General features: G+C 65.0%; 56 protein-coding genes, 3 tRNA genes and 1 pseudogene (2 of these 60 running past the window's edge). 10 read left to right on the top strand and 50 right to left on the bottom strand.

Going from position 1 to position 54,955, the window contains the following annotated elements:
* The 11 genes and pseudogenes from QMX85_RS02295 to nirB all read right to left on the bottom strand — a co-directional run.
* Positions 1 to 926, bottom strand: partial view of a nitrate regulatory protein gene (locus QMX85_RS02295; RefSeq protein WP_282338555.1) — the 5' portion only. Its footprint begins 355 nt before the window's first position; only the first 926 of its 1,281 coding nucleotides appear in the window; it begins with the start codon at positions 924 to 926; its stop codon lies off the left edge, out of view.
* Between the two features lie 12 nt (positions 927 to 938).
* Entirely contained in the window at positions 939 to 1,703 is a 765-nt protein-coding gene (gene cobA / locus QMX85_RS02290; RefSeq protein WP_282338553.1) for a uroporphyrinogen-III C-methyltransferase, read from the bottom strand.
* A 33-nt stretch (positions 1,704 to 1,736) separates the two neighbouring features.
* Positions 1,737 to 3,401, bottom strand: a complete 1,665-nt coding sequence (locus tag QMX85_RS02285; RefSeq protein WP_282338552.1) for a bifunctional protein-serine/threonine kinase/phosphatase — start codon at positions 3,399 to 3,401, stop codon at positions 1,737 to 1,739.
* A gap of 8 nt (positions 3,402 to 3,409) precedes the next feature.
* Positions 3,410 to 4,621, bottom strand: a complete 1,212-nt coding sequence (locus tag QMX85_RS02280; RefSeq protein WP_282338550.1) for a nitrate/nitrite transporter — start codon at positions 4,619 to 4,621, stop codon at positions 3,410 to 3,412.
* 340 nt (positions 4,622 to 4,961) lie between these two features.
* Positions 4,962 to 6,044 (bottom strand): endonuclease NucS domain-containing protein, encoded by a 1,083-nt coding sequence (locus tag QMX85_RS02275; protein ID WP_282338548.1) that lies wholly within the window; start codon positions 6,042 to 6,044, stop codon positions 4,962 to 4,964.
* 17 nt (positions 6,045 to 6,061) lie between these two features.
* Entirely contained in the window at positions 6,062 to 7,750 is a 1,689-nt protein-coding gene (locus tag QMX85_RS02270) for a restriction endonuclease subunit S (RefSeq protein ID WP_282338546.1), read from the bottom strand.
* A complete protein-coding gene (rhuM, locus tag QMX85_RS02265; RefSeq protein WP_282338544.1) occupies positions 7,747 to 8,718 on the bottom strand; it encodes a RhuM family protein in 972 nt (323 codons plus the stop codon). Before rhuM ends, QMX85_RS02270 begins: the two co-directional genes overlap by 4 nt.
* A 19-nt stretch (positions 8,719 to 8,737) precedes the next feature.
* A complete protein-coding gene (locus tag QMX85_RS02260; RefSeq protein ID WP_282338543.1) occupies positions 8,738 to 10,204 on the bottom strand; it encodes a class I SAM-dependent DNA methyltransferase in 1,467 nt (488 codons plus the stop codon).
* A gap of 101 nt (positions 10,205 to 10,305) precedes the next feature.
* Positions 10,306 to 12,670: pseudogene (locus tag QMX85_RS02255) on the bottom strand (DEAD/DEAH box helicase family protein).
* Positions 12,671 to 12,846: 176 nt separating this feature from the next.
* On the bottom strand, positions 12,847 to 13,221 hold the full coding sequence (nirD, locus tag QMX85_RS02250; RefSeq protein WP_282338542.1) for a nitrite reductase small subunit NirD: 375 nt from the start codon (positions 13,219 to 13,221) through the stop codon (positions 12,847 to 12,849).
* Positions 13,221 to 15,779: a nitrite reductase large subunit NirB gene (gene nirB, locus QMX85_RS02245; protein WP_282338541.1), complete on the bottom strand. Its 2,559-nt coding sequence runs from the start codon at positions 15,777 to 15,779 to the stop codon at positions 13,221 to 13,223. The genes nirD and nirB overlap by 1 nt, the downstream gene beginning before the upstream one ends.
* 594 nt (positions 15,780 to 16,373) lie before the next feature.
* On the opposite strand from nirB, the gene QMX85_RS02240 reads away from it, so the two are divergent.
* Positions 16,374 to 20,423, top strand: a complete 4,050-nt coding sequence (locus QMX85_RS02240) for a bifunctional nitrate reductase/sulfite reductase flavoprotein subunit alpha (protein ID WP_282338540.1) — start codon at positions 16,374 to 16,376, stop codon at positions 20,421 to 20,423.
* Here the strand turns inward: QMX85_RS02240 and lpxH are convergent, their stop codons facing one another.
* Both lpxH and QMX85_RS02230 read right to left on the bottom strand, forming a co-directional pair.
* A complete protein-coding gene (gene lpxH / locus QMX85_RS02235; RefSeq protein ID WP_282338539.1) occupies positions 20,424 to 21,146 on the bottom strand; it encodes a UDP-2,3-diacylglucosamine diphosphatase in 723 nt (240 codons plus the stop codon). It lies immediately after the preceding gene.
* A 4-nt stretch (positions 21,147 to 21,150) separates the two neighbouring features.
* Entirely contained in the window at positions 21,151 to 21,645 is a 495-nt protein-coding gene (locus QMX85_RS02230; RefSeq protein ID WP_090230649.1) for a peptidylprolyl isomerase, read from the bottom strand.
* Positions 21,646 to 21,891: 246 nt separating this feature from the next.
* Between QMX85_RS02230 and QMX85_RS02225 the strand changes: the two genes are divergently transcribed.
* The 3 genes from QMX85_RS02225 to QMX85_RS02215 all read left to right on the top strand — a co-directional run bounded on the left by QMX85_RS02225 (position 21,892) and on the right by QMX85_RS02215 (position 27,055).
* Positions 21,892 to 23,562, top strand: coding sequence for a glutamine--tRNA ligase/YqeY domain fusion protein (locus QMX85_RS02225; protein ID WP_282338538.1), 1,671 nt, complete (start codon positions 21,892 to 21,894; stop codon positions 23,560 to 23,562).
* 70 nt (positions 23,563 to 23,632) lie between these two features.
* Positions 23,633 to 25,015 (top strand): cysteine--tRNA ligase, encoded by a 1,383-nt coding sequence (gene cysS, locus QMX85_RS02220; protein WP_282338537.1) that lies wholly within the window; start codon positions 23,633 to 23,635, stop codon positions 25,013 to 25,015.
* 135 nt (positions 25,016 to 25,150) lie between these two features.
* Positions 25,151 to 27,055: a DEAD/DEAH box helicase gene (locus QMX85_RS02215; protein WP_282338536.1), complete on the top strand. Its 1,905-nt coding sequence runs from the start codon at positions 25,151 to 25,153 to the stop codon at positions 27,053 to 27,055.
* Between the two features lie 48 nt (positions 27,056 to 27,103).
* On the opposite strand, the gene folD is transcribed toward QMX85_RS02215, so the two are convergent.
* Positions 27,104 to 27,958, bottom strand: a complete 855-nt coding sequence (gene folD / locus QMX85_RS02210; protein ID WP_282338535.1) for a bifunctional methylenetetrahydrofolate dehydrogenase/methenyltetrahydrofolate cyclohydrolase FolD — start codon at positions 27,956 to 27,958, stop codon at positions 27,104 to 27,106.
* 279 nt (positions 27,959 to 28,237) lie between these two features.
* Here folD and QMX85_RS02205 point away from each other — a divergent pair.
* The 3 genes from QMX85_RS02205 (at position 28,238) to QMX85_RS02195 (ending at position 28,559) form a co-directional block, all read left to right on the top strand.
* A tRNA-Arg gene (locus QMX85_RS02205) sits at positions 28,238 to 28,314 on the top strand.
* 33 nt (positions 28,315 to 28,347) lie between these two features.
* Positions 28,348 to 28,423 (top strand) — tRNA-His (locus QMX85_RS02200).
* A 51-nt stretch (positions 28,424 to 28,474) separates the two neighbouring features.
* Positions 28,475 to 28,559, top strand: a tRNA-Leu gene (locus QMX85_RS02195).
* Between the two features lie 132 nt (positions 28,560 to 28,691).
* On the opposite strand, the gene QMX85_RS02190 is transcribed toward QMX85_RS02195, so the two are convergent.
* The 18 genes from QMX85_RS02190 to QMX85_RS02105 form a co-directional block, all read right to left on the bottom strand.
* Complete coding sequence (locus tag QMX85_RS02190; RefSeq protein WP_282338534.1) at positions 28,692 to 29,858, bottom strand: DUF3596 domain-containing protein; 1,167 nt, start codon at positions 29,856 to 29,858, stop codon at positions 28,692 to 28,694.
* Between the two features lie 90 nt (positions 29,859 to 29,948).
* Positions 29,949 to 30,212 (bottom strand): hypothetical protein, encoded by a 264-nt coding sequence (locus QMX85_RS02185; protein ID WP_282338533.1) that lies wholly within the window; start codon positions 30,210 to 30,212, stop codon positions 29,949 to 29,951.
* Entirely contained in the window at positions 30,205 to 30,333 is a 129-nt protein-coding gene (locus tag QMX85_RS02180) for a hypothetical protein (protein WP_282338586.1), read from the bottom strand. The genes QMX85_RS02185 and QMX85_RS02180 overlap by 8 nt, the downstream gene beginning before the upstream one ends.
* On the bottom strand, positions 30,326 to 31,567 hold the full coding sequence (locus tag QMX85_RS02175) for a phosphoadenosine phosphosulfate reductase family protein (protein ID WP_282338532.1): 1,242 nt from the start codon (positions 31,565 to 31,567) through the stop codon (positions 30,326 to 30,328). Before QMX85_RS02175 ends, QMX85_RS02180 begins: the two co-directional genes overlap by 8 nt.
* Complete coding sequence (locus QMX85_RS02170) at positions 31,564 to 31,989, bottom strand: ASCH domain-containing protein (RefSeq protein ID WP_282338531.1); 426 nt, start codon at positions 31,987 to 31,989, stop codon at positions 31,564 to 31,566. Before QMX85_RS02170 ends, QMX85_RS02175 begins: the two co-directional genes overlap by 4 nt.
* Complete coding sequence (locus QMX85_RS02165) at positions 31,986 to 32,309, bottom strand: hypothetical protein (protein WP_282338530.1); 324 nt, start codon at positions 32,307 to 32,309, stop codon at positions 31,986 to 31,988. Before QMX85_RS02165 ends, QMX85_RS02170 begins: the two co-directional genes overlap by 4 nt.
* Positions 32,299 to 32,499: a hypothetical protein gene (locus QMX85_RS02160; RefSeq protein ID WP_282338529.1), complete on the bottom strand. Its 201-nt coding sequence runs from the start codon at positions 32,497 to 32,499 to the stop codon at positions 32,299 to 32,301. Before QMX85_RS02160 ends, QMX85_RS02165 begins: the two co-directional genes overlap by 11 nt.
* Positions 32,496 to 33,104 carry a hypothetical protein gene (locus QMX85_RS02155; RefSeq protein WP_282338528.1) on the bottom strand — a complete coding sequence of 203 codons (609 nt, stop codon included), beginning with the start codon at positions 33,102 to 33,104 and terminating at the stop codon, positions 32,496 to 32,498. The genes QMX85_RS02160 and QMX85_RS02155 overlap by 4 nt, the downstream gene beginning before the upstream one ends.
* Entirely contained in the window at positions 33,097 to 33,690 is a 594-nt protein-coding gene (locus QMX85_RS02150; RefSeq protein ID WP_282338527.1) for a hypothetical protein, read from the bottom strand. The genes QMX85_RS02155 and QMX85_RS02150 overlap by 8 nt, the downstream gene beginning before the upstream one ends.
* Position 33,691: 1 nt before the next feature.
* On the bottom strand, positions 33,692 to 33,901 hold the full coding sequence (locus QMX85_RS02145; protein WP_282338526.1) for a hypothetical protein: 210 nt from the start codon (positions 33,899 to 33,901) through the stop codon (positions 33,692 to 33,694).
* Between the two features lie 69 nt (positions 33,902 to 33,970).
* Positions 33,971 to 34,096, bottom strand: coding sequence for a hypothetical protein (locus QMX85_RS02140; protein WP_282338525.1), 126 nt, complete (start codon positions 34,094 to 34,096; stop codon positions 33,971 to 33,973).
* A gap of 61 nt (positions 34,097 to 34,157) precedes the next feature.
* The gene (locus QMX85_RS02135) at positions 34,158 to 36,980 is read right to left on the bottom strand and encodes a toprim domain-containing protein (protein WP_282338524.1); all 2,823 of its coding nucleotides are present in this window, start codon (positions 36,978 to 36,980) and stop codon (positions 34,158 to 34,160) included.
* Complete coding sequence (locus QMX85_RS02130; protein WP_282338523.1) at positions 36,973 to 37,248, bottom strand: hypothetical protein; 276 nt, start codon at positions 37,246 to 37,248, stop codon at positions 36,973 to 36,975. The genes QMX85_RS02135 and QMX85_RS02130 overlap by 8 nt, the downstream gene beginning before the upstream one ends.
* On the bottom strand, positions 37,245 to 37,493 hold the full coding sequence (locus QMX85_RS02125; RefSeq protein WP_282338522.1) for a hypothetical protein: 249 nt from the start codon (positions 37,491 to 37,493) through the stop codon (positions 37,245 to 37,247). The genes QMX85_RS02130 and QMX85_RS02125 overlap by 4 nt, the downstream gene beginning before the upstream one ends.
* A gap of 67 nt (positions 37,494 to 37,560) precedes the next feature.
* Positions 37,561 to 37,953, bottom strand: coding sequence for a hypothetical protein (locus tag QMX85_RS02120; protein ID WP_282338521.1), 393 nt, complete (start codon positions 37,951 to 37,953; stop codon positions 37,561 to 37,563).
* Positions 37,950 to 38,255 carry an ogr/Delta-like zinc finger family protein gene (locus QMX85_RS02115; protein WP_282338520.1) on the bottom strand — a complete coding sequence of 102 codons (306 nt, stop codon included), beginning with the start codon at positions 38,253 to 38,255 and terminating at the stop codon, positions 37,950 to 37,952. The genes QMX85_RS02120 and QMX85_RS02115 overlap by 4 nt, the downstream gene beginning before the upstream one ends.
* 86 nt (positions 38,256 to 38,341) lie before the next feature.
* Entirely contained in the window at positions 38,342 to 38,803 is a 462-nt protein-coding gene (locus tag QMX85_RS02110; RefSeq protein ID WP_282338519.1) for a YmfL family putative regulatory protein, read from the bottom strand.
* 29 nt (positions 38,804 to 38,832) lie between these two features.
* Positions 38,833 to 39,084 carry a DNA-binding protein gene (locus QMX85_RS02105; protein WP_348775225.1) on the bottom strand — a complete coding sequence of 84 codons (252 nt, stop codon included), beginning with the start codon at positions 39,082 to 39,084 and terminating at the stop codon, positions 38,833 to 38,835.
* A gap of 83 nt (positions 39,085 to 39,167) precedes the next feature.
* Here QMX85_RS02105 and QMX85_RS02100 point away from each other — a divergent pair, with 83 nt between their 5' ends.
* From QMX85_RS02100 to QMX85_RS02090, 3 genes are all read left to right on the top strand, one after another.
* On the top strand, positions 39,168 to 39,527 hold the full coding sequence (locus QMX85_RS02100) for a helix-turn-helix transcriptional regulator (RefSeq protein ID WP_282338585.1): 360 nt from the start codon (positions 39,168 to 39,170) through the stop codon (positions 39,525 to 39,527).
* A gap of 92 nt (positions 39,528 to 39,619) precedes the next feature.
* Positions 39,620 to 40,408, top strand: coding sequence for a zinc ribbon domain-containing protein (locus QMX85_RS02095; protein ID WP_282338518.1), 789 nt, complete (start codon positions 39,620 to 39,622; stop codon positions 40,406 to 40,408).
* Between the two features lie 156 nt (positions 40,409 to 40,564).
* Positions 40,565 to 40,729 carry a hypothetical protein gene (locus tag QMX85_RS02090; protein ID WP_282338517.1) on the top strand — a complete coding sequence of 55 codons (165 nt, stop codon included), beginning with the start codon at positions 40,565 to 40,567 and terminating at the stop codon, positions 40,727 to 40,729.
* 45 nt (positions 40,730 to 40,774) lie between these two features.
* On the opposite strand, the gene QMX85_RS02085 is transcribed toward QMX85_RS02090, so the two are convergent.
* The 18 genes from QMX85_RS02085 to QMX85_RS02000 all read right to left on the bottom strand — a co-directional run.
* Positions 40,775 to 41,101 (bottom strand): helix-turn-helix transcriptional regulator, encoded by a 327-nt coding sequence (locus tag QMX85_RS02085; RefSeq protein WP_282338516.1) that lies wholly within the window; start codon positions 41,099 to 41,101, stop codon positions 40,775 to 40,777.
* The gene (locus QMX85_RS02080; protein WP_282338515.1) at positions 41,085 to 41,339 is read right to left on the bottom strand and encodes a type II toxin-antitoxin system RelE/ParE family toxin; all 255 of its coding nucleotides are present in this window, start codon (positions 41,337 to 41,339) and stop codon (positions 41,085 to 41,087) included. The genes QMX85_RS02085 and QMX85_RS02080 overlap by 17 nt, the downstream gene beginning before the upstream one ends.
* A gap of 46 nt (positions 41,340 to 41,385) precedes the next feature.
* Entirely contained in the window at positions 41,386 to 42,150 is a 765-nt protein-coding gene (locus tag QMX85_RS02075) for a hypothetical protein (protein ID WP_282338514.1), read from the bottom strand.
* A gap of 300 nt (positions 42,151 to 42,450) precedes the next feature.
* Entirely contained in the window at positions 42,451 to 43,122 is a 672-nt protein-coding gene (locus QMX85_RS02070) for a hypothetical protein (RefSeq protein ID WP_282338512.1), read from the bottom strand.
* Between the two features lie 49 nt (positions 43,123 to 43,171).
* On the bottom strand, positions 43,172 to 44,398 hold the full coding sequence (locus tag QMX85_RS02065) for a phage late control D family protein (RefSeq protein ID WP_282338583.1): 1,227 nt from the start codon (positions 44,396 to 44,398) through the stop codon (positions 43,172 to 43,174).
* A 35-nt stretch (positions 44,399 to 44,433) separates the two neighbouring features.
* A complete protein-coding gene (locus QMX85_RS02060; protein ID WP_282338511.1) occupies positions 44,434 to 44,874 on the bottom strand; it encodes a phage tail protein in 441 nt (146 codons plus the stop codon).
* Positions 44,875 to 44,879: 5 nt separating this feature from the next.
* Positions 44,880 to 47,465, bottom strand: a complete 2,586-nt coding sequence (locus tag QMX85_RS02055; protein WP_282338510.1) for a phage tail tape measure protein — start codon at positions 47,463 to 47,465, stop codon at positions 44,880 to 44,882.
* Positions 47,455 to 47,577 carry a GpE family phage tail protein gene (locus QMX85_RS02050; RefSeq protein ID WP_273228704.1) on the bottom strand — a complete coding sequence of 41 codons (123 nt, stop codon included), beginning with the start codon at positions 47,575 to 47,577 and terminating at the stop codon, positions 47,455 to 47,457. Before QMX85_RS02050 ends, QMX85_RS02055 begins: the two co-directional genes overlap by 11 nt.
* 8 nt (positions 47,578 to 47,585) lie before the next feature.
* The gene (locus QMX85_RS02045; RefSeq protein WP_282338509.1) at positions 47,586 to 47,909 is read right to left on the bottom strand and encodes a phage tail assembly protein; all 324 of its coding nucleotides are present in this window, start codon (positions 47,907 to 47,909) and stop codon (positions 47,586 to 47,588) included.
* Between the two features lie 53 nt (positions 47,910 to 47,962).
* Positions 47,963 to 48,478, bottom strand: a complete 516-nt coding sequence (locus tag QMX85_RS02040; protein ID WP_282338508.1) for a phage major tail tube protein — start codon at positions 48,476 to 48,478, stop codon at positions 47,963 to 47,965.
* A gap of 47 nt (positions 48,479 to 48,525) precedes the next feature.
* Complete coding sequence (locus QMX85_RS02035; RefSeq protein ID WP_282338507.1) at positions 48,526 to 49,698, bottom strand: phage tail sheath protein; 1,173 nt, start codon at positions 49,696 to 49,698, stop codon at positions 48,526 to 48,528.
* A gap of 155 nt (positions 49,699 to 49,853) precedes the next feature.
* Entirely contained in the window at positions 49,854 to 50,531 is a 678-nt protein-coding gene (locus tag QMX85_RS02030; protein WP_282338506.1) for a hypothetical protein, read from the bottom strand.
* Positions 50,528 to 50,947, bottom strand: coding sequence for a hypothetical protein (locus QMX85_RS02025; RefSeq protein WP_282338505.1), 420 nt, complete (start codon positions 50,945 to 50,947; stop codon positions 50,528 to 50,530). The genes QMX85_RS02030 and QMX85_RS02025 overlap by 4 nt, the downstream gene beginning before the upstream one ends.
* An 18-nt stretch (positions 50,948 to 50,965) precedes the next feature.
* Positions 50,966 to 52,906 (bottom strand): hypothetical protein, encoded by a 1,941-nt coding sequence (locus QMX85_RS02020; RefSeq protein WP_282338503.1) that lies wholly within the window; start codon positions 52,904 to 52,906, stop codon positions 50,966 to 50,968.
* Positions 52,906 to 53,472 carry a phage tail protein I gene (locus QMX85_RS02015; protein WP_282338502.1) on the bottom strand — a complete coding sequence of 189 codons (567 nt, stop codon included), beginning with the start codon at positions 53,470 to 53,472 and terminating at the stop codon, positions 52,906 to 52,908. Before QMX85_RS02015 ends, QMX85_RS02020 begins: the two co-directional genes overlap by 1 nt.
* Entirely contained in the window at positions 53,465 to 54,382 is a 918-nt protein-coding gene (locus QMX85_RS02010; RefSeq protein WP_282338501.1) for a baseplate J/gp47 family protein, read from the bottom strand. The genes QMX85_RS02015 and QMX85_RS02010 overlap by 8 nt, the downstream gene beginning before the upstream one ends.
* A complete protein-coding gene (locus tag QMX85_RS02005) occupies positions 54,379 to 54,729 on the bottom strand; it encodes a GPW/gp25 family protein (protein WP_282338500.1) in 351 nt (116 codons plus the stop codon). The genes QMX85_RS02010 and QMX85_RS02005 overlap by 4 nt, the downstream gene beginning before the upstream one ends.
* Positions 54,726 to 54,955, bottom strand: the final stretch of a protein-coding gene (locus tag QMX85_RS02000; RefSeq protein WP_282338499.1) for a phage baseplate assembly protein V. Its footprint extends 307 nt past the window's final position; 230 of the gene's 537 nt are visible here — the last part of the coding sequence; its start codon lies off the right edge, out of view — the gene reads right to left on this strand; it ends in the stop codon at positions 54,726 to 54,728. The genes QMX85_RS02005 and QMX85_RS02000 overlap by 4 nt, the downstream gene beginning before the upstream one ends.

Here is a 54,955-nt window from a genome sequence, read left to right as displayed (position 1 = left end):
TTCCCGACCAGGCGCTTGAGCAGCGCGCGGTGGTTGTCGAGATCGGCGCTGGCGTCGGCGATGCTTTGCCGGCAGCGTTGCAGCAGGTCCCGGGCCAGCAGGTTCTCGACCTGTTTCATCGCATCGATGCGCCGGGTGCAGACGTCGAACCACAGCTCGCCGAGATCGGCGTCCACCGTCGCGTTCTCCGCCGTGCGTTGCGCGACCCCGCGCAGCGAACGCAATTGGGCCTCCATGTCGCCCGCCAGGAGATCTTCCCAGGCCGCCAGCGCGGAGGCATTGGCATACTCGCGGAAGATGTCGAAGCAGCGCTGCTGGCCTTCGAGCAGGTGGCGCATTCGTTCGTGCTGCGCGTCGTCGAGGTAGCCGGCGGCGAACCCGGCGACGCCGGTCGCGCGTTCCTGGCCGGCGAGTTCCTTGCCCTGCATGAAGTTGAACATCGCCACCAGGGCGCGGGTGAGCTCGGGGTCGAGGGCGGTGTCGGCGGCCTCGAAGACCACGGCGAGCAGGCCACCGATCAGGCGCGTGAAGCCCGTCATCGCTTCGCTGGAGGTCACCCGCTGTTCGCGGACGCGGCGGCGCAGGCGCGGCAGGTCGTCGAGGCTGTAGAGCACGAAGGCGATCCGGTTGAGCAGCCGCGCGTTATCCGCCGAGCCGCCGAGATCGAGCTGCTCCAGGCAGTCGCGCAGCTGCTTCTCGCTATGTCGGGACTCGTCGCTGAGGCGCTCGAGGGTCGTCAGCAGGCGCTCCTGAACGTTGCCCAGGTACATGTTCGAGTAGCCGCGCTCCTTCTGCAGCGCATGCACCAGTTGGCTGATCAGCGTCACCAGTTCGCAGGTGACGGCCAGGCTTTCCAGGCTCTGCAGTTCGCAGCGGCGGGCGGCGAGCATGAAGCGCAGGGCGGCGGGCATGCTGTCGTCGGTCATGGTCTTGCTCCTTCAAAGGATCGCGGCCGCTCCATGGTCGCGCATGGAGGCACCGGCGAACTGATGCACGTGGCATGCCGCTACTTCGCCGATCACCAGCACGGCAGGGCTTTGCAGGGCGAAGTCCGCGGCGTCCCGTTGCATGCGCGAGAGCGTGGAGCGGCACTCGCGCTGGCCCGGCAGCGAGGCCTGCTCGATCATCGCCACCGGGGTGTCGGCGGGGAGGCCTCCGGCCAGAAGATGATTGCGGGTTTCGCCCAGCTTGGCCACGCCCATGTAGACCACCAGCGTCGTGCCGCTGCGCGCCAGGGCCGACCAGTCGGGGCTGGCGCCGTCCTCGGTATGCGCCGTGACCAGCGTCACTCCGCGAGCCACGCCGCGCAGGGTAAGCGGGATGCCGCACTGGGTGGCGGCGGCCAGCCCGGCGGTGATGCCGTTGACGATTTCGCAGGCGACGCCGTGCCCGGCCAGCCATGCCGCTTCTTCGCCGCCACGGCCGAAGATGCACGGGTCGCCGCCCTTCAGGCGTGCCACGCAGCGGCCCTGGCGGGCGTAGCGCAACATCAGGCGCTGGATGAATGCCTGCGGAGTGGAGCGGCATCCGCCGCGCTTGCCTACGCGCAGGACGCGCGCCTGCGGGCAGTGCGCGAGGACCTGCGGATTGACCAGGTCGTCGAGCAGCACCACCTCGGCTTCGCCCAGGGCACGCACGGCCTTGAGGGTGAGGAGTTCCGGATCGCCGGGGCCGGCGCCGATCAGCCAGACTTTCGCATTCATGGGTCTACCTCGTCAGGTGGTTGGCGGTCGGTCTCAGTGCCGATAGAGCCAGGTGAGGATCAGTGCCAGGTTGAGCAACAACGACACCCCGGCGATCGCCCGCCAGGTTTTCAGGGGTTCGCGCTGCAACAGCGGGCGCGCGAGGGTTGGCGGCTGGCGTTCGCCCTGTTCCAGCTGCAGCAGGGCTTCTTCGGCGGTTTCGAAACGGTCGGCCGGATCGCTGGCCAGGCAGCGCGCCAGCCAGGCGTCGAGCCAGGCCGGCAGTTCCGGCCGGCGTCTGGCCGCACTCACCGGCGGCGAATGGAAGCGCGGAACCTGGAACGCCTCGACCTCGCCATAGGGAAACTGCCCGGTGAGCAGCCGATGCAGCGTGACGCCGATGGCGAACAGGTCCTGGCGCGGCTCAGGCGTGGCGCCGTGATAGCACTCCGGGGCGATGTAGCTGGGCGTGCCCGGCAGGCCGTAGGCACCGTCGCGCGACAGCCCGGGGCAATAGGCCAGGCCGAAATCCAGCAGGCGCAGCTCGCCGTCCACGCCACGGTGGAGGTTCTCCGGCTTGATGTCGCGGTGCAGGATGTTGCGCCGGTGCAACTGGCCGACCGCGCGGAGCAGGCGCGTCGCGCAATCCAGCCATTCGCCCAGCGGCAAGGGGCCGTCCGCCTCGAGCTGCTCGGCGAGGCTGCGACCGGTGTACTCGCGCTGCACGTAGTAAAGGTGGCGACGCCGGGGCAGCGGATGGATCTCGACGAAGGCGCGGCCCGGCACGCGGCGCTGCAACCATTCCTCCATCATCAGTGCCTGGGCGGCCGATCCATCCTCGGCCAGCGCCGCGGGCAGCGTCTTCAGCAGCCAGTGGCGGCCCTGCTCGTCGGCCACGCGATAGCGCCGCGACTGCTGCGATTCACTGAGCAGCGCCAGCACCTGCCAGCCCTCGAAACGCTGGCCCGGCTTGAGCACCGGCGCCGGTGGCCAACTGGCGGCCTGGTCCTGCCAGTCGCTTTCCGGCAGCGCTTCCACGTAAATCAATAGCGCACTGGCATTGTCCTGGCTGCCGGCGCAGTGCGCGGCATGCACCAGTGCCTGCGCGGCGGAGCGAGGGTCGTTGGTGGCCTGCAGCACGCTGCGCACGCCGGCGTCGCCCAGGGTGCTCCACACGCCGTCGCTGAGCAGCAGGAGGGTGTCGCCGACGTTCAGCTCGCCCTCGCTGAAGTCGGCCACAAGATGGCTTTCCAGGCCCAGGGCGCGGGTCAGCACATGCTGCATGCCCGGTTGTTGCCAGACATGGTCCTGGCTCAGCCGGCGCAGTCCGCCGTCGCGCCAGCAGTAGGCCCGGCAATCGCCGACATGCGCCAGGGTGAAGCGCCGCCCGCGCAGCACCAGCGCCGACAGGGTGGTCAGCAGTGGCTGTCCGTTGCCGGCGGTCTGCAGCCAGCGGTTCTGCGCCTGCAGCAGTTTTTCCAGGCTCTGCGCCACGCTCCAGGTTTCCGGCGTGGCGTAGTAGTCCTGCGTCAGGGCCTGAACGCTGGATTGCGCCGCCAGGCGGCCGTCGGCGCAGTAGCTCACGCCGTCGGCCAGGGCGAACAGGCAGCCTTTGCTGCCGGCCAGCGAGGGTTCCGGCAGCACGCTGCGCAACGCGTCCTGGTTCTCCTCGCACGGGCCGGTGGCGCTGGCTTCGCCGATGACGAGCTTGAGCGACATGCGCGGGCTCAGACGCGCGCTGCGGTGGAGGCCGCGGAGCCCCAGGTGGTGCGCCAGCGGCGCTTGACGCCGCACAGGCCGAACCAGGCAACCACCGCCAGGCTGGCGAACAGCCACAGGCCGAGCTGGTAATCGCCGGTGGCCTGCTTCACCGCACCGAGGCCGGACACCAGCAGGAAGCCGCCGATGCCGCCGGCCATCCCGATCAATCCGGTCATCACGCCGATCTCGCGATGAAAGCGCTGCGGCACCAGCTGGAACACCGCGCCGTTACCCGCGCCGAGGCTCAGCAGCGCGACCACGAACAGGCTCAGCGCCACCAGCGAACTGGCGATGTGGAAGCCCACCGCGGCGATGCAGATGGCGGCGAGGGTGTACATCGCCAGCAGGCTGCGGATGCCGCCGATGCGGTCGGCCAGTGCGCCACCCAGCGGTCGGAACAGGCTGCCGCCGAACACGCAGGCGGCGGTGTAGTAACCCGCGGTCACCGGGTCGAGGCCGTACTGGTCGTGGAAGTAGCCGGGCAGGGCGCTGGCCAGGCCGAGGAAGCCGCCGAAGGTCACGCTGTAGAAGAACATGAACCACCAGCTGTCCTTGTCGCCGAGGGCGCGAGCATAGTCGGCCATCCGCTTCGGTGCCGGTCGCCGGGGGGCGTTACGGGCGCAGAGCACGAACAACGCGAGGGTGATCACCAGCGGAATCAGGGCAAAGCCGAACACGTCGTTCCAGCCGAACATCTTCGCCAGCGCCGGCGCGAACAGCGCGGCGAACACCGTGCCGGAGTTGCCGGCACCGGCGATGCCCATCGCCTTGCCCTGGTGCTGCGGTGGATACCACTGCGACGCCAGCGGCAGCGCGACGGCGAAGGAGGCGCCGGCAAAGCCGAGGAACAGCCCGAGCAGCAGCGTTTGCTCGTAACTGTGCACACCCGCCAGCCAGGCCACCGCCAGCGCGGCGATGACCACGCATTGGCCGAAGATCCCGGCGGTCTTGGGCGACGTCCGGTCGGCGAAAAAGCCGAGGATCAGGCGGAACACCGCCCCGGCGAGAATCGGCGTGGCCACCATCATCGAGCGCTGCTGGGTGGTCAGTTGCAGGTCGGTGGCGATCTGCACGGCCATCGGCCCGAGCAGGTACCAGACCATGAAGCTCAGGTCGAAATACAGGAAGGCCGCGAACAGCGTCGGCGTGTGGCCGGCTTTCAGGAAACTGGAGTTCATCGTGAATCCCCTCATCTTTTTCAGGCGCAAAAAAAAACGCCAGAGCATCGTCCCGTTATCGGGTGGATGCCCTGACGCCTTTGTCAGGAGGTGGATGACCATGGGGATCATCCGCGCTGTATTGATAGCAAGGACCGGGCCATGGACTCGTTTTATCGGAGCTAACCGGCCATGGAGCGAATTTCCTCGTCAAGAACGCTGCAGTTTTCAGGTTGTCGACGCGTAACAGGCCCTTTCACGGCTGAGCACTGGGGTGATCGGGCTTCGCGTGTTCCTGCTTTCTGTCACCAAGTAGTGCGCCGGACTTCACTTTGGTGCATTGGCCGCGTCGGCGGTGTGATCAGACGACGCCGAAACGTTCCTTGAGCCGGTCCACCGTCCAGCGCCACTTGGGCGTGGTCGGGCGGCAGATGGTGTTCTGGTTACCGAACAGACCGACCTCTTTCACCGCGTGTTCCAGCGGCACGCTGTGCAGCCAGTCGACCGACACGAAGTACTCGCTGTGTTCGGGGTCGTCGATGAACTCGCTGTGGTAACTCGCGCCTTTTGCCAGCTCCAACACGGGAACTTCCCGACCCTGGTAATCGACAAGGAACTCCGCTGCCGGCGTCGCGTAACCGGTGACCCGCGCTACGCCCACATAGCCCTGCTGAGGCACGTTGACCCAAACCCGGTCGCCGGGTGCGAGCATCTTCAAGCTGTTGCTGTACCAGCTACCACCGCCGCCGCAGATGAAGCCCAGTTCCCTGGCGTCGCTCCAGGAGCGAGCCCCACCGTGGCCAAAGGAACAGTAGTACTCGCCATTCCAGGGTTCGCTCGGCGTGCCCGGCTTGCTGGCGCCGGCAGCCTGGGGGGCATCGACGGGGTCGAGCAGCCAGCTGCGACTGATCAGGGCCTGTTCACCCAGGTGGAATACCTGGAAGCACAGCACGTTGATGGCGATATCGCGCTCGCTCAGGTAGCCGACGATGCGCTCGCTGCTGGCATCCAGCTCGGCGGCGACGATGACGATCTGAAGGTTCTGATTCAGCGCCTCGGCCTCCAGCGGCGCGCCGAAGCGCGCCTGGAAGTCCGCCGCCAGGTCGGCGCCGGGCTTGAAGCGCTGGTAGATGGCCTCGATATCGTTGGCCTGCAGGCGCTCGACCCACACCGCATAGTCCAGCGCCTGCGCCACCACCTCACGCGGAGTGCGCTCGCGCTTGAGTTCGATCAGCACCAGCGAGGCATCCGGCGCGAGCGCCAGCAGGTCGATGCGCCCGCCCTGGCCGGTGCTTTCCTGCCGGCCGATCAGCAGCCAGTCCTCGGAGAGCAACGCCGGGGCGCTGACGATCATGTCTTCAAGAAACTGCTCGCTGGCCAGAACGGCGGTTTTCAGCGGCGCCGGCTGCGCGCCGACCGTCCAGATTTGCGTGCGAATGGGCATCCCTGCACTCCTGTTGGTTAGGCCACGGCCTGCTCGACCAGGGCACAGGCTAGTTGCTCATGCACCTGGCGGGCCTGGTTAAGGCGGGCTTTGAGTTGGTCGCAGAGCGACATTAGCTGATCGACCTTGGCGACGATGCGGTGTTGTTCCAGGAGAGGAGGCACGGCAATTGGCAGGCTAAGGATCTGCTCGCGCGAAACGTTCTTCATGGAGCTGCTAGTGCCTCCTGCTACCCGGGCATAGTACTGGCGAGCATGTGTGGCACTGTTTACTAAGTTTAAATAATGGGCATCACAAAGTTTTGTCAGCCTCAGTCGTACGATCTTGTCACTTAGCATCAAACGGCTCGGTGTCGAATCCACCACGACACTACGTGCTACGAGCTCCGCAGTGTTGGCGCGGGAAACTAGGAAATCGCCTTCTGCAACCTCATGCTCGGGTCGGGCTTCCAAACTCACTGGAAGCGCCTTGTTTTCCTCGGGGCGGTAAACACCCCATGAGACGGCACTGACTTTCAGAACCCCCCAGTCGTTTCTTTCCCTTGGCCTCGGTTCGCAACTAGGACTCCAACCAGCACCACTTTCAATCACCTGCTCACCCAAGCGGCTCCACTCCCACCCCGGTGCTAGCTCAAACAGCTTCTCTTCCTCAGTGATCTCTGCAAGCTGCTTCTGCTTTCTGATTTTGCCTTCTGCAATCAAAGTCGCCTTTTCCTCGGCAATCCGCCTCAGTAACTCACTGGCCGGCTCATCGCTCGGATCTTGCGGCACCAGTTTGCCCATCACCGCCAGTTGCAGCAGGGTTTGCTTGAGGGCGTAGATGCTGGATTCGGTGGTGAACAGGGTGTGGAAGTGTTCGGCCAGGCGCTGCCAGCTTTGTGCAAAGTCCTCGGCATCGCGGGCCTGGGTCAGGCTGTCCAGCAGCGCCTGCACCAGTTGAGCGTGTGCGCTATCGGCATTGGTCTGCCGGGCTTCCAGCCGATCGCACAGGGCCATCAGTTCATCGACTTTAGCGACGATGCGGTGTTGTTCGGCAAGCGGAGGTACAGGGACTGCCAGTTTTTCCATTTTCTCTTTGGTCATGTGAACCATGGAAACGCCATGCCCCGCGGCTTTGATCTCTTGCGTTTGCTCCAGCAGGAAGTTGTAAAGGTAATGCTTGCTGAGCTGACCTTGAGCGTAAAAGTCGAGCTTCCAGATGTGATAGTGATAAATCGAGCGTTCACCCTGCCATATGAAGGGGCCAAAGGAGGCAGACCATGCAAATAGCAGATCGCCAGGGTTGCAGTACTTATCCTCTTCAAGAGTTAGATTTGAGTAGTACCAATTATTGGATGTGAACAAGTTACCAACACGAAGAACGGGCGTTCCAGCGTCGAGCAGCTCTTCTTTTTTGTAGGCCCGACCATTAAGGACGTTCACAACATCAGATAGCCGAGCCCATGCCCATCCTGCTGGAAGCTCAAATGTTGGAGCCTCGTCATCTCTTCCAGTCAGCGGCTTCTGCTTCTTGATCTTCCCCTCAGCGACCAACCGCGCCTTTTCCTCGGCAATGCGCTTGAGCAACTCACTAGCCGGCTCATCATTCGGATCCTGCGGCACCAGCTTGCCGCGCACCGCCAGTTCCAGAATCAGCTCACGCAGTTTCTTGATGCCATTGGGCGCGCCGGCCAGCAGTGGCAGGTTAACGGTAAGCAAAGCGGTCATGGGCGGGGTTCCGGGGCGAGCATGTTCATGATCAGGCGAATCAGGGTGTCTTTCTGTGCCGGGGCGGACTCGGCGACCAGCAGGGTGAGGGCGGCCAGGCCGGTGTCGTTGATCAGCGGGTGCCCCTGGGCGTCGAGCAGGCGACCGTTACGGTGCAGGAAGTCAACGAACAGGTAGGCGCCGCTGCGCTTGTTGCCGTCGGCGAAGGGGTGGTTCTTGACCACGAAATACAGCAGGTGCGCGGCGCGGCTTTCCAGGCTGGGGTAGGCCGGCTCGCCGAACACGCTCTGCTCCAGGTTGCCGAGCAGGGCGCCAAGACCGTCGCCGCGTTCGCGGGCGAACAGGTCGCTGGCTTCGCCGCGGGCCATCAACTGGGCTTTCAGGCTCTGCAGGTGCTGGCGCGCGCGAGCCAGGCTGGGCAATTCGCCGCCGGGGCTGCCGGCGGGTTCGCTGAGCAGGCCTTCGTCATAACGCTGTAGCCAGAGAAAGGTCTGGGTGTAGCGGCTGACGATTTCCACCAGCCCACGGCCACCCTCGCTATCCAGCTCGGGCGCGCGTGCCGTCTTGCGCACCAGCTCCAGTGCCGCTTCCAGCTCGCGGGCGTTGGCCTCGAAACGTTCGCGGTTGAGGCTGTAGCCTTGGGTCAGGTGTTGCTTGAGTACCTGATTGGCCCATTGCCTGAAGCGTGTACCCTCGCGCGATTTGACCCGGTAGCCCAGCGAGATGATCACGTCGAGGTTGTAAAAGGCCACAGGCTTGTCGGAACCGGCAATGTGCAGATTTTGCACATTGCTTTCACGCTCCAGCTCCCCCTCGGCGAAAACGTTGCGAATATGCCGTCCGATCACCGTACGGTCACGACCAAACAGCTCGGCCAGTTGTTCCTGTTTCAGCCAGACACTGTCGTGCTCGACGGTGACGGCAATCTGGCCGTTGGCGCTTTCATAGATCGCAATTTCGCTGTTCATGCTCGTGCCCCCCAGGAGCTCACTGGCGTTCCAGCGCTTCGGCCAGCACGGCCTTGAGCTGGTCACGCAGCTCGCCGATCTCACCTTGCAGGGCGGCATAGTTACGCAGCAGCTCATCCGGGTCGTGGCTGATCTGCTCACCGACGTGCGGGTTCTTGCAGTCCAGGTTCCAGTTGCGCGCCTTGATCTCGTCCAGGCTGACCTTCCAGGCGAATTCGTTCTCCACTCGCGCGGCAAAGCCGTCGGCCTCGCTGCCCCACCAGGCTTCCTCCATGGCGAATTCTTCGATGCGCATGGGGCGGGTCTTGGAGTAGTTCTTTACCCCGGCCGGGTACGGGTGCTCGTAGAACCACACCTGTTTGGTCGGCGTGCCCTTGGTGAAGAACAGCAGGTTGGTCTTGATTCCGGTGTAGGGGTTGAACACGCCGTTGGGCAGGCGAACGATGCTGTGCAGGTTGCATTCGGTGAGCAGCTTTTCCTTGATGCGGCTCTTGATGCCTTCGCCGAACAGAAAGCCATCCGGCAGCACCACGGCGGCGCGGCCGCCGTCCTTGAGTAGGTGCATGATCAACACCAGAAACAGGTCGGCGGTTTCGCGGGTGCGGAAGGCGGCGGGGAAGTTGCTTTCGATGCCGTCTTCTTCCATGCCGCCGAACGGCGGGTTGGCGACGATGCAGTCGACGCGCTCGCCTGGTCCCCAACTGATCAGCGGGCGCGCCAGGGTGTTGTCGTGCCTGATCTGGCTGGGCACCTCGATGCCGTGCAGGATCATATTGGTGGTGGCCAGCAGGTGCGGCAGCGGCTTTTTCTCCACACCGAAGATGCTGGCTTGCAGCACGCGCTCGTCCTCGGCGGTGTTCGCGTAGCGATTGCGCTTGTGATCGATGGCACAGGTAAGAAAGCCGCCGGTGCCGCAGGCCGGGTCCATGACCTTCTCGTGCAGCTTGGGGTCGACCATGCGCACCATGAATTCGGTGACCGGGCGCGGGGTGTAGAACTCGCCGGCGTTGCCGGCGTTCTGCAGATCGCGCAGCAGTTGCTCGTAAAGGTTGCCGAACTCGTGTCGCTCCCGCGCCTTGTTGAAGTCCACGCCCTCCTGAATCTTGTTGATCACCTGGCGGATGAGCTGGCCGGACTTCATGTAGTTGTAGGCATCCTCGAACACACCGCGCACCACATAGGCCGCCGGGGTGGTGCTGTATTCGTGGAGGTTCTGCAGTTGCGGGAAGAGGTTGTTGTCGATGAACTGCTTGAGCTCCTCACCGGTGATGCCTTCCGGGTTGGCCGCCCAGGTACGCCAGCGGCAGCTCTCGGGGATTGGCGAGCGGTAGTTATCGTCCATCAGCTCCCATTCCAGCTCGCGGTCATCGAAGATCTTGAGGAACAGCATCCACACGAGCTGGCCGATGCGCTGGGCGTCGCCGTCGACGCCGACGTCCTTGCGCATGATGTCCTGGATGGATTTGATGGTTGAGCTGATGGACATGACGATTTCTCGAGAGGTGCTGCAAAAGCGGGGGATTGTAATGAGATTGGGCGTTGCTGGGTTACGCCGCTGCGCGGCTAACCCAGCCTACAAGGGTATGGCTAGCCTGCGTAAAGCTCGGCTTCCAGCTCGTGCAGAGCCTTGTCGTAACCGGCACGGTCACCAAACGCCCCGACCAGCTCCATGGGTGCGCCGATCTGGCTGAACGGCGCGAGGCGAAGAATGCGGATGTCCTCGATATGCTCGATGCCGGTATCGGCGTACTTGTCGAGCAGGGCCTCCAGCACCTGGCGGGCGGCGCCGGAGTATCTGGCGAAGTAGTTGCGCTTCTTCACCTGCTCGGCGCGCTCCTTGCGGGTCAGCGGAGGCTGGTCGAAGGCGACGTGGCAGATCAGGTCGAAGGGGTCGAGCGCCTGGCCGCGCTTGGCCTCGACTTCTTCGGCCAGCGCTTCCCACATCACGCCCTGGGCGGCGAGTTCGTCGATGATGGCCTTCTTCTGTTCGGCACTGCTCCACAGGCGCAGGAAGTCATCGAGCGAGGCGAACTGTTTCTGCACGCAGGTGCGGGTGTAGTCCCGCAGCGATTCGGTGATCAGCTTGCCGTCCGGCCCGTAGTACTGCACGCGTTCGGCGAGGACGTAGATCGGCACGCCGTCGATCACGTACTTGATGCGCTTCTTGGCCTCTTCGCCGCCGTCGGCTTCGTTTTCTTCGGGCAGCCAGTCGCCACCGTCGACGATGCCGTCTTCTTCATCCAGTGGGCTGTCCGGCGGAACGGGGGACGCATCCCCTTCAGGGCTGTAGATCACCACGGGCTCGCCGTCGAAGGCCGGGTCGGCGAACAGTTCGGTGGCTTTCTTGAAGTCCATGATGGTGAACCAGTACTTGCCGTAATCCTCGTTGATACGCGTGCCACGGCCGATGATCTGCTTGAACTCGGTCATGGACTTGATGTGCTGGTCGAGCACGATTAGCTTGCAGGTCTGGGCGTCCACCCCGGTGGTCAGCAGCTTGCTGGTGGTGGCGATGACCGGGTAGCGCAGTTCGGGGTCGATGAAGTTGTACAGCTCGGCCTTGCCCTCCTGGTCATCGCCGGTGATGCGCATGACGTACTTGCGGTTCTCGGCGATGCGCTCGGGATTGAGGTTGACCAGAGCCTGGCGCATGCGCTCGGCGTGGTCGATGTCGTCGCAGAAGATGATGGTCTTCTGGTACGGGTCGGTGGCCTTGAGGAACTCGCTGACCTTCGCCGCCACCGTCCAGGTGCGCGCTTCGATGACCAGTTGGCGATCCATGTCCTTGAGGTCGTAGATGCGGTCTTCGATCAGTTCGCCGTTCTTGTCGCGCATGCCCTTGGGCGGGCGCCAGCCTTGCAGATCCTTGTCGAAGTCGATGCGCACCACCTTGTAAGGGGCGAGAAAGCCATCTTCGATGCCTTGTTTGAGGCTGTAGCTGTACACCGGCTCGCCGAAGTAGGTGCTGCTGGAAACCTCTTTGGTTTCCTTGGGTGTGGCAGTCAGGCCGATATGGGTGGCGCTGGAAAAGTAGTCGAGGATCTCGCGCCAGGCCGAGTCCGCGGCGGCGCTGCCGCGATGGCATTCGTCGATGATGATGAGGTCGAAGAAGTCGCGGGAAAACTGCTTGTAGATGTTCTTGTCTTCTTCGGCGCCGGTGACGGCCTGGTACAGCGACAGGTATATCTCGTAGGACTTGTCGATCTGCCGCTTGGCGATCTTGGTCATCGCCGGGCCGAAGGGTTTGAAGTCCTTGGTCTTGGTCTGGTCGACCAGGATGTTGCGGTCGGCAAGGAACAGAATGCGTTTCTTCTGCCCGGACTTCCACAGACGCCAGATGATCTGGAAGGCGGTGTAGGTCTTTCCGGTGCCGGTTGCCATCACCAGCAGGATGCGATCCTGCCCACGGGCCACCGCTTCGACGGTACGGTTAATGGCGTTCATCTGGTAATAGCGGGGTGTGCCCGGAACCGTCGTCGTAGTACGGTGCCTCGACTTTCTGCCTGGCCGGGGCATCCAGGCCCTTCCACTGGCAATAGCGCTGCCAGAGCTGGTCGGGGCTGGGGAACTGGTCGAGGCTCAGCGCGGTTTCCACCTGGCTGCCGGTGCCGCTGCGGTCATGGAAGAGAAAGCCATCGCCGTTGCTGGAAAATACGAAGGGCACGTCCAGCGCTTCGGCATAGCCAAGCGCCTGCTGCATGCCGGCGCCCAGCGAATGCTTGTTGTCCTTGGCCTCGATCACGGCGATGGGCAGGTTGGGGCGGTGATAGAGGATGTAGTCGGCACGTCGGGACTCGCCTCGGCTGTGCAGCTTGCCCCGTACGATGATCCGGCCCTTGGTGAAGCCGACCTCTTCACGCACTTGTTTGTGCATATCCCAGCCGGCCTGCTGAATGGCTGGCGATATGTATTTGCTGCAGATGTCTCGTTCGGAGAGCGACTTCTTATCCATGCTTCCTGCTTCCCTGTGGCGCGCCCGCGACTTTACCAGACAATTGCCGGGTTAATGGGCACGCCGCCGGGAGGCAAGCTCAAGGGCAAAAAGCGGTCGCACCGCGGGCCGGCTTTTTGCGTGGATAGCGCAGGAGGGTAGCGCCGTGCCAGGTCGGGCTACGGATGCCGTCATCCTCACTCCCCGTCGAACACCTCCACCTTGCCGTCGCGCAAGCGCACCGGCCAGGCGCGCAGGCGTTGGTCTGGATACTCCACGCAACTGCCGTCTTCCAGGCGGAAGTGCTGCTTGTACAGCGGCGAGGCGATGACCAGTTCGCCACCGAGCTGGCCGACGATGCCGCGGCCAATCACGTTGGCGGAGGATTTCGGGTCGCGGTTGTCGAGGGCATAGAGCGGCCGGTCGGCCTGCTGCGGCAGGTAGAACAGCGCGATCTGCCGACCCTCGAGCAGCACCACCACGCCGGACTCGGCGACCAGGTCGCGCTCGCCGCAGACCTCCCGCCAGTGGTTGCCGCCCATCGCCGCGGGCGTTTCTCTCGAAGTGTTCATCAGACGTTCTCCACGGTCAGGGGAATCAGTTCGGGTTCGTTGGCGCCTGCCGGGCGGCGCTGGCCGCGCTCCTTGACGAAGCGGATGTCGGGGTCGCCGCCGCGGTCGTTGACGAAGGTGCGGAAGCGCTTGAGCTTGTCCGGGTCGGCGAGGGCGTTCGCCCATTCGCATTCGTAACGGTCCACCACCAGTTGCATCTGCGCCTCCAGTTCGCCGGCCAGGCTCAGGCTGTCGTCGATGACCACGGCCTTGAGGTAGTCGAGCCCGCCCTCCAGCGATTCGCGCCAGACCGAGGTGCGCTGCAGCTTGTCGGCGGTGCGGATGTAGAACATCAGCAGGCGATCGATGGTGCGGATCAGGGTTTCGTCGTCGAGGTCGGTGGCGAACAACTCGGCATGTCGCGGACGCATGCCGCCGTTGCCGCAGACGTAAAGGTTCCAGCCGTGTTCGGTGGCGATCACGCCGATGTCCTTGCTCTGCGCCTCGGCGCACTCGCGGGTGCAACCGGACACCGCGAACTTGAGCTTGTGCGGCGAACGCAGCCCCTTGTAGCGGTGCTCGATGCGCAGCGCCATCTTCACGCTGTCCTGCACGCCGTAGCGGCACCAGGTGCTGCCGACGCAGGACTTCACTGTGCGCGTGGATTTGCCGTAGGCGTGGCCGGTCTCGAAGCCGGCGGCGATCAGTTCGCCCCAGATGTCCGGCAGTTCATGCAGCTGCGCGCCGAACAGGTCGATGCGCTGGCCGCCGGTGATCTTGGTGTAGAGGTCGTATTTCTTAGCCACCGCGCCGATGGCGATCAGCCCGTCCGGGGTGATCTCGCCGCCCGGAATGCGCGGCACCACCGAATAGGTGCCGTTCTTCTGCATGTTGGCCATGAAGGTGTCGTTGGTGTCCTGCAACGGCACGAGAGAAGGCTCCATGATCGGCCGATTCCAGCAAGAGGCGAGGATCGAGCCCACCACCGGCTTGCAGATGTCGCAGCCGACTTCGCCCTTACCGTGGCGGGCGAGCAGCGTGTCGAAATTCTCGATGCCCTCCACGCGGACGATGCCGTAGAGCTCCTGGCGGGTGAAGGCGAAGTGCTCGCAGAGGCTCTTGTCGACGGTTACGCCGCGGGTGCTCAGTTCGTGCTCGAAGACCTGCTTGAGCAGGGCGCTGCAGCCGCCGCAACCGGTGCCGGCCTTGGTCGCGGCCTTGAGTTCGGCGAGGTCGGTGATGCCGTCATCTACCTGGCAGCACACCGCGCCCTTGCTGACGTTGTGGCAGGAGCAAATAGTCGCTGTCGCGGGGAGCGCGTCGACGCCCAGTGCCGGCGCGGACTCGCCGCGCGGCAGGATCAGGCTGGCCGGGTCGCCGGGCAGGGCGATGCCGTTCTGCGCGTATTGCAGAAGGGTGTCGTAGTAGCTGTTGTCGCCGACCAGCACCGCACCGAGTACCTGCTTGCCGTCGGCGGAAACCACCAGGCGGCGGTAGCTGGCGGTGGCTTCGTCGATGTAGCGGTAGCTGCGCGAGCCGGCGCTGGCGCCGTGGGCGTCGCCAATGGAGCCGACGTCCACGCCGAGCAGCTTGAGCTTGGTCGACATGTCGGCACCGAGGAAGGGCTCGCACGGCTGCCCGCAGAGTTCGGCGGCGGCCTTGCGCGCCATCCGGTAGCCCGGCGCGACCAGGCCGAAGACGCTGCCGTTCCAGGCGGCGCATTCGCCGATGGCGTAGATATCGGCGTCGCTGCTGCGGCAGTGCTCGTCGACGGCGATGCCGCCGCGCGGTCCGAGTTCCAGTCCGCACTGGCGGGCGAGGGCGTCCTGCGGGCGGATACCGGCGGAGAACACGATCAGATCGGTTTCCAGGAACTCGCCCTCTGCGAAGTTCATCCGGTAGCGGTACTGCTCGCCGGCGGTGATCGACTGGGTAGCGCGCGACAGGTGCACGCCGACGCCCAGCGCCTCGATGCGCGCCTTCAGCGCCGCGCCGCCATGCTCGTCCAGCTGCACCGGCATCAGGCGCGGGGCGAACTCCACGACATGAGCTTCCAGGTCGAGGGATTTCAGCGCGTTGGCCGCTTCCAGGCCGAGCAGGCCACCGCCAACCACCACGCCACGGCGCGCCTGGCTGGCGGCGGCACGAATGCTGTCCAGATCGTCGAGGGTGCGGTAGACCAGGCGCGAATTGCCCTCGGCGCCCTCGATGGGCGGCACGAACGGGTAGGAGCCGGTGGCCAGCACCAGCTTGTCGTAGGGGAAGCAGGCGTTGGCGGTGATTACTTCGCGGCGCTGGCGGTCGATCTCCAGCACCGGCGTTCCCAGATGCAGCGTCAGGCCCGGCTGCTGGTAGAACGCCGCGTCGCTCATGGCCAGCGACTCGGCATCGCGACCGCCGAAGTATTCGGACAGGTGCACGCGGTCGTAGGCGCGCTGGCCTTCCTCGCCGAACACATGGATGCGGTAGCGCTGCAGGGCACCCATGGCGACCAGTTGCTCGACGCAGTGGTGGCCGACCATGCCGTTGCCGATGACGATCAGCGTTTGCACAGGATTGAAGGAGGTGGCTGAGTTCATGGGTTACCCCGACCGATACGGTTTTCTGGAGGCAAAAAAAAGCGCCCGGGACCTTTCGGTCCGCGGGCGCCTTTGCCTGTTCTTCACATGAATTGTGGTGCCGTTCGCCAGGCTGCCTGGCGGAGCGTTGCGGTCTTCGACGGCACGCTGCGGCGAATGCACCGATGCAGCGGCCATGCCAGAACGGCGTTCGAGGCCGTGTTCCGTGCCACGAAAAAACCTCCAGGCCAGGAACGGCACGCCCTTGCGTCCGCTCGAGCGGCGCGGCCAGCGACCTTCCGATGCGACGAGCCCGGTTGGTGAATCTGCCCCAATGACGGGCCGCGCCGTCGACCGTGCCTCGTTGTGGGGCCGCGGCGCGGTGCGCAGCGCGATCGCCGAAGTACCTGCCGGCGGGCGCCGAACTCAATGAAACCGCCGTCTGCGAGCGCATCGTCGACCCGATGGCAAACCTGGCGTGTGCCTTGCACCGTCCTCGCTGCGCGTGATCAAAAACGATTGCGCACCCTTACGACAAAGGCGCCGTGCCGCTCCCGTTGAAAACGGAAGAGCGATACGGCGCCTTTTTTTGTTTCTGTGATTCGAGGTCCGGGTATGGCGAGCAACACGGTCAGGAGTGTGTGTCCTTATTGCGGCGTGGGCTGCGGCATCCTCATGCAGGTGGAGGACAACCGCGTACTCAAGGTCAGCGGCGACAGGCAGCATCCGAGCAACTTCGGCCGTCTGTGCACCAAGGGCACCACCTGCGCGCAGCCGATCACCGCGCCCGGCCGCCTGCAGCATGCCTACCTGCGCAGCGAGCGCCCGCAGCAGCCGGCGCAGGTTGGCCTGGAGGAGGCCATCCAGGCAGCCGCGTCGCGCCTGCGCGGCATTCTCGATAGCCATGGCCCCGACGCGCTGGCGCTGTATGTCTCCGGGCAGATGTCGCTGGAGGCGCAGTACCTGGCCAACAAGCTGGCCAAGGGCTTCTGGCGCACCAACAACATCGAGTCCAACTCGCGGCTGTGCATGGCCAGCGCCGGCAGCGGCTACAAGCTGTCGCTGGGTTCGGATGCGCCGCCCGGTTCCTACGAGGACTTCGAGCATGCCGACCTGTTCTTCGTGATCGGCGCGAATATGGCGGACTGTCACCCAATCCTGTTCCTGCGCCTGCTCGACCGGCGCAAGGCCGGGGCCCGGCTGATCGTCGTCGATCCGCGGCGCAGCCCCACGGCGGACAAGGCCGACCTGTTCCTGCAGATCCGTCCCGGCACCGATCTGGCGCTGCTCAATGGCCTGCTGCACCTGCTGTGGAAGAACGGCCAGTGCGATGAAGGCTTCATCGCCGCGTTCACGGAAGGCTGGGAGGCGCTGCCGGCGTTTCTCGAACACTACACGCCGGCGCACGTCGCCACGCTGACAGGGCTGGCCGAGGCGGACATCCGCCAGGCGGCGCAGTGGATCGGCGAAGCCGGCGAATGGATGAGCCTGTGGACCATGGGCCTGAACCAGAGCACCCACGGCACCTGGCACACCAATGCGCTGTGCAACCTGCACCTGGCCACCGGCGCCCTCTGCCGGCCGGGCAGCGGGCCGTTTTCCCTCACCGGGCAACCCAACGCCATGGGTGGACGGGAGATGGGCTACATGGGGCCCGGCCTGCCGGGACAACGCTCGGTGCTGATCGAGGAAGACCGCGCGTTCGTCGAGGACGCCTGGGGCGTGCCGCGCGGCACCCTGCGCGACGAGACCGGCGGCGGCACCGTGGCGCTGTTCGAGGACATGCGCGCTGGCAAGGTGAAGGCCTGCTGGATCATCTGCACCAATCCGGTGGCCAGCGTCGCCAACCGCGAGACGGTGATCGCGGGCTTGCAGGCCGCCGAACTGGTAATCGTCCAGGACGCCTTTCTCGACGGCGAAACCAACCGCTACGCCGACATCCTTCTGCCCGGCGCGCTCTGGGCCGAGGCCGACGGCGTGATGATCAACTCCGAGCGCACCCTCAGCCTGGCGCCACGGGCCGTCGAGCCCCCTGGCGAGGCTATCGCGGACTGGCAGTTGATCGCCCGCGTGGCATGCGCCATGGGCTACGCCGAGGCGTTCAGCTACGCCTCCGCCAGCGAGGTGTTCGAGGAGATCAGGCGCTTCCACAATCCGGCGACCGGCTACGACATTCGCGGCGTCAGCCACGCCAGCCTCGGCCAGGCGCCGCAGCAATGGCCGTGCTCGCCGGAAGGCGGGCATGAGCGCCATCCGCGGCGCTACCTGAACGACGGCATCAGCCAGCGCCTGCACCGGCGCGAGGACGGCAGCCTGCCCCGGCTGGCGTTTGCCACGCCGAGCGGCAAGGCGCGGTTCTTCGCAAGGCCGTACATGAGCCCCGCGGAAATGCCCGACGACGATTTTCCCATCGTGCTCAACACCGGGCGCGTGCAGCACCAGTGGCACACGCTGACCAAGACCGGTAAGGTCGCCACCTTGAACAAGCTCAACCCCGGCCCTTTCGTGGAAATCCACCCCGAGGACGCCGGGCGGCTGGGCGTGGCTGAGGGGGATCGCTTGCAGATCCGTTCTCGGCGCGGTGCGGCGGTGCTGCCGGTGGTGGTCAGCGAGCGCGTGCTGCCCGGCAACTGCTTCGCGCCGTTCCATTGGAACGACGCGCAGGGTGAGGGGCTGGCAATCAATGCCGTGACCAGCAGCGCCGTTGACCCGATTTCCTTGCAGCCCGAATTCAAGTTCAGCGCCGTGGCGCTGAGCAAGGTCGAGCTGATCGAACACCGATTTCTCGGCACCCCGACGCCGCAGAGCGAGGTGACGGCGCCGGTGGAAGCCTTCGCCGCGCGGCTCGGCGACGCCAGCTACGCGCCGCCGGTGCTCACTGAAAGCGAGCGGATTTACCTGTCCGGCTTCATCAGCGGCCTGCGCTCCGCCGAGGGTGTCGGCGTGCCGAGCCTGCCGGCCCAGGCGCCGTTGGCGGTCGATACGCGCCTTTGGCTGGACGGCATGCTCGCCGGCCTGTTCAGTCGCCATTCGCCGGCTCCCGCCAGGCAGGCTCCGGCGCTGCCGCAGGTCACGCTGCTCTGGGCCTCGCAGACCGGCAACGCGGAAGCACTGGCCGAACGCTTTGCCGCGCGCCTGGGCGAGGCCGGGCTGGGCGTGGCGTCGCACTGCATGAGTGACTTCCCGGCCCAGCGACTGGCGGAAACCAGCACGGTGCTGATGCTCAGCAGCACCTTCGGCGACGGCGATGCCCCGGACAACGGGCAGCGCTTCTGGGAAGGCCTGCGCGCCGCATCGGCGAGCCTGGAAAACCTGCGGTATGCGGTGCTGGCGCTGGGCGACTCCAGCTACGAACGGTTCTGCCAGCACGGCAGGAACCTCGACCGCCGCCTGGCCGAACTCGGCGCCACGCCGCTGCGCGCTTGCCTGACCTGCGACAGCGATTTCGATGAGGCCGCCGGCGCCTGGCTGGAAGAACTGCTGCCCATGCTGCACGGCGGCGCGGCGGCGATGCCTTCGGCTGGCGGCGCCTCCGTTGTCGCCAGGCCCGAACCGGCAGAGGCGATCAGCAAGGAGCGCCCGCTGGGTGCCGAGCTGCTGGTCAACCTGAAGCTCAACGGCGAAGGCTCCGGCAAGGAAACCCGCCTGTTCGCGCTCGGTCTGGGCGAGTCGGGCTTGGGTTACCAGGCCGGCGATGCGCTCGGCGTATGGCCGAAGAACTGCCCGGCGCTGGTCGAGGAAGTGCTTTCCCTGGCTAAGCTGGACGGCGAGCAACTCGTGAATGTCGCGCGGGTCGGCGATTTACCGCTGCGCGAGGCGTTGAGCAGTCATTTCGAGATCGCCAGGCCGAGCCAGGAAGCCCTGGCGCTGATCGCCGAGCGCAGCCACAGCGACGAACTGAAGGCGCTGCTGGGCGATCGCCGGGCCGATCTGGGCGGCTGGCTATGGAACCGGCAACTGGCCGACGTGCTGCAGGCGTTTCCCGCCCGCTACGCCGCCGAGGAGTTGCTCGGCAGCCTGAAACGGCTGCAGCCGCGGCTGTATTCCATCGCTTCCAGCCCCAAGGCGCACCCCGACGAAGTCCACCTGACCGTATCGACCGTGCGCTACGGCAAGCGCAAGGGCGTGGCGTCGACCTTCCTCGCTGACCGCGCGCAGGGCGGCGAAGTCCCGGTGTTCGTGCAGCGCTCGAAGCATTTCCGGCCGCCGGCCGATGGCGATGCGCCGATGGTGATGATCGGTCCCGGCACCGGCGTAGCGCCGTTCCGCGCCTTTCTCCAGGAGCGGCGGATGCGCGGTGATAAGGGGCGCAACTGGCTGTTCTTCGGTGAACAGCACGAGGCATCGGACTTCTACTACCGCGACGAACTGCAGGAGATGCAGCGCGATGGCCTTCTCACGCGCCTGAGCCTGGCGTTTTCCCGTGACCAGGCGCGGAAGATCTACGTGCAGGAACGCATCCGCGAGAACGGCGCGGAGCTGTGGCGCTGGCTGGAGGAGGGCGCGAGCCTGTACCTGTGTGGCGATGCCAGCCGCATGGCCAGGGATGTCGACGCCGCCCTGCGCGAGGTGGCGCGCGATCACGGCGGGTTGGACGAAGAGCGTGCCGCGGCATTCATCCGAGGCCTGGCGGAGCAGAAGCGCTACCTGCGCGACGTCTACTGATCAGCCGAGCGGGAAGGCGTCGAGGCGATAGCCTTCGGCGTCGATCTGCAGCGCCCAGCCCTGGGCATCCCAGTCGCCGAGCACGATGCGTTCGGCCGGCTGGCCGTCGACCTGCAGTGGATGCCGTGAGGGGCGATGGGTGTGGCCGTGGATCAGCCGCTGCACGCCATGTTCGTGCATCAGCCGGAGCACCTCATCCGGGGTGACGTCGACGATGTCCGCGGCTTTCTGCCGGGTCTGCATGCGGCTTTCCTTGCGCAGCTTGCGACCGAGCCTGTGCCGGGTGGCCAGCGTCAGATTGCGCAGAATGAGCAGCACCAGCGGGTTGCGCAGCCAGCGGCGCAGGCGCATGTAGGCGACGTCGCGGGTGCACAGGCTGTCGCCGTGCATCAGCAGCACGCGCTCGCCCTGCAGCTCGACCACGCTCGGGTCGGCGAGCAACGTGCAGCCGGCTTCGCGACAGAAGGCCTTGCCGATCATGAAGTCGCGATTGCCGTGCATCAGGTAGATATGCGTGCCGCCGTCGCTCAGCTGGCGCAGGGCTCCGGCAATCCGGTGCTGGAAGGGGGTCATGGCGTCGTCGCCGATCCAGGCCTCGAAGAAGTCGCCGAGGATGTACAGCGCATCGGCGTGTGCGGCGCGATCCTGCAGGAAAAACAGAAACGCCCGGGTGATGTCCGGGCGTTGTTCTTCGAGGTGCAGATCGGAGATCAGCAGGATCAAGGGATCACTCGACGATTTCGGCTTTCTCGATGATCACGTCGTCCACCGGGACGTCCTGGTGACCGGACTTCATGGTGGTGGACACGCCCTTGATCTTCTCGACCACGTCCATGCCTTCGGCGACTTCACCGAACACCGCGTAACCCCAGCCCTGAACGGTCGGCGCGCTGTGGTCGAGGAAGGTGTTGTCGGCAACGTTGATAAAGAACTGCGCGGAGGCCGAGTGCGGCTCCATGGTGCGTGCCATGGCTACGGTGCCGGTCTTGTTGGAGAGACCGTTGTTGGCTTCGTTCTTGATGGTGGCGCGGGTGGCCTTCTGCTTCATGCCCGGCTCGAAACCGCCGCCCTGGATCATGAAGTTGCCGATGACACGGTGGAACACGGTGTTGTCGTAGTGACCGGCCTTCACGTATTCCTTGAAGTTGGCCACGGTTTCCGGGGCCTTGTCTTCGAACAGGTTCAGCGTGATGACGCCGTGGTTGGTGTGCAACTTGATCATGGGAATTCACTCTTGTCTGGCAAAGGACGGGGCGTTGAATTCGGGTGGGCCGAAGGCGGAGCGGGGCGGCAGCGGCCCTTCGATCCACTATCAACGAGCACGTCCGCTTTGCGGCTGTCAGGGGGTTGACGGGTTCGCTATCATACGGGCTTTGATTTGGCCGGCCTACCCTGCGCGGCGCACCCGAAGAGGCCGTTGACGTTCCATCGCGATGAAACGTCAACGGACCATAAGATCAAGGACCCTATGAGCAAGCCAGAGACTCCCACCGCCAGCAACTTTCTCCGCCCGATTGTTCAGGCCGACCTCGACGCCGGCAAGCACGCGAAGATCATCACGCGCTTTCCCCCGGAGCCCAACGGTTACCTGCACATCGGCCACGCCAAGTCGATCTGCCTGAACTTCGGCCTGGCCAAGGAGTTCGGCGGCGACTGCCACCTGCGTTTCGATGACACCAACCCGGCCAAGGAAGACCAGGAATACATCGACGCCATCGAAAGCGACGTGAAGTGGCTGGGCTTCGAATGGTCCGGCGAGGTGCGCTACGCCTCCAACTATTTCGATCAGTTGCACGCCTGGGCGATCCAGCTGATCGAGGCCGGCAAGGCCTACGTCGACGACCTGTCTCCGGAGGAAGCGCGCGAGTACCGCGGCACGCTGACCGAAGCGGGTCGCAACAGCCCGTTCCGCGACCGCTCGGTGGCCGAGAACCTGGATTTGTTCGCGCGCATGAAGGCCGGCGAATTCCCCGATGGCGCACGTGCGCTGCGGGCGAAGATCGACATGGCCTCGCCGAACATGAACCTGCGCGACCCGATCCTCTACCGTATTCGCCATGCGCATCATCACCAGACCGGTGACAAGTGGTGCATCTACCCGAGCTACGACTTCACCCATGGTCAGTCGGATGCCATCGAGGGCGTGACCCACTCGATCTGCACCCTGGAATTCGAAGATCACCGTCCGCTGTACGAGTGGTTCCTGGTCAACCTGCCGGTGCCCGCACAGCCGCGCCAGTACGAGTTCGCCCGGCTCAACCTGAACTACACCATCACCAGCAAGCGCAAGCTCAAGCAGCTGGTGGACGAGAAGCACGTCCAGGGCTGGGACGACCCGCGCATGTCGACGCTCTCGGGTTTCCGCCGCCGTGGCTACACGCCGGCCTCGATCCGCACCTTCTGCGACATGATCGGCGTCAACCGCGCCGGTGGCGTGGTCGACATCGGCATGCTCGAGTTCGCCATCCGTGAGGACCTGGACGCCAACGCCGCGCGCGCCATGTGCGTGCTCAAACCGCTGAAGGTGGTGATCACCAACTATCCCGAAGGCCAGGTGGAGAACCTCGAGCTGGCGCGCCATCCGAAGCAGGACATGGGCGTGCGCGTGCTGCCGTTCGGCCGCGAGATCTACATCGACGCCAGCGACTTCGAGGAAGTCCCGCCGGCCGGCTACAAGCGCCTGATTCCCGGTGGCGAAGTGCGCCTGCGCGGCAGCTACGTGATCCGCGCCGACGAGGCAATCAAGGACGCCGACGGCAACATCGTCGAGCTGCGCTGCTCCTACGACGAAAACACCCTGGGCAAGAACCCCGAGGGCCGCAAGGTCAAAGGCGTGATCCACTGGGTGCCGGCCGCCGAGAGCGTCGAGTGCGAAGTGCGCCTGTACGACCGCCTGTTCCGCTCCGCCAACCCGGAGAAGGCCGAGGAGGGCGCCAGCTTCCTCGACAACATCAACCCGGAGTCGCTGGTGGTGCTCACCGGTTGTCGCGCCGAGCCGTCGCTGGCCCGGGCCGAGCCGGAAGAGCGCTTCCAGTTCGAGCGCGAAGGCTACTTCTGCGCCGACCTCAAGGACTCGCGCCCCGGCCAGCCGGTGTTCAACCGCACGGTGACGCTGCGCGATTCCTGGGGCCAGGGCTGATCTTTCTGTAACACGTCGTCGAACTCGAAACGGGCCACGCGATGTGGCCCGTTTTTTCAGGACATGGACCATGCTTTCGATCTACAACACCCTGAGCAAGACCAAGGAACCCTTCAAGCCGCTGCTGGGCAACCAGGTGCGCATGTATGTCTGCGGGATGACCGTGTACGACTTCTGCCACATCGGCCACGCCCGTGTGATGGTGGCCTTCGACGTGATTGCCCGCTGGCTGCGCCATTCCGGCTACGAGCTGAACTACGTGCGCAACATCACCGACATCGACGACAAGATCATCCGTCGCGCGCAGGAGAACGGCGAATCCTTCGAGGCGCTGACCGAGCGCATGATCGCCGCGATGCACGAGGACGAGGCCCGCCTCGCTGTGCTGCGTCCCGATCAGGAGCCCCGTGCCACCGGCCACATCGCCGGTATGCACGCGATGATCCAGACCCTGATCGACAAGGGTTTTGCCTACGCGCCGGGCAACGGCGACGTCTATTACCGGGTCGGCAAGTTCGTCGGCTACGGCAAGCTGTCGCGCAAGAAGATCGAGGACCTGCGCGTCGGCGCGCGTATCGAGGTCGACGAATCCAAGCAGGACCCGCTGGATTTCGTCCTCTGGAAAGGCGCCAAGCCGGGCGAGCCGAGCTGGGAATCGCCGTGGGGCGCCGGTCGGCCCGGCTGGCATATCGAGTGCTCGGTGATGTCGACCTGCTGCCTGGGCGAGACCTTCGACATCCACGGCGGCGGCCCGGACCTGGTGTTCCCGCACCACGAGAACGAGATCGCGCAGAGCGAGGCGGCCACCGGCAAGCTCTACGCGGCATCCTGGATGCACGCCGGTGCGGTGCGCGTGGACGGCGAGAAGATGTCCAAGTCGCTGGGCAACTTCTTCACCATCCGCGAGGTGCTGGAGAAGTACCACCCGGAGGTAGTGCGATACCTGCTGGTTTCCAGCCATTACCGCAGCCCGATCAACTATTCCGAAGACAGCCTGAAGGAAGCCAGGGGCGCGCTGGAGCGCTTCTATCACGCGCTCAAGGGCCTGCCGCAGGCTGAGCCGGCCGGCGGCGAGGCATTCGTCGAGCGTTTCGCCACGGCGATGAACGACGATTTCAACTCGCCGGAAGCCTGCGCGGTGCTGTTCGACATGGTGCGCGAGGTCAACCGCCTGCGTGACACCGACCTGCCGGCCGCCGCCGGGCTGGCCGCGCGGCTGAAAGAGCTGGCGAAGGTGCTGGGTGTATTGCAGCTGGAGGCGGACGCCTTCCTGCAGGCTGGCGCCGAGGGCAAGGTCGATGCCGCCGAGGTCGAGGCGCTGATCGCCGCGCGCCTGCGCGCGCGTGCCGACAAGAACTGGGCCGAATCGGACCGCATCCGCGACCAGCTCGGCGCCATGGGCGTGGTCCTGGAGGATGGCAAGGGCGGCACCACCTGGCGTCTGGCTGAATAACCGAAGCGACCTCGGAAAGGGCCGCTCAGCGGCCTTTTTCATTTTCGATGGTGCCATGCCGGCCGATGGCCCCTTCGATCCGCGCCGGGGCTTACCCTTGGCCGATATGCCACACGAAGCGGTTGGAACTACCGAATGCTGTCTGCCGTAAAACGCTACAAACTGGTGATTTCCAGCGCGCTGGCGCGCTATTTTCCCCGTACCACCGCCTACCTCAATGCCGAGCCTGTCGCTGCTCCGGTGGCGCAGAAGCGTGCCGCGCGAAAGAACAGCGCAACGACCAGGAAGCGCAGCGCCGGCAAGACCGCTGGCGGCAAACCCGCGCCCGCCGGGATCTATTCCGCCAGCCCTATGCCCCTTGAGGCCGCTCAGGTCGCCGCGATGCGCGAACGGGTGAGCCAGGCCGTCAGCGCCGGTGTGATCAGCGCTCCGTCGGACGAGCAGTGGGCGATGATCCTCTCGCGTGGGGCAGCGACGCGTGTATTCGCCGGCGCCGGCTCGGGGAAATCCACGACGCTGGTGCTGCGCGTGGTGTTCATGCTTTGCCACCTGCGCATCGACCCGGGCAGCCTCACGGTTATTTCCTTCACCAGCGCGTCCTGCGCGCAACTGCGCGAGCAACTCGGCCGCGTCCTGGCGTTCTGGGAGTTTCCCTTCGACGCCGCCCTGGCGCGCAGGTGCGTGCGGACCTTTCATTCGGCGATGGCCGTGCTGGCGCGCGAACACCTGGGTGCGCCCTGCTGGTTCGAGCAACTGGCCGAGCGCGGCGCCGACGCCGAGCCGGACAACCCGCTGACCGCCTCGCGCCTGAAGCCTGCGCAGACCGCCTTGCTCCGGCAGGCCTACCAGCGCTGCTACACCGAGCAGCTCGCGTTCCGTGACGCCGTGCATCGGCTCCTGGGCATGCCTGAACCCAGGCCTGGCGAGCCCATGAAGGCACCTCTGGACGCCTATCAACTGGCCGGCGAGTTCTCCGCCGCGCCGCTGTTCGAGGTTTTCTACCAGCAGGCCGGGTTCATCCAGAGCATTGGCGTCCTTATCGACCGGTTGGAGCCGAAGACGCTGGCGTGCCCGGCCGCAGAGCGCCTGTTCATTGAAGCGCTGGTGATGTTCTGGCGAACCTTCGCCAGCGAGTTGAGCGAACGTGGGTTGATGACGTTCGATGGCGCCTTCCAGGCGCTCACCGACAGGTTGCCGACGCTTCCTCCGGATGGCGCGTTGGAACCGCTGCGGCATCTGCTGATCGACGAATTCCAGGATATTTCGCCGCAAATCGTGCAGTGGCTACAGGCGGTACACCGACGCCTGGCGGGCGAGGGCGGCGCCGTCAGCCTGATGGCGATCGGCGACGACTGGCAATCCATCTACGGCTGGCGCGGCAGTTCTCCGGAGCTGTTCATGGACTTCGATCGCCACTTCCCCAGCCGCGGGCGCTCGCGCAAGAGCACGCTGTTGCTGCTGGAAACCAACTACCGCTCCATCGAACCGGTGATCCGCGACGGCGAGGCGGTGCTCGCCGGGGTCGAGGTGAAGCAGGCCAAGCTCAGCCGCGCCTTCAGGCACGAGCAGCCGGGCGATCACGGCGTGCGGCTGGAGCGCGGCTTCGATATCAGGCGACACCTGCCAAGGCTGATGCGGGAGATCACGGCCCAGTGCGAGCACGCCCTCGGCCGACCCGGTGCGGAGCGCAACGCCGTGCTGGTCCTCAGTCGGCGCAACGAGCCTCTGCGGGCAATTCAGGCCGAGCTGGACGAACGATTGCCGGTGAAGACCTACACGATCCACCGCGCCAAGGGGCTGCAGGCCGAAGTGGCGATCATCCTCGACGACGGTGCCAGCGTCCCGGCGCACCCGCTGCGTAATGCGCTCTACCGGCACTCCGGCTTCTTCCGCAACAGCTACGACCAGGCGATGCAGGATGAGAGCCTGCGCCTGGCCTACGTGGCGATAACCCGTGGCGTGAGCCGGGTGATCTGGTTCACCGACAAGCCCAGGGGCGCGGCGCGGCTGCTGGAGCAGCGAACGACTGGTCGGAAATGAAGAAGGGCACCCAAGGGTGCCCTTCGTTCCGTTGCGGCGTCGCGAACCTCAGGCGTGCAGATGCTCGGCGGCGTACAGGGTGTTCTCCAGCAGGCAGGCGCGGGTCATCGGGCCGACGCCGCCGGGAACCGGGGTGATCCAGCTGGCGCGTTGCAGCGCCGGTTGGTACTCCACGTCGCCGACCAGCTTGCCGTCTTCCTGGCGGTTGATGCCGACGTCGACGACGATGGCGCCCGGCTTGATCCACTCGCCCTTGACCAGCCCCGGCTTGCCGACCGCCACCACCAGCAGATCGGCATTGGCGACGTGCGCTGCCAGGTCCTTGGTGAAGCGATGGGTGACGGTGACGGTGCAGCCGGCCAGTAACAACTCCAGGGCCATCGGTCGGCCAACGATGTTGGACGCGCCTACCACCACGGCGTTGAGCCCGTAGAGATCGACCCCGGTGCTGGCGAGGAGGGTGATGATGCCTTTCGGCGTGCACGGGCGAAGCATCGGCATGCGCTGCGCCAGGCGGCCGATATTGTAAGGGTGGAAGCCATCGACGTCCTTGTCCGGGCTGATGCGCTCGAGCAGCAGCGATGCATCCAGGTGCGCCGGCAACGGCAGTTGCACGAGGATGCCGTCGATCTCCGGGTTCTCATTGAGGCTGTCGATCAGACCCAGCAGTTCTTCCTGGCTGGTTTCGGCGGGCAGGTCGAAGGCGCGGGAGTCGAAGCCGACCTCCTCGCAGTCCTTGCGCTTGTGCGAAACGTAGACCTGGGACGCCGGGTCGCTACCCACCAGAATCACCGCCAGTCCAGGTGCACGAAGGCCCTGGAGACGCCGCTCGGCGACACGTTGGGCGATCTGCAGGCGGAGGCTGGCGGCGATCGCTTTGCCGTCGATCAGTTGTGCAGTCATTGCGCTTGGTTAACCATCGGGAAGGATTGAAAAAGGACGCGCATTCTCGCATGGCGTCGCGGGCGGGCAAAGTCGGCTGATTGGCGTTTCCCCGTAAGCTCTTTAAATACCTGAATATTTTTTCGATCCGAGTGTTGACGTGTTGCAGGGCTCTCTATAAGATTCGCCCCGCTTGTCGAGCACAGCCAGCCGCTGGGTAAGATGGAAAAAAGGGTAGAATTCGTCCCTTGATGCCAACGCTTTTAAGTCCGCGCTTCGCTTTCGAATGCAGATGATTAAGCGCCCGTAGCTCAGTTGGATAGAGCATCCGCCTTCTAAGCGGATGGTCGCAGGTTCGAGTCCTGCCGGGTGCGCCATTTGGCCGCTCAGGCACAGGCAAACGTAATATGGTGGGCGTAGCTCAGTTGGTAGAGCACAGGATTGTGGCTCCTGGTGTCGTGGGTTCGATTCCCATCGTCCACCCCATATTCGAGAAAGCGCCAGGTCCAGTACCTGGCGTTTTCGTTTCAGCGTCATGCGGACGTGGTGGAATTGGTAGACACACCAGATTTAGGTTCTGGCGCCGCAAGGTGTGAGAGTTCGAGTCTCTCCGTCCGCACCATGTAACGTGCTGTTTTCAAAGGGAAAAAGTTCTGGCGCGGCCCGGATGGGAGCGATTTGGGAACACTTTGGGAACGGGAACAAAAAAGGCAGCTCCGAAATGGGCTGCCTTTTGTCGTTTCTGAGGGGCGGATTAGAGCTTTAGCGCGTGCTCGAGGATGCCAATCATGTCTGGACCGTCCTGGTTGATCCATTTGCCGTAGTGCCGCCAGATCATGGCCGTCGACGTATGCCCCATCTGATCCGCAATCCAGTCGAGCGGCACAGCGCCTGTGCTGAGCAGCTGGCTGGCGTAAGTGTGCCGGCAATTGTTCGGCCCGCGGTACCGCACCTCGGCATTCGCCAGGTGATGGCGCCAGAACCCCTTCAGCAGCATGTCCGAGCTGGTGTGCGCCGCGCTCGTAGTGGTGCAGTGAAAGACGAACCGCAGCCGCTGCTGCTTCTTCGTCTTGTTGTCGCGATCGAGCACTTCAACTTCGACAGGCTTCGCCTTCTCCGTGTGTACCACCTGGGCTTTCAGGGCTTCCAACGCCGGCTGGAGCAAGCGCACTTCGCGCGTTGATCGGCGGGTTTTCGTCACTTTGTAATCGCCACGCACCTGGCTACGTCGAAACCGAACGGTGCCGGCCTTCAGGTCGACATCCTCCCAGGCCAGCGAAATCGCCTCCGAGACGCGCGGGCCTGCCCACAGCATGAACCGAGCGAGGTTCAGCTCCTGGATGCGGGGCGAGGCCGTGCTCAGGATCGCCTTGATTTCCTCCCTGGTGAATGGGTCCACCTCGTCGGCGTCGGGCAGCCTGATGGAAATGCCCTCAGTCGGGTCGTGAGCCGACTTGTTCCGGGTGCGATAGAGCGTGTAGACCTGCCGCAGGTAGCTGACGATCTCGCGCACCGTCTTGTTGTGGAGCTTCGGCATCAGCACCTTCTGAACCCACGCCTGCAGGTCGAGGTGGTCGATCTGGTCCGCCTGGCGGTGCCCCCACATCGGGCGGATATGCGTTTCGGCTTTGCTCTTGTAGGTCCGAAAGCCAGAGGGGGCGAGCTCGTTCCTTTTGATCTCCAGCCACAGATCGATGTAGTGCCCCAGTGTGTTGGCCTTCAGCCTCGGCGAGTCAGGAAAATGCCGGGCATAGCTGAAGGTGCCCGCCTTGATTTCGTAGTTGATGATGCCGACCAGGCGCTCTGCGTTCTGGAGGTTCTCAGGCGTTGCGTCCCCGGGTATGGCCTCTCGACACAGCTCGCCTTGATACCGGAAGTACACCCGCACACTGTTGCCCCGCACCTCAATTCCATCTGCCATCGTTGCTCCTCCTGCTGGAGCGATCACTCTATATGCGGCCAAAAAAAACGGCCCGCTGACGGGCCGAGAATTCAACGGATGCGGTTCTGGTTAGGTTGGGGCCGTGAATGAACGACCCTGATACCAGATCTCGACCAGTTCGTTGGCCCCCGCCGGATCGGCCCAGACGCCGATCGGCGTGTGCCAGTCGGCCAGGCTGAGTAGCTTGGCCTGGTGAAGGGCTTCGTCGAGCGGCACGGCCGGGCCATCGCCGCGGAAGTCCAGCAGCATGCCCACCTGGTGCGGGATACCTTCCTGCCCGGTGTGGGCGCAGGCCGGGCAGCAGCTGCCGGCGCAGAAGCGACATTCAGCCATGGGCCACCTCAACAGCAACGACCTCGTCGAGGTTCGAGGTGTAGCCGCCGCCGGCACGCCAGAACATTGCCCGGCTGCCGACCTTGCTGCGGCTGTCCTGTAGGAAGAAGAGATCAGACATCGGGCACCTCCAGGAACAGAAGGGGCTGCACGCTGCCGTCTTCAAACACTTTGTCGAGGGGAGTGGTGGCGATGGGCTCGTCGCCGTTCCAACCATCAGGCCAGGTCTCTGCGGCGATCAGCTCTCGGATGCGAGCCTCTTCCTCGGTGTTGATCATGTCCACCTGGGGCCGGCCGAGCCGCTTCGCTGCGTTGTTGATTTCCGCCTGGATCGTGAGTAGTTGCTCCAATGCCATGAGACGCGACTCCAGCAGAATCGGGCCCATGCGCTGCGGGTTGGCAGCGATGCTGCCATCCTTCAGGCGCTCGACGCCCGCCTTGCGCAGCCGATGACGCGGCTCGCGCAGCTCTCGCCAAAGCGGCTTGATGCGTTTCATGGGCTCCAAGTAGGACCAGGTGGGGTTGAGCAGGATGGTATCTAGCGCCTTGTCCTCACTCGCCAGTGGGCAGCCGGTACAGCCGGTACGCGCGTTGATTTCCTCCGCCTCGTCGCCGCCATAGGCATCGGCGATGGTAACCGTCGACCAATCGCCGAACTCTGCCAGCGGCGCCCAGTGCTTGAGCCATTCCCATACGTGGCAGACACGCCAATGCAGAAGCGGCGCCAGTGTTGCGAGCCGACCTTTCAGACCTTTGGCCTCCGGCAGCACCTTCTGGTACCAGCCTTGGCCGCATTCAGCACCGTCCTTCCCGCACGACATCTCAATGCGCTTGTCGCGGATCGCGCTTTCGCCCTGGCGGACACCGGTGATCATCAGGACGTTGCCGTCCAGCTCGCGGAGGCGCTGCTCCAGTGCTGCGGTCATCGGATCGATCTTGATCTGCCGAGTACACCAGCGGAGCGTGTTGTTGTTCGGCGGCGGAACGCCACGCCCAAGGATGTAGACCATGAAGCGCTTGTCGAGCGGCGCGGTGACCACTTCGACGCGCACGCCACGTTCCTCAAGCTCGTCCATGATCTGCTGAGCAGCGATCGCCAGCGGTGGCAGTTCCTGGCGGGTGTCCGCATAGAACACAGTCAGGGTCTGCGGTGCCGGAATCTTGCCAGTGTCAATGAGCCACATGATCAGGCTCAGGGTGGCGCTGGAATCCTTTCCGCCCGACCAGGCAATGCCCCAGTGAGGATGGTCGGCACCATAGGCCTGCAGCGACTGGATCGTTAGCTCGATGCTGTCCGTCATCTGCAGGCGCTCGGCGCCGGCGGCGAAGATGTCGCCTTGGCGAAGGGCGCTCATGCTGGAACCTCCCGATAATCAACCTGGAAGAACCCCAACTGCCCTTTGCAGGGCAGGAAGGGCAGCGGTTTGGCGTCGACCAGGTCGAACCCGAATTTGCCGAAGAACCAGGGCGAGAGACTGTCGTCGCTGCAGCCGGTGATGGTAGCGATACCGACGATGCCGCCGCGCTCCAGCTCGTTGAACAGAGGCAGCTTGATGCCAACCTCGAGTGCGAAGTGATAGGCGTCGGTGTACTCGGCGCCGGTCATGCCTTTGCCCGCGTGGATCAGCACGCGCCCACGGAAGTGAGTCGGCCAGCTGCGGTTCTCGATGTCCTTGATGTGGCCGGCGGCCAGCGCCGCAGCGCGTTCAGCGGGGGCGGTCAGGTCAGGGCGAACGATCAGCCAAGCCCAGGGCTGGCGAATGCTCAGCGCTTTCAAGCGGCACCTCCAACGCGAGCCGTGGCTTCGATGCAGGTTTCCTCGCGGGTATGGCAGATGCCGCAGTTTGGACAATGGGCTTTGTCGCTGGTGTTGGTTGCCAGCTCGCCGGGGTGGGCGAAGCGCGAGCAACCGTAGGCCAGTCCCTCGCGGGACTGTTCCTGGATCAAGCCCGGTGCAAGACCGAGCTTTTTCACCAGAGCCTCGGCGGCGTGGCGCGGGCCGGCCGTGCAACTTGCGGTTGGCTTGAGGCTCGGTGCCTTCGCGATATAGGTGCCGGTGTACTCGCGGACGCTGATGATGACGGGCTCAACGGACATAACGGCGCTCCTTCGCTTCGCGGACGGCGGCGCGCTCGGCCATGAAGGCCGCCCACTCCAGGTTCTTGCGCTGCTGGCGGATACGACTGCAGGCGCGGTGCTTGCGGGTGGCGCGGGCCTTGCCGCATACGTCGCAGATGTTCGGCAGGTCCAGTGCCTTGCTGGCCATGGTCGGGCGGGTGCGGGTCATTGAGCACCGCCTTCGCACGCGGCCTGCTTGGCGAGCAGATCGTTGCGCAGGTTCATCAGCCGGGGGTCAAAGGGCACCGGGACGCCGAATCGCTGGCGCCAGGGCATGTCATCGCCGCGGTTGCGCAGGGCGAGCAGCAGCGTCGATAGCGTGCAGCCTTTGCCGATGGTCATGCCGCCGGGCAGCTTCACCTCGCACGGCAGCGGCGTGCCCAAGTCCAGGGCAGGTGCCGCGGGGGTCGCCTCCATGAAGCTGAGCAGCAGCGCCTCGAAGTAGTCGATCGCCTCGGCAACCGGGTTGTGGTGAACCTCGAACACCTCCCGAACCTGCTCGGCGATGGCTTTCGGCAGGATCGCTGCCGGCTGGGCTTCGACCAGCGGCCCGCACCACTCGAAGCGGTCGGCAAGGTCGGCAACGAACGGCCAGTCGCGCAGGTCGTCGTTGATGTTGCTCTCGTTGATGTTGCAGACCAGCTCGCCGCTGGCGACGGTGGCCACCTCTACCAGGGCATGGCGGGAGTGGCATTCGCCCAGGCGGAAGCCGCGGACGTAGTAGGCGCCGGGGAGGGTGGGTTTCTGGTTGTTCCATGTGAGGGTGTCAGCCACGGGACACCTCCTCGTTCTTGGCTGCGCGGGCTTTCTCGTATTCGCTGAACACGATTTCGACGGCGCCTTCGATCCAGCCGGACGATGGCTTGCCGGCGGCGCGGTTCGCTTCATGTTCGAGCTGGTCGATCTGAAATCCGAGGTGAAAGTAGGCGACCCCGCCTTGCTCGAACATCACACCGCCGCACAGCAGCAGGTTGCCGGTGTTGACGCCGAGGCGCTCCCAGTAGCGATGCACGCTCAGGCGCGGAGGGCAGTTCTCGCGCCAAAGGGTCAGCAGGCGTTGATGTTCTTCGCGGTAGGCGGTGCGTTCCTCCTTCGGCATGCCCTTGGGCAGCTTGGGGGAGTTGCGCAGGCGCTGATAGCCATAGTCGTCCGGCTGGCACCAATGAATCGTCAGTTCGTCGCTGGAGGGTAGGCGCACGCCGCCGGCGAAATGCGAGTCCAGGTCGTGCATCCCGGCTACCTTGCCGCCGAACAGGTTGCCCAGCCGGTCGAGCGCCGCGCGGTGCGTTTCTTTCGCGAATGCCAGATCGAGGAGGGTGGCGACCGTTTCCGAGGCCGAGGACTTGTAGAAGTGGGCCATGTCAGTTGCTCCCCATCAGCGCGTTCTTCAACCGCTCGTTTTCATCGATCAACGCCTGAAATTTCCTATGGAGGTAATTGCCGAGCGTTTGGCCGTCCAAAATGTCACCTGGCAAGGCGCGTCCGCGCATCAGGCCTTCCCACGCTTCGAGGGAAAAGTTTGTGTTCGTGGTAGCCTCGGCGCCGCTGCCGTTGGGGGTTTGAGCTTGCATGGTTCTCTCCTTTCAGGGGTGGTAGGTGCCGGGGCGTTGCAGCGCCCTGGCACCGTCTTCTTCAGGCCTTCAGCGGGCCAGCCAGATGATCAGGTCGGGCATTGAGGCGCCCGCCATCGTGATCACCAGCAGCGCGGCCAGCGTTGCCACCAGCCCTCCCGCCATTCCGTGTCCTGCGTTGTCATCGATCTGCATGGTTCTCTCCTTTCATGGGTGTGCCGGTTGCAGCTGGCGGTGTGTGGCGTGGGTTGCAGCCCTACGCTTTGAACATCCAGCACTTGACCGTCGCCGACTTGGTGACGGTGTTGTTGTGGCGCATGGCCTGGTGAGTGCGCACGGCGGAGTCGACGGCGCGGTTGGTCTCGAGGAATTTGCGGCTGCGGCTTTCCTTCAAGCGCTCGCGCAGCTCGGGCACGTCGGCCAGGCGCTGGCGGTGCTCGGCGGCGCGCTCGGCGAATTCGTTGAGGTTGATGGCGATCAGCCCGTCTTTCTTGCTGTGGTTCACCACCGGGCCTTCCGCGTCGAGGCCTTCCAGGTAGTCGAAGACTTCCCAGAATTCGGCCACCACCGGGTGGTCGGCGCTGATGGCCGCCTGGCGCTCCAGGGCCATTTCGATGATGCAGCGCATCGTGGCGCTGACCTGGGCGTCGCTGAGCGGCGCCACCAGGCGCAGGCCGTCGAGCAGGGCCAGCAGCTGAGCGTGGTTCTTGATGATCCGCTCCACGCGGATGTAGCCGCGCAGGGTGTTGCCGCAGGCCGGGCAGGCGTCGTTCTCGCTGGCCGTCTTCGGGTACTGGGCATCGCAGGCGATGCAGTGGCTGTGCAGGCGGCGCAGGCGCGCTTCGTGGCTCGGCACGCGCTCGTCGAACTGCTTGAGCACCTCGGCTTCGGCCTTCAGCGCCCGCAGCAGGAAGTGGCTGAGGGTGTCGCCGTCCAGCGCGGTGAGGCGGTCGGCGGCGGTGCGGCTTTCCGGGGTGACGTTGGGGCGCACGAAGTGCAGCTTGCAGATCCGCGTCATGATCGCCTCGGAGGCGACCACCGGGGCGTTCTGGCTGATGGCGATGGTGCCGCGGAAGGGCGGTTCGTAGGTCTCGTTGCCCGCGGTTTTCACGCCCTTGGTGGCCAGCGTGCCGCCGCCGAAGTAGTCCTTCAGTTCGTCCCAGTCGAAGGTTTTCGCGTGGGCCTTGTCGTCGCCGCCGCTACGGTCGGACTCCAGCAGCACCACCGGCATGGCGGACACCTGGCCCATCAGGCGCGAGCGCCCGGCCTTGGTGGACTTGGACGGGTCGAAGCCCTCGTAGCCGCTGCGGCCGAGCAGCTTCCAGAGCAGGTTGAGCAGCGTGGTCTTGCCGGCGCCGGCCTCGCCGGTGGCTTCGAGGAAGGGGAACGACTGGTACTTGGCGCGGATCTGCTCGGCGAACAGCGAACCGAACCAGAAGGCCAGCGCCACCACGCCCTGGGCGCGGAAGCAGGTCCAGAGCAGGGCGAGCCACTCGTTGTCGTAGCCTTTGCCCTGCTGGTCGATGCGCACCGGCACGCCCTTCTGCAGGGTTTTCAGGCGCAGCTGGCCGAACTCGAAGTAGTCCTCTTCGTTAACGCTGACGATGGCGCCATCCTTGATGGCTACGTCGCCGAACACGTAGCAGCGGAACTCCTTGCTGTAGCCGACGAAGTCGATCGTCTGCACGGTTTTGATGGCGTAGAGCTGGTCTTTCAGGATCTTGTCGAGCTGCTGGCCGCTGCCGGTGAACACGGCGCCGGCGGCCATGCCCAGTAGGCGCTTCTTGAACTCGCTTGCCGCCGCGACCTGGCCGCCGGTGAAGGTGTTCTTCACGCTGGCGCCGCCGTGGGGGAAGTCCACGCGGAAGTAGTACCAGCTCTCGTCGGTGACGGTGTTGGCCTGGAAGTAGAGCGCCTGGGGGTAGCAGTTTGCGATTTCGACGACGCAGCCGGACATGCGCAGCGCCTTCTCCCGAAGGGCGCGATCGTTCAGCAGCTTCTCGTCCTCGTTGTCGCTGCTCTCCAGCGCCTGCATGGCCTTGTTGAATTTCTCGATGTCCAACTTCCACCAGTACAGGCGCGAGTCGAAGCCGAAGTGGAACTCCTCGCGCTCCTTCCACTGGTACATCAGCAACGCCTTTTCACTGGCGCTCTCGGCGATCAGCAGCGCCCCGCGGTGCCGCGCTTCGTGGAGGTCGGCTTCGATGCGATCGGCGCGCTTCTCCGCGTCGTCGATGAACTGCCAGCGCTGGTGCAGATCGTTCCAGTCGACCTTGCGACCGTCGCGCTGCGGGATCTGCGCGGCCTCGCAGGTGAAGCCCAGCTTCCGTGCCTGCTGCACCCAGCGCCGCGTGTAGCGGTGCGCTCCGGGCTCGTTGTCCAGGGCCCAGACCAGCTTCGGCAACTTGCCGCCGCGCGCCTTGCCCAGCTCCAGCAGGGCCTGCTCGGGGAAGGCGTTGCTGCTCATCGCGGAAACGGCGGTGATGCCGTGGTGTAGCAAGGCGAGGGCGTCGAAGATGCCCTCGACGATCCAGACTTCCTGCGCCGCCAGCAGGTCGACGCTTGGCGGGCACCACCACCAGCCGCGGTAGGAGGCCCCGGGTTTAAAGCGCGCCTTCTGCTTGCCGAAGCGGTGCGGCTGGTCGATCAGCCGTTCCCAGTAGCCGCCGTGTTCCAGCTCGAAGCGCACGGTGGCGCTGCCGATGTTCAGCACACGGTCGAAGTAGTGTTCCTGGGTGAACCAGCCCTCGAGCAGCTCGAGGCGGAAGCCCCGGGCGAACTCCAGGTATGCGCGGGCGCTGGCAGTGGGTTGCTGCTCGGTGGCCGGCGCGCGCTTGCTCCAGTCGTCGAACAGGTCCGGATACAGCTCCTTCACATGCCACTGCTGGCCGCACTTGCTCTCGCGGCCGCACTTGATGAACCAGGGCTGTTCGTAGCTGCTGTACAGCTCCTTTTTCCCGCAGGCGGGGCAGACGCCGCCGCGCATGAAAGTGGTGCCGGTGCGGCGCTTGAGGCTGTAGTCGGATTCCAGCCGCTGCAGCACGTCGGCGCGGATCTGCTGGTCCATGGCGTTACGCATCGGCGTTGTCCAGCCCTGCAGCGCGTGCCAGGCACTCGTGAGTTGCGATCGCTGCGTATTGCTCGCCGGTGATGCGGCCCAGCTCCAGCAGCGCCGAGAGGTAGCCGTGGATGCGCCAGACGTAGAGGTTCCGCATGCCGCGTGACGGGCACGCGGCGTACTGGTTCATCAGGCTGAAAAGCATCGGGCTGGTGGTGGCCAGCGACAGCAGCAGGGTGCTGGCTTCGGGCTCGGCGATCGCACCAGGTGTGGGGGTGGCTCCGTTCATTTCGTACTACCGGTCGAAGGAAGGGTCAGGGCGGCTTTCAGCGCGCCGATGGTGCGTTTGTGGCCCGCCAGAGCCGGGTGGTCGTCCAGAATTCGCTGGCTGCGCAGCTGCTCCGGCACCGTGCGATAGCGGTCGTCGTACCAGTGCTCGGTTAGCGCCAGGTGCAGGCCGTGGCGCAGGTTCGCGAGCAGTGCTTCGGCGACGGATTGCGGCATGTCGAGCTTTATGGAAACGGCTGTTTGCATGGCTTCCTCCCGGTTTTCGGGCGCAGTTCACCCAAACCCACGGCTGTGGGGCTGGCGGTTTAGGGGGTCAGTTGACGGGTTGCGGGCGGCTGGTGAGGCGGCTGGGCAGCAGGCGGGCGGGCACGGAATAGCGATCGCCGGTGCGGGTATCGATCAGTACGGCTACGTCCGGCGCGGACGCGAAGTCGATACCGACCCAGGCCACCTGCAGCAGCGTGGGGCTGTCGATGCTGGGCGCCAGCTGCCGGGCTTCGAACTCGGCAACGGCCAAGTCCGCGATGCGTTGCACCATGAACTGCGGCACGCCCAGGGAGGTGACCAGGTACTGCACGCAGCTCGCCATCAGCTGCTCGCCGGCAAGGTGCAGCGCGTCGTTGCGTTGCAGGTAGGCCACGGCGGCGAACTGCATGGCGGTGCGGTAGTCGTTTGACAGCTCGAGTGGAAGGGGTGCGACGTTCATGCGGTGAGTACTCCCTGTTGTGAAATGTGGTCCAGCAGATCCAGCTGCTGATCGTCGCTACGCGCCAGGCGCAGCGCCTTCATCCGCTCGATCGACGGGGCGACCGGAAGCACCATCAGCGGCTGTGTGAGGCCGGACGGGCTAAGTTGAAAATCGATGGTTACCGAGCCGCTGTAGGTGGCGCCGCAGGCTACGTTCGTGCACTGGTAGTAGGTCGAACGAAAACAGGGCGTCTGCCCCTCGGATGTACGAATCCGCATGCGCCCGCGGCAAGCCGGGCACACCAGTTTGTAAGTGCTCATCTGTCTCCCCGCCGCCAGTCGCGGCCCGGCCGTGGCCGGTAAAGTTGCGGCGCGTCGTGCGCCTACTGCGTTTCCGCCTGCCCGGGTTATTCCTGGTGCAGGATGATCACGGCGGCGACCTCTTCGTGCCGCGCGGCCACGTAGGCGCGGTGGGCCGAGAGGATCTGCCGAATTTCAATGCTGCTGATGACGCCGTCTTTCAGGGCCATTTCGATGATCGAATCGACCATGCCGCGCTTCGCCGACACGTCCAGCGTGCGGCTGTACAGGTCCAGGTTGTCCGTGGTGGCCGGGTCGGCCAGCGGCACGAACACGCCGCCGTAGAGGCCGCAGACGTAGTCCGGCAGGTGGTGGGTGCCGGCGTCCTGCTCGAGCAGGTGAAGCTGCTCGTCGGTCAGGGGCCGCATGCCCGCGTTTTCGTAGGCGTGGTTGTCGAACTTCTTCAGCGGCAGGCCCAACCGCGGCGCGGCGCAGTCACGGCCGCCGGGGTAGGCGCAGATGACGGCGCTTACGACTTGGCGGCGGGTTTCAAGAGTGCTGCGCTTCATGTTCTGGTTTCTCGACTGGGCCATTGCCATTAATTTGCGACCACTGCTTCGGCGTCGGTCTTGCGGCGCCCACGGGGCGGCGCTTCGTTGACCACGCCGTCTTTGATGCCGAGCAGTACCGCGGCGCGGTGAGCCTCGCCGCGGAGCCCTTTCTTGCGGCCGTTCAGCAGGTCGCTGACCAGATTTTTGTTCAACCGGTTCTCCCGCGAAAACATCGCGATGCTCTTGCCCTCGCGGTCAAGGGCCGCGCGGGCTTGCTCGGGTGTGAGCAGGGTTGGCATAGTGTTCGTCCGTGTTCATTCGTGTTTGCTGGCGAGGATTCTTGAGCAGTTTTCTGTTCAAGTCAACTGGATTGAATAAAAAAATGCTCATTGCTCCTGGTGTAGGGGAACGAATCCGCGAGGAGCGGGAGAAACTCGGTCTGAGCCAGACTGATTTCGGCGTGAAGGCGGGCGTCAGCCGAGGAACCCAGAAGGCATATGAGTTGGAGTCCAGCACGCCCGATCTGCGCTACGTCAGCGCGCTTGAGGCGATAGGTAGTGACGCTCACTACGTGCTGACCGGTCTCCGCACTCCTCGCGATGCGCAAGGCCTCTCCGAGGACGAAGCGCTCGTCCTCAGTCAGTACCGTGCATTGCCCGATGCCGACAAGGCATCAGTCGCGCGCCTGACAACGGCGCTCGCAGCCCTGGCCGGCCGCGCCGACGACAAAAAAAACGACTGAGTTTCCACGATCGGTGAGCTTCACCTCACCGATCGTGATGATGGATTGTTGTTCGCTGGCCATGGGGGCCGGCGAGAAGGGGAGGGAGCTCGATGCGCGAGGCATTTGAGATCGTTGTGTGGCTGGGCGCTTGGGGCGCTGTGTGGTGGTGGGTCGCCCGGAGAATGGCCGCTCGGAACGTGCTGATTCGTCATGGGGTGGCATCGTTCGCCGGGGGAGCCGCGAGTATCTGCGTTGTGGGTTTGGGCCTTGCTCTAGGGTTTTTCGTCCCGGCCACTCAAGGCCAGGCGCCTGGGGCCAAACCTGAGCAGCTCCAGTTCACTGTCACCAAGGATGAGGCCTCTCCGGGGCGGCCGCACAAGATTGAGGTGACGCTGCCACATCGAGTCCTGGAGGCCGAGCTGGAACAGGCGGCGCGCGCGATCCGCAACGCCTCCAGCGCCGAGGCTGATAGGACCTTCATCGGTTTCAGGGTAGAGGGGCAGGCTGATAGCTACTACTGGGCCAGCGCAACGTTCGACCCGGACTACAAGCACACGTTGATCGGCCTGAGCGCTGACGATTACCAGAAGCTGTTGGCGGTCGATCTGAGTGGGTATCCCGATCAGTTGGGGCACTGGTTGCGAGATGGCGCCCTGGGCCACGTGATGGTGCTCTACAAACGCGACGGCAAGTACTTCATCGACTCCATCTTCCCGAGCGGTGGCAAAAACACCGAGCAGTACAGCGCCAAGAAAACGGGCGATGGTCTGCGGCTTGAAGAGCCGGACAACGGTTTCAACGAGTACTACATCGTCCAGGCCGATGGCCAGCTGCAGGGCTGGGGGGAAAACGGGCTTTACCTGACGTTGCAACCGCTCAAGCCAGACCATAGGTCGTAGCTGCCGTCACGAGTATTGCCGGCGCGCAAAGTGCGACATCTTGGCAGGGTTAGGCTTGCGCCGCCTGCCGCCACTCACAGCATGCGGCGCTCCCGGGCGTTGTGGTCGGTGCCAAGGTGGCGCCGGGGCGCCCGTTGCTAGTGATGGAGTATCAGCATGTTGGAGCAAATCGGTCAGCCGGAAACCTCAGCCACGCCCAGCCAATCGGAAGCGCTGAGCCCGCGGGAACGAGCGTTCCTGGCGTTGTTCCGGGGCCTGGGGGCGGAAGCCCAGAGGGACATCCTCAGATTCATGGAGGCGCTGGAACAGGTGACCGCTTAAACGAAAAGCCCCGGCACTGCCGGGGCTTTTTGTTGGGCGAAGGATCTACAGATCGAGCAGCGCCGGTGCGATACCGAAGGCCTCGGCGATCTTCTCGCGGGTGGCCTTGCGCGGCTTGGCGGCCTGCTCTTGCTGCGCGTAGGCCGGCTGGCTGATGCCGATGCGGTCGGCGACTTCCTGCTGCGACAGCCCGAGGTGACGGCGCCAGGCGCCGGCAGGGGTTAGGCCTTCCTTGACCATCAGCCCGACGACCTCGTTCGGCACCAGGTCTTCGCGGGGGTGGCTCGCGACGTAGTCGGCATAGGGGATGACGACGAACGCCGGGGCCCCGTCGGGCCCGTTGATGATCTGCAGGTTAGTAGGTGTGTTCATCGCGCTTTTTCACCTCTTCGATATTGACGATTCGGACGGTGCCGTCCCAATCGAACAGGACACGGTAGTTGCCAACGCGCAGGCGGTAGCCGTACTGGTGGCGGACGAGGGCTTTGACGTTCTGGACGTTGGGCATGCTGGCCAGCGCCTGGGCGGCGTCGTAGATCTTCGACTGATCAGCCTTGGCGACCTTGCCGAGTTGTTTCACTGCCTTCCGTGTCCAGTTGATCGTGTTCATGGTCGCCTCGCTGTTCGTGAGGTTATTATAAGCATTATATAAGTATTCAACAAGTCTTTCTTTCTTCTTCCGATGCTCTGGCCAGCACCCCATCGGCCGTGACCCTCGGCAGGAAGCCGCGACCGGAGCAGATGGGGCAATCCTCGCGCTGCAGGGTGTTGCGGCAGCGCCGGCACACGCGGAACAGGGACAGTTCAAGGCGCTGGCGGATGTGCACGCGCCGCGCTTCGCCGAGGTGCTCGCTGGCGAACAGGACGTCGAGCAGGGCGCCGAACGCATCCGGATCTGTCAGCACGGGGTGGTCCACGCCGTCCCGGTGGACGCTCAGCGGATGCAGCACGTAGAGCGAGCCGCTGGCGGTGACCAGCTGCAGGTCGACGATGCTCGCCTGGGTGTGCCGAAGCGTGCGGCACGCCACGCGCAGGCCTTCGGGTGTCAGCTCGACGACCCCGGTCGCGGTGAGGTCGTCCTCGGCGGCGGTGTAGTCCGGCACGTAGCGGCCGCCCACCAGCTTGCCAGGGGATGCGCCCGCCGCGTTGACCAACTGATAGGTGCCGTTGCGCCAGTGCACCTGGTAGGCCTCCTGCTGGCAGTCCTGGGCGTGCTCGCGGCCGGCGGCGGCAAGATGAATCATGTTCTGGTGCTCTGGGGCGTCCACCTCGCCGCTGGCCAGCAGCGCGTCGGCCATGGCCTCCAGCTGGCGATAGAACAGGTCGGGGAAATTCAACCGCTCGCGCTCGTCTGCCAGCAGGCGACGCCAGTTGCTGACCGATGGGGCGCGCGGGTTGTTCGGGATGGTGTTTCTGCCCATCGCAGCTGCCGTCGAATACTGTATGTACAAACAGTATTCGTGGGGATGGAAGTCCGATCAATACCCGGCCGATGAACAGCTTGGTGACTGATCTGCGGCGCAACGGCGAATCATCTGTCTGCCACCTACGCTGCCGTGTTCCGGCCCAGCGCCCATGGTGGTGATGGACGGGACCACAAGCGGGAAGGGCGCGGAAGGTGCGACTGGGAAGGCTGCTCGCCGATCCGAGTGAAGGATGCGGCGGGAGATGAAGAGCGAGTGCTATACCACTCGCTGGGATGAAATTTTAGCAGTACAAGGCTAGCTATTTATTGGGCCAATCAACATGATTGATACCCTATCGATGATGGAGTTCAAGTTCTCCTCAAGCTTATAGATAAAGTCGAAGAAGTCCTCTTGGTCATCTATCGATTTATCGAAAAGTTCTGGCCTTAAATTGTAAGCGCCTTGCAATCTAATTGATGCGCGTATGAATTTGTTGGCTCTTTTTTCAATTTCTATAGCTAAGCCTTCGAACTCACGTGCTACCTGCTGAGGAATCCAAAGTTTTCTTTTATAAAAAGTGTTTCTAAATTCTTGAAGAGATTCAGCCAGCTGCTCATTGGGCGACCCCACCGTTTGGTAGCCAGCGGTTTCCGCATTTTTCTTAACCTTTAAAAGAGCCAAGTAGACATCATCGATCGCCTGAACGCTTCGTTCGTTATATGCCGCAAGCTTTATCTGATATTCAATTGACTGCTTGTTGAGGGCGGCATTGATGTCGGCAGTTTGTCGCTCTAATTGCTTCTGCTGATCAAGAACATTTTTAAAATTATTATTTATTTCGCGAAGTTCAGCGCTTTTAGTCGTCCGCGTGAGGAAATACATCCCTACAAACGAAACCGCAATTACGACTAATAAAACCCACATCACCTTGTAATTTTGAGATGAAATCGCGTCGGCTATTAGAACGGGTAGTGTCGGTTCGCTCATTTTAATCTCCCTGAAAAAAAAGAGATTATCCGACCGATGCCAGTAACCGCTACTTGGTTTGTATCTTCTTAAGCTCACGATCAACCGCCCGTTTCGCCGTCGCCTTGGTGGCGTACAGGTGCACCAGGCGCCGTGGCTTGCTCTGGTCGCCGCCGGTGATGGACTTCTGTTTGCCGGTCTTCGCATCGCGGTACCAGGCCACCACGCCGGTGTAGTCGTTGGACTCATCGGCCAATTCCTCCACCTCCTCGGCGTCCGGTAGCTTGGATTCCAGCTCTAGGCTGGTGGTGTAGCTGTCCGGCGTGAAGCTGTGGCGGATGTTGCCGCCCAGCCAGACCACGGCGGCGATCTCCGCTTTGATGCCCTCGAGGGAATAGGTCAGCTCGGGGATCAGGTCCGGCCGGCCCTTGGCCAGCGTGTAGCTCAACGTCGACGTGCCGCGCTGCAGGCGCTTCCATTCCGCCCGGGCGGCGACCAGGGCGCTGTGCTGGTCGGTGTAGGTGTGGCGCAGGTCCTTGAGGTTGTCGCCGCCGCCGGCGATCGCCTCGAGCTTTTTCGCGCTGTTCAGCTCGTAGTAGTAGGCCCGCACGCCGGTGTAGCTGTCGCGGTCCGCTTCCAGGTAGCGGTGCTGATCGCCGTCCGCCCGGGTCAGCGTGACGTGGCGCAGCGGCAGGCCGCTGAGCGTGGTGGAGCCGCCCACCGGCATGAACAGCAGGCGCCCGGCCTTCACGGTTGCGAGGGCGTCGTACTGCTGGCCAAGGCGGGTGAGCAGGTTGGCGTCGGACTCGTTGGCCTGGTCGACGTGGGCGACCTGCAGCACGCTCAAGGCGGCGCTGATGATCGGGCTGAGGCCGTAGGCGGCGGCGATGGTGGATACCAGGGCGCCGAGGGTGCTGGCGTGGAAGCTGCGCTCGCGCTTGACCTTGAGGCCCTTGCGCAGGTCCGCGCTGCGGGCGCGGATGCTGAGGGTGTCCGGCGCGCCGCTGTGCTCTACCTCGTCGACGGTGAACAGCCCCTTGTTGACCAGGCCGGTGTCGCTCCAGCCCAGCCAGAGCTGGACGATGGCGCCGCGCGGGGGGATGGCCAGCAAGCCATCGTGGTCGCTCAGGGTGATGTCGAGCTGGTCCGCCTCGAGGCCGCGGTTGTCGGTGAGCTCGATGCCGGTGAGGCGCTGCTCGAGGGCGCCGGTGATGTCGGAGCCGTTGACGATGACGCGGCAGATCGGCCGCGGGTAGGCGGTGGTTTCGCGGTAGAGGTCGGCCGCGCGATCGAGCAGGCCGGCGCCGAGGGTGAGCGCGTCGTCGAGGATCGTCACAGGATGGCCCGCAGGATGTTGCCGGCGGTGCTGATGGCGGTGCCGAGCAGATCCACGCGGCCGTCATCGATGCGGGTCAGCTTGATGGTGAACTCGATGCGGCGGGCGGCGCCGTCGCTGAAGAACAGCGTGCGGGTCTCGGTCATGGACTCGATCACCCAAGCGCCGTAGATCCTGCCCGTGCCCTCCACCAGCGGCCAGGCCTTGCCGGTGTCCGCCATGTAGCGCAGGGCATCCAGGCTGAGCGCGGTGCCGGCCAGCGCAGGCAGCAGCACGCCGGGCAGGGTGATGGAGTCCTCGCCGCGGCCCAGATACTGGTGCGCCGGGTTGGTGCCGATGCGGTTGGTAGAGCCGTGGCGCCAGTCGGTTTGGCGCTGGAACTCCTGATAGGCCAGGGTTTCCAGGCTGAAGATGAACATGCCGAGGGCCATCATCATGGTGATCAGTCCTTGTCGTAGAGGCTGCTGCGGCCCCGGGCTTGTTTGGCGCGCTCGCGCTTGTCGATCTCGGCGCCCACCAGGCGGGCGAGGGCTTGCTCGTCCATGCCGGGCGATGCGAAGACCTGGATGGTGTAGCTGTTGCCGCCGGCCTGCGCGGCGGGTGATGCACTGGCGCTGATCGGCGGCCGGTTGTCCATGGCGATGGCGCCGCCGGCCGCACCGATGCCGATGGCGCCCGCACTGGCGAGTTGCTTGCCCATGCCGACGACAGCGGCTAGCGGCCCCTGCTTGCCCTGGAGCAGCCCCTGCTCCAGGCCGGCCATGGTGAAACCGCCGAGTGTGGCGAAGACGCGGGACGGCGAATGGATGTCCAGCTTCTCCTTGAACCACCCAATCGTGGCGTCGCCGATGCTGGTGATGGCGGTCTTGATCTGCCCCAGCCCGGCCATAAGGCCGTTGATCAGGCCGTTGACGATCATGTTGCCGAACTCGGTGAACCGAACGGGCAGGTCGAAGCCAAGGTATTTCATCACCTCGGCGAAGGCGCGGTAGACCAGGCCGATAGGGCTGAAGTTGGCGAGGGTGGTGATGATGCCTCCCAGGCCGCCGTTAAAGCCGGCCTTGACCTCCTCCCAGAGCCCCATGAAGTAGGGGCCGAGGGTGTCCCAGTTGCGGTAGATCAGATAGACCAGGCCGGCGATGGCGGCCACGGCAAGGCCGATGGGGTTCATCAGCAGCGCGCGGCCTAGCCAGAACACCGCTTTGCCGACCCAGAGCAGAGCGGTGCCGATGCCCTTGAAGGCGGTGATGGCGGAGGCGCTCTTGATGCCGACCAGGGTGAGGGCATAGCGCACCATGGCGAACGGGCCAAGGAAGCTGGCGAACATGAGCGTTAGGCCACCGCCGGCGGCCAGCAGCATGGCAATCCCGCCCGCCGTCTTGACGATGGCGGCAGTGAGGCCGGGGTGTTCCTTGACCCAGTCCTTGAGCTTGACGGCCAGCTCGCCGATGCCGTTGATGAGGTCCTTGAGCTGCGGCGCGATGGTGGCGCCGATTTCACTCATGGCGTTGGTCCAGCTGCCCTCGGCGGCCTCGATGGTGTTTGTGAGGGTGCTGAGCTGCTCGTTCACACGGGTACGCAGGTCGGCCTGGGCCTGCAGCTTGGCTTCGACATCCCGGTAGCCGCCGATGCCCTTGTCCATCATGGTGTTCAGGGTAGTGAGGGTTTCGCTGTCGTCTCCGAAGAGGTCCTTGATTACCTCCAGACGCACTTCGGTGCTCAGGCCTTTGAGCTTCTCCAGCTGGGCGTACATGTTCTCGATGCCGCCAAACTCGCCCTTGCCGTCGGTGAAGTCCATCTTGAGGTCGATGCCCTTGGTGACCTTCAGGCCGTCCAGGGTTTTCTGGATGTCACCGTTGGCCATCGCGCCCTGGAAGATCTTGCGGTAGGCGTTGCCCGCGGAACCGCCTTCCATGCCGGCCTGGTCCATCATCACCAGCAGCGGCGTGAGGACCTTGGTGGCCTCCAGCCCTTGCTTCTTAATGATGTTCATCACCGGGCTGATCTTGCTGAAGCCCTGCAGCATGTTGTTGCTGTCGACGCCCAGGTAGAAGGTCTTCTGGATGGTGTCCATCAGACCCATCATGTCGCCTTCGGCGGTCCGGGTGGCGTCCTGCATCTTCGCGGCGAACTCGGCCGCGGCGGTGACCGGCATCTGCAGCTGCACGCCGAGGTAGGCCGCTGCCTCGCCTGTACCGCCGAGGATGTTTGCGGCGCTGAGGCCCTGGCGCCGCAGCATGGTCATCATGTCCTGGAAGTCTGCCGTGGTGCCCGGCAGGCGGTCGCCCAGCTCGGTAGCCAGCGTGGTGATCTTCTCGAACTCGGCCGGTACCTGGCCGGTGCTGTCCATCATCGCCACCTTGAGCTGGGTGGCGGCGTTCTCCGCCGGCGCGAATGCGTCGACGATGCCCTTGAGCGGTCGGGAAATGGCGTAAGCGGTGCCCAGCCCGGCAGCGCCGCCGGCGGCCATGCCCCCGGCGACCTGCTGCGCCTTGTCGAACTGGGCGCGCGCGGCGCTCAGGCGCTTTTGCTGCACCACCAGTTGCTGCATGCGCCGGCCCTGGGCGCTGATGGATTCGTTGGTTTCCTCGATGCGTTGCTTGAGGTCGCGGGAGGCCTGGCTCAGGTTGCGCGTGCTGATGCCGGCGGCGCTCAGCCGGGTGCGCAGGCCCTGCAGCTGAAACTGCTGTTCCTGGTGCTCGGTCTTGAGGGCGGTAGCGGCGCGGATGGCGGACTTGAGGTCGCGGGTCATCTGGCGCGTCGGTGCGCCGGTGGCGGCCATTTCCTGGCCTAGGGCCTTCACGCGGTCGCGGGCGGCCTGCAGGGCGGTTTCGGTTTGGGCGCTGGCGGTGCGCAGGGTGCGCCAACCGCTGACGTCCTTCTGCTGCGCCTGCAGCACCTTGAGTTGGTCGCGGCTGGTTTTCAGCGCTGCGGCGAGGCCCACGCTGCCCTGGGTGACCGCGCGGATGGGGCGGGTGGCGCGGTCGATGGCCTGGAGTACGATCTCCATTTTCAGGTCATTGGCCATGGTTCTTCTCCCAGCGTGTCCGGGCCCGCTCGCGCCACTCCATCAGCTCAGACAGGGCCAGCGGATTCATTTCCACCGGGCCCCAGTGAAACACCATGGCCAGGTCGGCCATGGCCTCTTCTACGCACCGCGGATAGCTTCCCTGTCCGACTTCTTCAGCAAAAAACTACCAACGGCGACCCCGCACTGCAGCAGGTCGGCCGGGTCCATGCGCCCGATCTCGACCTCGGTGAGGGCGGGGCTGGTGATGCGTGGCAGGACCTTGCGCAGCGCCAGCACGTCCATCTGCGCCAGGTCGGCCAGGGTGACGCCGCGCAGCTCGCCGCTCATGGGCTTGCGCAGGGTGAGTTGCTCGATCTTGGTTTCGCCGCGGGTGATCGGGGTATCGAGGGTGATGACTTCCTCGTTGGGGTTCTGGGCCGGGGTGATTACTTGGTCAGGCATGGTGAGCTCCGTTGGGGTGGGGAGCCGGCGCGAACGCCGGCGGGGCGTTGCGCTTAGATACCGAGGGCGCCGCGGTGGGCGGCGAGCAGATCCTCGCCGTTGACGATGAAGATGAAGTTGAGCAGGTCGATCTCCACCTCCACATTCCCGTCGATGGTCAGCTTGTAGTAGCTGCAGGTGGTGGTGAATTTGTGCTCGGTGTCCTCGCCGGATTCGGCGTCGCCCATGTCGATTTCTTCATGGCGGCCGCGCACGACCACTTCCACCGCAGAGACGGTGCCGTCGTCGTCGCGCTGGTAGGCGCCGGCCCAGCGCAGCAGCACGCCGCTGGCGGACACTTCGCCGTATTGGCGCAGAGCAGTGAGGTCGAGGCCGCCGAGGGTCCATTCCAGCTGGATACCGTCGTCGCTGTGGCCCAGGTCCACCTTCACCGGGCCGTCCATGCCGCCGCCGCGGAACTGCTCCATTTTGCGGGCGAGCTTGGGCAGGGTGACGGACTTGCTCTGGCCAACGTAGCTGACGCCATCGTTGAACAGGTTCATGTTCTTGAGTTTCTTCGGCAGGGCCATGTGGGCGCTCTCCTACGGCGCGGCCGGGGCCGCGCGGGTGAATGGGGTCAGGCGTTGACGCGCTCGGCGAAGTCGACCAGGAACGAGTCGGTGATGCGCTGGCGGAGCTGCAGGTTCTCCAGCGGCGGTACCGGCGTGTAGGCGTAGTCGATGTACAACTTGCCGGCCTTGAGGGTGTCCTTGTCGTTCGCCGCCGGGTCGTACCAGGCCTCGGCGCCGATCAGGTAGCCCTGGCGCACCAGGTCGCGAAACTTGGCGTTGAGGCCCTCGAGGATGTCGCGCACCAGGCTGGGGTGCATGGGTTTGTCGACCGCCCAGAAGTGCGCTTCGGCCATGGTGTCCGCCAGCACCTGGGCGGTGCGGGTGTAGTTCTCGAAGGCGAAGAGCGGGTCATCGGAACAGGTGCGCGAGCCCCAGAAGCGGAAACCGTCGCGACGGATCAGGGTGGTGACGTCCGCGGCGTTGAGCAGGCCGGCATCGGTGGCCGGGTCCTGCAGGTCCCAGTAGACGTCGCGGGACAGGCCGGTGACGCCGTTCACGCCGACGTTGGAAAGGGTCTTGTGCCAGCCGGTCTGCTCGTCGATCTGCGCGCGCAGGCCGAGTGCGCGGGCCGTGGCGGCGGCGTTCACGGTGGTGCTGGTGGCGGTGTCGTAGCTTAGGAAATCCGGCCAGATGAGCATCAGCTCGCGGGCGCTGAAGCCTTCGCGGTAGGCGATGGCCTCGGAGACGGTCTGGCACTCCCAGCAGCTGGCGTAGGCGAAGGCGCGCAGCTTCTGGGCGATGGTGACCAGGGCGGTGGTGACGGGCAGGGAATCCAGCCCCGGCACGCCGAGGATGCGCGGTTTGACGCCCAGCTGGGCTTCGGCCGCCAGCAGTGCCTGCATGCCGGTCTTCTGGCCGTTGGCGAGCACGGTGCCGATGAGGTTGGAGGCGGTTTGCGCTTCGTCTTCGCCTTCTTCGACACGGACCACGACGGTGACCGGGCTGGCCTGGTCGGCGATGGCATCCAGCGCGGCGGCCAGCGTGCCCTGGGTGCCGGCCTTGCCGCTGGCCGTCAGCACGTCGGTGATCAGCACCGGCCTGTTGAGGGGGAAGGCGGTGGCGTCGGCATCCTCGGCAGTGCAGACCAGGCCGATCACGGCGGTGGCGACGGTGCGAATCGGGCGGCTGCCCTCGGAAATTTCGACGACGCGAACGCCGTGGTGGTAATCGGTGGCCATGTGTGGCGGCTCCTGCGCAGGATCGCGGATCAGTGAGCCTTGAGCTTGCCGCGCGCGCGGGTAGCCCGCGAGGAACGGGGGCTGTAGCGACAACCGCTACAACGCGCGGGCGAAAAAAAGCCCGCCGAAGCGGGCAATCCCTCCCCAGGGTAAGGTCAGGCCGTCAGCGTGGCGCCGATGCCTTTGAACGGGTTGATCTCGAAGGTGAAGCCCTTCCACTGCCGCGTCAGGTCGGCGCCGTAGTCCTCGGCCCAGTCGCTTGGCTCGCCCTTGAATCCGATCTGCACGACCAGCGCGCGCCGCACGGACCATTCGTGCACCCAGTACAGCCCGACATAGCGCCGGCCGCTTTCGCGATGGGTGGCCACCAGCAGGCGCAGGCCACCTTTGCCTGGGTCGTCCTCAACCGTTTCATCGCCCCAGAACTGCATGTCGCACTCGGTGACAGGGCAGCCCATCACGCGGGTGAAGCGCGCGTTGTTTGCCGGGTTGCGGTAAGCGAGCCATAGCAGCTGGGAAAACCAGTGGTACGCACCGAGGGCGAACGGGGCATGGGTGTGCCACCAGCCGCGCTTGTCGCCGGCGGCACCGTCGCGGTCGTTGCTCCACAGCCATGCCCAGCCGGGCAGGGTGACGAGCAGCCAATCGCCAATGGCGTCGGTGAAGGGTGTACGGCTGGCTTCGTTGGTGGTGCGCCAGGGCAGCGCCATCGGCACGACGACCAGGCCTATGACGATGAGCAGCAGGCGCAGCGCGAGCAGCCCGAGGGTTTGCCCGAGGCCGACGCTGAGCAGGCGCCAGGTAAGGCCGGTGGGTAGGGCGAGTGTTGTCATGCTGTTGCTCCTTCCGCTATGGCCGGACTGATCGGCCGAGTTCCAAATGGGAATAAGGCGTTGCCTGCCTTCCATGCTCGGACCTCGATACGGTATGCGCGCCACTGAGCGGCTGTGCCTCCCGCAGCCGACGGATCGTTGTCTTCGATCATCAGCAACTGCTCGGCAATGAACAGCAATTCGGCCTCCCGCCACGCGTCCGCGATGCACGTCGAGCCGTAAATGCTCGGGCCATAGGATTCGGTGTTGAAATCCCATACCTGGTCAACCCACTCCGGGCCAGACGGAACTTCGATACCACCAGCAGGGGCGTCGACAGCATCAACCCACGCTCCCATAAACGCCCCTTCCGATGTTACGTAGAACCGCTGTACCCTCGGCCGCCCTACAATTTCCGCAGATTGATCTGGTTCCATGTCCGCTTCTCACCTCTTTTATGCGAAAACTTTAACTTTCAGCTGAGCTTGCGAAGGTGCTGGACCGTTGACTACCCCAGCCGCGGTGAACGTGATCAGTCCGTTAACGCCGATTACGACCGTCACACTCGATGCAGTTTTACGCCGCGCTTCAACACCCCAGCTGTTTGCATTGTTGCTGCAGTCTTGCGCACCCAGCTCCGCACTTTCTCCAACCGCCAAGCCGTTTACAGCGGCAATCGCGACAACTTCAAACAATACGAACTTCGGAACAACGCCCAGGCCGTGCGTGATAGTCAACGTGCCGCCGTTGGTGTAGCTAACCGTTGTTTCGTAGTAATTAGCGACTGGCAGCTCGGCAACTCGGGCCGCCAGGCCTGCGGGGGTTACAGCGCTATCCCCGCTTACGCCGCTGACTGCCTGTGCTGGCGTTGCTAGCTGTACAAGACCGGACTTGCTTTCGGTGGAGGCAGGAATAGTGACGGGAAGCGAGACGTTCCCGCTGCCGTCGATGGCCACCGAGCCCGAAGCGCTTCCCGAAAGCGTAATCGTCCGAGGCGTGGCCCATTTCGAAGCTGTGGCGGCGTTGCCCGAGATGCCGATGCCATAGGTGCCAGTGAGCCGCGCCGCATCGATCGTGCCGCTGGTGAGGATCGACGCTGGCAGGTTCGGAATGTCGGCGGCGGCCAGCGCCCGGCCAGCCGTCGCGCGACCATAAGCGTCGACGGTCACGACGGCATAGCTGCCGGCCGCAATACCCGAGGCACTCAGACCCACCTGGTTGCCCGAGACGTTGATGCCGGCGCCGCCGGTAACGGTGCCTACGCCCGCGAACTGCGTCCAGGGTGCAGCACTGGTGCCCAGCGTGCCGCCTTGGTCCGCGGTGCAAACCCATCCGGTGTCGCCCAGCGTGCTGCCCTGCTCGACGAAGACGAACGCGCTGACCAGCTCGGCCCAGCTGTCGACGTCGGCGGCGCGCGCCCAGGCGCCTGCGGCCGCGATGTAGATGCCGTTCTGCGCCGGAGCGGTCTGCGCCTTCACCAGCACCCGCTTGCCGGCGGTGACAGCGATGCCGTCGATGGTCTGGGCACCCGACAGCGTGATGTTCGAGCTAGTGGCCGCAAGCACGCTGGGCTTCACGTTGATGCCGGCGCTGAGGTTGTCGACGTACTGCTTTGTCGCCGCGTCCAGAGCGTTGATCGGGTCCGCGCCCAGCAGCACCTTGGCGAACGAGGGTGTCGCCGCGGTATGGATCGCCTGCGGTAGCGAGAAGGTGACGTTGCCGTTGGCAGCGGAAACGCTGACCTGGTTGGCCGTGCCGGCGACCGACAGCACGCCGGTATTAGCGATCGCCGGGTTACCGCCTGCACCGTTGCCGTTGGTGATGCTGATGCCGGCACCGGCGGTGATGGTGCGGGCCTCGACCGAACCGGCACCAGTCACGGTGACCAGGCCGGTGAGCGCCAGCGCGGCGAGTGCAGAAAGGTTGCCGCTCAGCGGCTGGGCATCGGTGATGCCGTAACCGCCCAGGGTGGTAGGTAGTCCGCTGCCGATCTTGCCCCAGGGCAGCGCCGGGATGTCCGCGGCAACGAGGGCTGCGCCCGCGGTGACCCGCCCCTTGGTGTCGACCGTGACCTTCGCATAGCTGCCGGCTGCGATGCCGGTGTTGGCGAGCGTCAGGCTGATGCTGACGTTGCCGGCGCCAGTGAACGCGGCGCTGCTGCCAGAGGCATCACCGGTAACCGAAATGGTGCGCCCGGTGGCCAGTACCGTGGCTTTGCCCGCGGGCACCTCGCCCGACACCAGCTCGGCCTGACGGGCCCTCAACCAGGTGGTGCGGTTGGCGAGCTGCTTGCCCTGAAGGTTGGACAGGCCGTCCGCGCCGCCGACGACGGGGTCGGTCAGCTCGATCTGATAGACGCCGGCTTCCCAGCTATCGAATTCGGTGAGAGTGGTCATCAGGCGACACCGTGCGTGTAGGAGTTGTCGTAGCGGATAGCCCCGTCGTAGGCGTTCAGGGCTTGTTGGAAATTGAGGGCGAGAAGGTGGCAGCGGGCCGGGGCGATCCACGCGAGGATGCGGCGGACGCTGGCGGCCTGGGCCTGGGTGATCGGGCGGGAAATCAGAACGGAGTACTTCGCCCAGTTGCCCTCGCGGCCGTAGTAGTGCAGGCCGTTGTAGCGCTTGCTGCCGTCGTAGAAGCCGGCGCCGGCGCCCTCGATGATCTGGAACGGGATGTCGACGAAGATCGCCTCGAGCGCGCGGCGCACCGCGCCGAGAGTGCCTTTGTGGCGGTGGACCGTGGTGGATTGCGCAATGACCCGCCGCTTCACGTCGTCGGCCCAGGCGGGGTTCCACTCGTCCACGGACATTTCCCAGGCGAGGAACGGCAGCAGGCCGGACGGGCATTTGCCCGGATTGCGCACGTAGCGGCCGAGCACCGGCAGAGCGGTGATGCCGGCGAAGCCCGCAGCGATGTCGCGTATCAGGGGGCTCGCGTTGGGCGGCAGCAGATCCTCAGACACCGACGCCACCACTGAGCACAGCCACTGCGGTGCAGTAGGCCGCCTGGTAGCTTTCGATAACGATGTCTTCGGCCGGCGTGGTCAGGGTGACGTTCTGCACGCCGGCCTGGTGCAGGGCGGCGAACAGGCCGGACCGGGCGATGTCGTGGCCCAGGGCGTGCTGCTCCGCGGCGAACTTGCGGACGGCGGCTTCGGCCGCGGCGCGGACCAGTTCGAGGTCGGGGCCGTTGTAGAACGTGAGGGTGGCGGCGACCTGGTACGGGACGATTTCCGCCGGCTGGATCTCGACGGTGTCGCAGAGCGGCCGCACGTCCTCGTCGTTCAGCGCGGCGTTCACGGTCGCGAGCAGTGCGGCGTCGGGGGTGCCGTCGCCTTCGGTGCCCAGCACGGTGACGGTGACGATGCCGGCGGTTGCTGAGCTGATGTCGACGTCCTTCACCGCCGCCGATGCCGCCAGCGCGTGGTAGGTGTAGGCGCCGACCGGGCCGGCGGTGCTGAAACCCTCCAGGGCCAGCTGGATGCGTGCGCGGTAGCGGGTGTCCGACTCCATCACCGCGGCGACGGGGGGGAAGGCGGTGAGGTCCTCCGGGGTAATGGTGAGCCGCTCGACGTTGAGCAGTGCGCCGAGGTTGTCCAGGTCCGTGCTGGTGGCGTAGGCAAGCATGGTGGCGCGGGCGGCGTCGTTTACGCGTTGGCGCAGCAGCACTTCGCGGTAGGCGTTTTCCTGCGCGAGGATGTTCAGCGGCTCCGACTCCAGCTCGAGCAGGGCGGCAACCGAGGCCTGCTCGGCGGCCGGGTAGAGGCTGACGATGTAGGCTTTGCGCTCGGCGAGGATGGTCTCGAAAGCCACGGTTTCGACGACATCAGGCGAGGGCAGCTGCGACAGGTCGATGGGGCTGAAGGTGGTCATGCGGCCCCCATTGCGAGCGGGATCTGCAGGTTCTGCGATTCGTTGCTGTCGACCGGCGTGCAGATGATGTCCAGGTACCAGGTGCCGGCGTCGTCACCCAGGGTGAAGGCGACCTTGTTGAGTCGAATGCGCGGCTCCCAGCGCATCAGCGCCATGGCGGTGGCGGCGTAGGCGAGCAGGCGCGTGGCGTTGTTGAACGGTGCGTCGATCAGCTCCGGCAGCTGGCTGCCGTAGGTGCGGCGCTGCAGGCGCGAGCCGATCGGCGTGGTGAGGATGTCGGCGATGGATTGGCGCAGGTGAGCGAGCCCGGAGATTGCCCGGCCGGTACTGAGGTTCAGGCCGCTCATTGCGGGGCACCGGTCGTGCCGTTGCCGGGCTGCACGCCGCCATGGTCGTGGTTGACCAGGCTGATACCGCTGGCCACCACGTCTTGGCTGACGGTGACGGTGCCGGTGATGTCGACGTTGCCGAGGATCAGCACGCCGGCGGGTGCCTCGAGCACGGCGCGGCCGCCGGCGGGCAACGTGGCGTGCAGCATGTGGCTGGCGTGGTCGTATTGGATCAGAGCCCCAT

This window comes from Pseudomonas sp. PS02288 (assembly GCF_029959715.1).
Classification (GTDB): Bacteria; Pseudomonadota; Gammaproteobacteria; order Pseudomonadales; family Pseudomonadaceae; genus Pseudomonas_O; species Pseudomonas_O kuykendallii.
The sequence above is the reverse complement of the archived record's forward strand: the minus strand, read 5'-3'. Positions and strand labels throughout refer to the sequence as shown.

Bases quoted from the DNA above. Each gene is read 5' to 3' on its own strand.
- QMX85_RS02025 (WP_282338505.1), bottom strand. From the start codon at position 50,947: ATGGAACCAGATCAATCTGCGGAAATTGTAGGGCGGCCGAGGGTACAG.
- QMX85_RS02005 (WP_282338500.1), bottom strand. From the start codon at position 54,729: ATGAGCGGCCTGAACCTCAGTACCGGCCGGGCAATCTCCGGGCTCGCT.
- cysS (WP_282338537.1), top strand. From the start codon at position 23,633: ATGCTTTCGATCTACAACACCCTGAGCAAGACCAAGGAACCCTTCAAG.
- QMX85_RS02115 (WP_282338520.1), bottom strand. From the start codon at position 38,255: ATGAGCACTTACAAACTGGTGTGCCCGGCTTGCCGCGGGCGCATGCGG.
- QMX85_RS02140 (WP_282338525.1), bottom strand. From the start codon at position 34,096: ATGCAGATCGATGACAACGCAGGACACGGAATGGCGGGAGGGCTGGTG.
- QMX85_RS02030 (WP_282338506.1), bottom strand. From the start codon at position 50,531: ATGACAACACTCGCCCTACCCACCGGCCTTACCTGGCGCCTGCTCAGC.
- QMX85_RS02240 (WP_282338540.1), top strand. From the start codon at position 16,374: ATGGCGAGCAACACGGTCAGGAGTGTGTGTCCTTATTGCGGCGTGGGC.
- QMX85_RS02060 (WP_282338511.1), bottom strand. From the start codon at position 44,874: ATGATGATGGCCCTCGGCATGTTCATCTTCAGCCTGGAAACCCTGGCC.
- QMX85_RS02165 (WP_282338530.1), bottom strand. From the start codon at position 32,309: ATGTCCGTTGAGCCCGTCATCATCAGCGTCCGCGAGTACACCGGCACC.
- QMX85_RS02160 (WP_282338529.1), bottom strand. From the start codon at position 32,499: ATGACCCGCACCCGCCCGACCATGGCCAGCAAGGCACTGGACCTGCCG.
- QMX85_RS02225 (WP_282338538.1), top strand. From the start codon at position 21,892: ATGAGCAAGCCAGAGACTCCCACCGCCAGCAACTTTCTCCGCCCGATT.
- QMX85_RS02135 (WP_282338524.1), bottom strand. From the start codon at position 36,980: ATGCGTAACGCCATGGACCAGCAGATCCGCGCCGACGTGCTGCAGCGG.
- QMX85_RS02035 (WP_282338507.1), bottom strand. From the start codon at position 49,698: ATGGCCACCGATTACCACCACGGCGTTCGCGTCGTCGAAATTTCCGAG.
- QMX85_RS02185 (WP_282338533.1), bottom strand. From the start codon at position 30,212: ATGGCTGAATGTCGCTTCTGCGCCGGCAGCTGCTGCCCGGCCTGCGCC.
- rhuM (WP_282338544.1), bottom strand. From the start codon at position 8,718: ATGAACAGCGAAATTGCGATCTATGAAAGCGCCAACGGCCAGATTGCC.
- QMX85_RS02100 (WP_282338585.1), top strand. From the start codon at position 39,168: ATGCTCATTGCTCCTGGTGTAGGGGAACGAATCCGCGAGGAGCGGGAG.
- QMX85_RS02270 (WP_282338546.1), bottom strand. From the start codon at position 7,750: ATGACCGCTTTGCTTACCGTTAACCTGCCACTGCTGGCCGGCGCGCCC.
- QMX85_RS02010 (WP_282338501.1), bottom strand. From the start codon at position 54,382: ATGACCACCTTCAGCCCCATCGACCTGTCGCAGCTGCCCTCGCCTGAT.
- QMX85_RS02085 (WP_282338516.1), bottom strand. From the start codon at position 41,101: ATGAACACACCTACTAACCTGCAGATCATCAACGGGCCCGACGGGGCC.
- QMX85_RS02260 (WP_282338543.1), bottom strand. From the start codon at position 10,204: ATGTCCATCAGCTCAACCATCAAATCCATCCAGGACATCATGCGCAAG.
- QMX85_RS02080 (WP_282338515.1), bottom strand. From the start codon at position 41,339: ATGAACACGATCAACTGGACACGGAAGGCAGTGAAACAACTCGGCAAG.
- QMX85_RS02050 (WP_273228704.1), bottom strand. From the start codon at position 47,577: ATGGCCGACCTGGCCATGGTGTTTCACTGGGGCCCGGTGGAAATGAAT.
- QMX85_RS02230 (WP_090230649.1), bottom strand. From the start codon at position 21,645: ATGATCAAGTTGCACACCAACCACGGCGTCATCACGCTGAACCTGTTC.
- folD (WP_282338535.1), bottom strand. From the start codon at position 27,958: ATGACTGCACAACTGATCGACGGCAAAGCGATCGCCGCCAGCCTCCGC.
- QMX85_RS02045 (WP_282338509.1), bottom strand. From the start codon at position 47,909: ATGCCTGACCAAGTAATCACCCCGGCCCAGAACCCCAACGAGGAAGTC.
- QMX85_RS02180 (WP_282338586.1), bottom strand. From the start codon at position 30,333: ATGTCTGATCTCTTCTTCCTACAGGACAGCCGCAGCAAGGTCGGCAGC.
- QMX85_RS02175 (WP_282338532.1), bottom strand. From the start codon at position 31,567: ATGAGCGCCCTTCGCCAAGGCGACATCTTCGCCGCCGGCGCCGAGCGC.
- QMX85_RS02020 (WP_282338503.1), bottom strand. From the start codon at position 52,906: ATGACCACTCTCACCGAATTCGATAGCTGGGAAGCCGGCGTCTATCAG.
- QMX85_RS02055 (WP_282338510.1), bottom strand. From the start codon at position 47,465: ATGGCCAATGACCTGAAAATGGAGATCGTACTCCAGGCCATCGACCGC.
- QMX85_RS02190 (WP_282338534.1), bottom strand. From the start codon at position 29,858: ATGGCAGATGGAATTGAGGTGCGGGGCAACAGTGTGCGGGTGTACTTC.
- QMX85_RS02285 (WP_282338552.1), bottom strand. From the start codon at position 3,401: ATGTCGCTCAAGCTCGTCATCGGCGAAGCCAGCGCCACCGGCCCGTGC.
- QMX85_RS02120 (WP_282338521.1), bottom strand. From the start codon at position 37,953: ATGAACGTCGCACCCCTTCCACTCGAGCTGTCAAACGACTACCGCACC.
- QMX85_RS02150 (WP_282338527.1), bottom strand. From the start codon at position 33,690: ATGGCCCACTTCTACAAGTCCTCGGCCTCGGAAACGGTCGCCACCCTC.
- QMX85_RS02040 (WP_282338508.1), bottom strand. From the start codon at position 48,478: ATGGCCCTGCCGAAGAAACTCAAGAACATGAACCTGTTCAACGATGGC.
- QMX85_RS02125 (WP_282338522.1), bottom strand. From the start codon at position 37,493: ATGCAAACAGCCGTTTCCATAAAGCTCGACATGCCGCAATCCGTCGCC.
- QMX85_RS02095 (WP_282338518.1), top strand. From the start codon at position 39,620: ATGCGCGAGGCATTTGAGATCGTTGTGTGGCTGGGCGCTTGGGGCGCT.
- QMX85_RS02090 (WP_282338517.1), top strand. From the start codon at position 40,565: ATGTTGGAGCAAATCGGTCAGCCGGAAACCTCAGCCACGCCCAGCCAA.
- QMX85_RS02105 (WP_348775225.1), bottom strand. From the start codon at position 39,084: ATGCCAACCCTGCTCACACCCGAGCAAGCCCGCGCGGCCCTTGACCGC.
- QMX85_RS02215 (WP_282338536.1), top strand. From the start codon at position 25,151: ATGCTGTCTGCCGTAAAACGCTACAAACTGGTGATTTCCAGCGCGCTG.
- nirB (WP_282338541.1), bottom strand. From the start codon at position 15,779: ATGAACTCAGCCACCTCCTTCAATCCTGTGCAAACGCTGATCGTCATC.
- cobA (WP_282338553.1), bottom strand. From the start codon at position 1,703: ATGAATGCGAAAGTCTGGCTGATCGGCGCCGGCCCCGGCGATCCGGAA.
- QMX85_RS02070 (WP_282338512.1), bottom strand. From the start codon at position 43,122: ATGAGCGAACCGACACTACCCGTTCTAATAGCCGACGCGATTTCATCT.
- QMX85_RS02280 (WP_282338550.1), bottom strand. From the start codon at position 4,621: ATGAACTCCAGTTTCCTGAAAGCCGGCCACACGCCGACGCTGTTCGCG.
- QMX85_RS02110 (WP_282338519.1), bottom strand. From the start codon at position 38,803: ATGAAGCGCAGCACTCTTGAAACCCGCCGCCAAGTCGTAAGCGCCGTC.
- QMX85_RS02075 (WP_282338514.1), bottom strand. From the start codon at position 42,150: ATGGGCAGAAACACCATCCCGAACAACCCGCGCGCCCCATCGGTCAGC.
- QMX85_RS02275 (WP_282338548.1), bottom strand. From the start codon at position 6,044: ATGCCCATTCGCACGCAAATCTGGACGGTCGGCGCGCAGCCGGCGCCG.
- QMX85_RS02145 (WP_282338526.1), bottom strand. From the start codon at position 33,901: ATGCAAGCTCAAACCCCCAACGGCAGCGGCGCCGAGGCTACCACGAAC.
- QMX85_RS02130 (WP_282338523.1), bottom strand. From the start codon at position 37,248: ATGAACGGAGCCACCCCCACACCTGGTGCGATCGCCGAGCCCGAAGCC.
- nirD (WP_282338542.1), bottom strand. From the start codon at position 13,221: ATGAACACTTCGAGAGAAACGCCCGCGGCGATGGGCGGCAACCACTGG.